This is a genomic window from Microbacterium sp. Marseille-Q6648 (assembly GCF_943181415.1).
In the GTDB taxonomy this organism is placed as follows: Bacteria; Actinomycetota; Actinomycetes; order Actinomycetales; family Microbacteriaceae; genus Microbacterium.
In genome coordinates this window covers 1,538,190-1,594,538 of record NZ_CALPBZ010000001.1, presented here as the reverse complement: position 1 = coordinate 1,594,538, position 56,349 = coordinate 1,538,190, and the positions used below count along the sequence as shown (strand labels likewise).

Below are 56,349 nucleotides of genomic sequence, written 5' to 3'. Positions count from 1 at the left end.
GCGGTGTCATCGCCCTCGCGCTCGAGGACGTTCACGCCGAGACGGGGCGTGTCGATCACTCGCTGCGTGATGCCGTCGAACAGGGTCATGGCCACATCCTCCAGGTTCCGCGCCAGGGCAACGGCGCCGGTGATGACTCGACTATAGACCCGGGCAATGGCGCCGAACCGAGGCTCAGGCGCCCGGCTTCGTAGGATGGTGGCCATGCCCGACGACACCACACTTCCCCGCATCGCGATCCTCGGCGCCGGCTCGATGGGAGGCGCGATCCTGCAGGGACTCGTCGCCTCGGGGGCTGCGCCGGCAGGCGTCACGGTCACCAACCGCACGGCGGCGAAGGCCGACGAGCTCGCCGCCCTGGACGGGGTGACGAGCGTCGCGCTCGAGCGGCATCCGTCGGGGAACGTCGACGCCGTGGCCGACGCCGGCATCGTTCTCATCGGCGTGAAGCCCGCCATGGTGCCGGATCTTCTTCGCGAGATCACTCCGGCCCTGCGGCCGGGAGCGGTCGTGGTGAGTCTGGCCGCCGGGGTGACCATCGCCACGTTCGAGCGGATCCTCGGGCCGGATGCCGTCGTCGTCCGCTCGATGCCGAACACCCCCGCCGTCGTGCGCCAGGCGGTCACCGGCATCGCCGCCGGCAGCCGCGCCGACACGGCCGCGATGGCGCTCGTGCGGCAGCTGTTCGAGACCGTGGGCGCCGTCATCGAGGTTCCCGAGTCGCAGATCGATGCGCTGTCGACCATCTCGGGATCCGGTCCGGCGTACGTCTTCCTGCTGATCGAGCAGCTGACGCGCGCGGCGAGCGCGAAGGGATTCGCGCCGGACGACGCCCGTCTCATGGCGGAGCACACCTTCATCGGGGCTGCGGCGCTGCTGGCGGCATCCGGAGAGGACCCGGCCGAGCTGCGCCGCCGCGTGACGAGCCCCAAGGGCACCACCGAGCGGGCGATCGCCGTGCTGGAGGAGGCGCACCTCGACGAGGTCTTCGGTCGTGCGACGGATGCCGCGCTGGCACGCGCGAGGGAGCTCGCGGCCGGCTGACGGCACCCGACGGCACCCGCTCTTGCGCGGCGGCGCCGGAGGCGTAACATTCTCGATCGTGCTCACACGCGTCGTCGCGCGCACGCGGCGGCGCCGCGTGTTGCGGCTCCATCCCGCCCAGGCGGTCGTCACCGGCTTCGCCGGCGCGATCCTCGCCGGAACCACGCTGCTGGCCCTGCCCATCGCGCGCCGCTCCGGTGAGGTCACCGATTTCTACGATGCGCTGTTCACCGCGGTCTCGGCGGTGTGCGTGACCGGGCTGACCTCGGTGGACACCGCCACGCACTGGAGCCCGTTGGGCCTGGTGGTGATCATGCTGCTCATCCAGCTCGGCGGTCTCGGCATCATGGTCTTCGCCACGCTCATCGGTCTGGTGCTGGCCCGCCGGGTGAGTGTGCGGTCGCGCCTGAACACGGCGGCCGAGACGGATGCCGTCGGTGCGGCCGACGTGCGCCGTGTGGTTCGCGCCATCCTGACCATCTCGCTCGTGGTCGAAGCCGGCGTCTTCGTCGCGATCTTCCCGCGCTTCGTCTGGGCGTACGGATACTCCGTCGGCGAGGCGGCCTGGCACGCGCTCTTCCACGCGGTGTCGTCCTTCAACAATGCGGGGTTCGCGCTGTACAGCGACAACCTCATGGGATTCGCCGCCGACCCCTGGATCTGCCTTCCCATCTGCGCGGCGATCGTGCTCGGCGGACTGGGGTTCCCGGTGCTCATGCAGCTGCGTCGAGAGCTGCGCCGCCCGCTCCACTGGACGATGAACACCCGGCTGGTCCTGACGGTGACCGCTGCGCTGCTGGTGCTGGGCACCGTCTACATCACGGCGCTGGAGTGGTCCAACCCGGACACCCTGGGCGCCTACGACCCCATGGCGCGGCTGCTGATCGGGTTCTTCCATTCGGTGCAGACCCGCACGGCGGGCTTCAACTCGGTGGACATCGGGCTGATGCGCGACGAGACCTGGGTCGGCATGGACGTGCTGATGTTCATCGGCGGCGGGCCGGCCGGCACCGCGGGCGGCATCAAGGTCACCACCTTCGCCGTGCTGTACTTCATCCTCGTGACCGAGCTGCGCGGCGAGGGGGCGGTCAATGTCTTCGGCAAGCGGCTCTCGCGGGCGGTGCACCGCCAGGCGATCGCCGTGGTGCTGATGGCCATCGCGGCCGTGATGGTCGCGGCGGTCGCGCTCATGCTCATCACCGGCCATGCGCTGGACCGCGTGCTGTTCGAGGCGGTGTCGGCGTTCGGCACCGTCGGGCTGTCGACGGGCATCACCTACGACCTGCCCCCGGCGGCGAAGGTGATCCTGTCGCTGTTGATGTTCCTCGGCCGCATCGGGCCGCTGACCCTGGGGTCGGCGCTCGCGCTGCGCGAGCGCCGCGTGCTCTACGAACTCCCGAAAGAAAGGCCCGCCATTGGCTAAGTTCTCGCTCTTCTCCGACACGTCCCGCCGCATCGCCGAGGCGGACTCGGTGGCGGTCATCGGCCTCGGGCGCTTCGGAAGCGCGTTGGCGGAGGAGCTCATGTCCTCGGGGACCGAGGTCCTCGGCATCGATCGCGACGAGGACCTGGTGCAGTCCTTCAACGGCGTGCTGACCCAGGTCGTCCGCGGCGATTCGACGAAGGAGGAGGTCCTGCGCCAACTGGCGGTGGACCAGTTCGATCGGGTGGTCGTGGCCATCGGACACGACGTCCAGGCCTCGATCCTCACCGCGTCCCTCCTGCTGCAGCTGAAGGTGCCGATCATCTGGGCCAAGGCCGAGAACGAGCAGCACGGGCGCATCCTCGAGCAGCTGGGTGTCCACCACGTCATCTATCCCGAGCGCACGATGGGCCGGAGGGTCGCCCATCTCGTCCGCGGTGCCGCGCTGGACTACCTCGAGATCGAGCGGGGGTACTCACTGGCGAAGATCACGGCGCCGAGCTCGGTGCGCGGCATCCCGCTCGGTCAGACCGCCATCCGCCAGAAGCACGGGATCACGGTCGCGGCGGTCGCCTCGGGGCGGGCCGGCTGGCACAACGCCGACAACAGCACCGTCCTCTCGGAAGGCGACAGGATCCTGATCGTCGGTCCGACCGTGAGTGTCGAGGCGTTCGCGCAGCTGCGCTGAGCTCAGCGGTCGAGGGCGGCGAAGCGCTCGATGTCGGAATTCGTGCCCGACACGATGATGAGGTCGTGGTTGGTGACGACGGTCGCCGCCTCGGCGTAGCGGAACGGCTTGCCGGGACTCTTCACGCCCACCACGGTGACGTTGTACTTCGACCGCACGCCCGACTCGTTCAGACCCACGCCACGGATGAACTTCGGCGGATACATCTTGGCCAGCACGAAGTCGTCGTCGAAGCGGATGAAGTCCAGCATGCGCCCGCTCACGAGGTGGGCGACGCGTTCGCCGGCCTCGCGCTCGGGGTAGATGACGTGGTTGGCGCCCACCCGCGCGAGGATCTTGCCGTGCGACTGCGAGACCGCCTTCGCCCAGATCTGCGGGACCTTCAGGTCGACGAGGTTGGCGGTGATGAGCACCGACGCCTCGATCGACGAGCCGACGGCGACCACGGCGACCTGGAAGTCCTGGGCCCCGACCTGCTTGAGGGCCTCGATGTTCTTCGCATCGGCCTGCACGGTGTGCGTGACCCGCTCCGACCACTTCTGCACCAGGTCCAGGCTCTCGTCGATCGCGAGGACCTCGCGATCGAGTCGGTCGAGCTCGCCGGCGCAGGCGGCGCCGAAGCGCCCCAGCCCGATGACCAGGACGGGTGCGTCGCTGCGGATCCGCTCAACCAACGATGGGCCTCTCGACGGGCAGCGAGTAGTGCTGCGAACGGGACGTCGCGGCCACGGCCGCGGCGAGTGTCACTGTACCAATGCGACCCATGAAGATCGTCGCGGCCATGACGTAGACGGCGTGGTCCGGAAGCGCCTCGGTGAGACCGGTCGAGAGCCCCACGGTCCCGAAGGCCGAGATGACGTCGAAGAGCACGTCGGCGATCGGAGCCTTCGTCAGCTGCGCGATCGTGATCGTCGACAGGGCGACGATGGTGGCGCCCCACGCGACGACCGAGAGGGCGACGCGCTGGACGTCGCTCGGGATGCGGCGGCCGAACGCCTCGACCGACGTGCGGCCCTTCGCCTCGGACCAGACGGCCAGGGCGAGGACGGCGAGCGTCGTGACCTTGATGCCGCCGGCGGTGGACGCCGAGCCGCCCCCCACGAACATGAGCATCGACCCCACGACGAGCGACGAGCCGTAGAGCTCGCCGATGTCGACGACCGAGAAGCCTCCCGACCGGGTCATCGCCGAGAGGAAGAAGGCCTGGAACGTGGTGTCCCACGCATCCATCGAGCCGAAGGTGCCGGGGTTGTTGTACTCCAGACCGAGGAAGGCGCCCGCGCCCGCGAAGAACAGGATGACGGTGGCGATGAGGGTGAGCTTGGTGTGCAGCGACCACCGGCCGACGTGCCACACGTGCCGCGACAGCGAGTAGATGACGGGGAAGCCGATGCTGCCGAGGAACACGCCCGCCATCAGCACGGTCAGCAGGAAGTAGTCGTCGGCGAACGGCTCGAGCCCGCCCGGGTTCGGGGTGAAGCCCGTGTTGGTGAACGCCATCGCCGCGTAGAAGGGCGCCTCCCATAGCGCGTCCAGCGGCGAGATCCCCGCCCACACCAGCGACGGGTAGAGCAGCAGCGCGATGACGGCCTCGATGACGAGGGTCGAGAGGGCCACCGTCCGCAGCAGCTGGCCGACCTCGCCGAGCCGGACCGTCTGCCCCTCGTTGACGGGCCCGCCGTGGACGCGCAGCGGATTGGAGTCGCCGGCCGCGATGAGCTTGGCCCGCAGCCCGAGGCGCTTGGAGATCACCAGACCGAGGATCGAGGCGAGCGTCAGCACGCCCATGCCGCCGATGTTCACACCGATGTAGATGATCGTCTTGCCGACGGGCGACCAGTGGGTGGCGGTGTCGACGGTGACGAGGCCGGTGACGCAGATCGTCGAGACGGCGGTGAACAGGGCGTCGGCGAGGGGTGTCTGCCGTCCGCTGGCAGCGGCCGCCGGCAGCGACAGCAGCGCGGTGAAGATCAGGATCAGCGTCGAGAAGATCAGGATCGCGAAGCGCGCGGGGGAGGAGGTGGCGAAGTCCCGGAAGAACTCTCCGGTCGATCGGACGACTGTTCGCCAATGGCGGGGACTCGTCGACGATCTGCTCGTCGCCATTCACCGCTCCCTTGTCGCCGGACTCCGGCCATCATGGTACTCCGGCGGGAGCCCGACTACTCTGAGCACATGGCGGACATCTTCGACGTGATTGCAGACGGCACGCGGCGCGACATCCTTCGACTGCTGCTCGACCGCGCATCCGCCGGAGAGAGAGGCACGAGCGTCTCGCAGATCGTCCACGAGCTGGGCACGAGCCAGCCGACGGTCTCGAAGCATCTCAAGGTGCTGCGCGAGGCGCACCTCGTCTCGGTGCGAGAAGAAGGGCAGCACCGCTACTACAGCCTGTCCGCCGGACCTCTTGACGAGGTGGACGACTGGCTGGTGCCGTTCCTGGGTGAGGGCGCGGACGAGCTCGACCCCGCGGCGGTCACGCTTCCGGAGTCGGCGGCGCACGCCGCCGACGTGGTCGGCCGGGCCGCGGCATCCGCGAAGCACGCGCTCGAGAGCGCGCTGAAGAAGCTTCCCGGTCGCTGAATCGCCGCGCACGGGATCTACCCCATTCGTCACACCTGTCACACGGGTTTACACGCGTCGCCCGGAACCCCTAGAGTGTGCTCACTACCTCTGGGGAAGGGATTGACATGGCGGAGCTGCCTGACGTGCGCTTCCTGACCGTCGCCGAAGTCGCGGAGCTGATGCGCGTGTCGAAGATGACGGTCTATCGACTGGTGCACTCCGGCGAGCTGCCCGCCGTCCGTTTCGGACGGAGCTACCGTGTGCCCGAATCCGCCGTCACCGAGGCCCTGCAACGGCCCATCGCCGACGTCGGCTAGACTGTCCCGAGGCATTTTTCGCATCTGCCCGATCCCGGTCGCGCACGAGACGCGTCCAGACCCCTGACAGTAGTGAGGTTTTCCGTGGGTTCAGTCATCAAGAAGCGCCGCAAGCGCATGGCGAAGAAGAAGCACCGCAAGCTGCTTCGCAAGACTCGCCACCAGCGCCGCAACAAGAAGTAAGCGGCGAACGACACCTAGCGCCCCCGACCGAATAACGGTCGACGGGGGCGCTTCGTGTTTCCGGGGCGGATCCGCCCCGGCGCACCCCGATCTAGGATGCAGGGGTGAGCACGACCATCACCCTCATCGGCAAGGACGGCTGCCACCTCTGCGACGTCGCTCGCGAGATCGTCGAGACCGTGGTCGCCGATCTCCCCGAGGACGCCGTCGATGTGCAGGAGCGGTCGATCCTCGACGACCCGGAGCTCTACGCGCGGTGGTGGGAGAAGATCCCGGTGGTCCTCATCGACGGCGACCTGCACGCGCACTGGCGCGTGTCGGCCGACCGCCTGCGCGAAGCCCTGCAGGCCGCGCGCTGACCCGTCAGGGCGCCAGGCGCGTGGGCCCGCGGAAGAGGTAGGTGACCTCGCGGATCGACGACTCGCCGAGCAGCAGCATCAGCACCCGGGCGAGGCCCATGCCGAAGCCGCCGTGAGGCGGGGCGCCGTAGCGGAAGAAGTCGAAGTAGAAGTCGAGGTGCTCCGGCTCGAGGCCCTTCTCCTTCGCCTGCTCGATGAGCACATCCACCCGGTGCTCGCGCTGCGCGCCCGTGGTGATCTCGACGCCCTTGAACAGCAGGTCGTAGCTCTTGGTGAGCCCGGTCTGCTCGTCGCGCATGTGGTAGAACGCCCGGATCTCCGGGTGATAGTCGGTGATGAAGACGAACTGGTGCCCGTAGGTCTCCTCCACGTGGGCCGCGATCTGCCGCTCGCCCTCGGGATCGAGGTCGCCGTCGGTGCGGGGGATGTCATAGCCGCGGGCCGCGACGATCTCGCGAGCCTCGGCCAGGGGGATGCGCGGGAACGGCACCGCGGGGACGACGACCTCGAAGCCGAACAGCTCCTCGATCTCGGCGCCGTGCTTGTCCTTGACCGCCTGGATCGCCGTCGCGAGCAGTTCCTCCTGCATCGAGGCGACGTCCTCGTGGGAGTCGATCCAGCTGATCTCGGCGTCGATCGAGGTGAACTCAGTGGCGTGCCGGCTCGTGAACGAGGGGTCGGCGCGGAAGGCGGGGGCGATCTCGAAGATCTTGCCGAATCCCGCGACCTGGGCCATCTGCTTGAAGAACTGCGGGCTCTGCGCCAGGTAGGCGGTCTGGTCGTCGAAGTACTCCAGCGAGAACAGCTCGGCGTTCGATTCGGATGCCGAGGCCATGAGCTTGGGGGAGTGCACCTCGATGTAGTCGCGCTCGATCCAGTACGTGCGCATGGCGTGCTCGAGCGTCGTCTGCACGCGGAAGATCAGGTTGTTCCGGCGCTGCCGCAGGTCGAGGAAGCGCCAGTCCATGCGCTTGTCCATGCCGCTGTCTGCGGCGATGGGGGTCTCGGGGAGGGCGACGGCGGCGATGTCGAGCGACGCGATCTTGACCTCGACGCCGCCCAGCTTCACCCGCTCGTCGTGCTTGAGCACACCGGTCACCGTCAGGAACGTGCCGTGGGTGAGGCCCGAGATGGTCTCGGTGAGGGCGAGGGCCGCGGTGTCCTGCTCGGCGCCGTCCTCGGACGGCCGGGTTGCCGGATTGACCAGCTGCACCGCACCGGACTCGTCCCGCAGGATGACGAACTGCACCTTCTTCTGGTCGCGGACCGTTTCGACCCATCCCGAGACGGAGACCGGGCCGTCGGCGAGGTCCTGAAGCTGCTTGACGAGAACGCGTTCACTCACGGGGCCCAAGTCTACGTGTGCGCCTCGGAGGCGATTCACAGGCGCCCGCAACGTGGCGGCACAGGTTTCTGTAACCTGCCTGCCCTATCGTGGCCGCGATGACTGCTCACGCGAACGACAGCTCCTGGCTCGGCGCCATCATGGACTGGACGGTGTCCCTCATGGACGTCGTCGGCGCCCCCGGGGCCGGCATCGCCATCGCGCTCGAGAACCTCTTCCCCCCGCTTCCCAGCGAAGTCGTGCTGCCGATGGCCGGGCTCGCCGCCAGCCGCGGCTCGTTCACGCTGTTCGAGGCGCTGGCGTGGACGACGGCCGGATCGGTCGTCGGGGCGTTCCTGCTCTACGCGATCGGCGCCTGGTTCGGTGTCGAGCGGTTGCGCCGCATCGCCTCCGTCGTGCCGCTGCTGCATCCCGAAGACATCGACCGCACCGTGGACTGGTTCGTCAAGCACGGCGGCAAGGCGGTGTTCTTCGGCCGCATGATCCCGATCTTCCGCAGCCTCATCTCGATCCCCGCGGGCGTGACGCGCATGCCGCTGTGGCGTTTCGGACTCCTCACCACCGCCGGCAGCCTCATCTGGAACACGATCTTCGTGATGGCCGGGTTCCTGCTCGGCGAAGCGTGGCCGATGGTGGAGCCGTACGCAGACGCCCTGCAGTACGCCGTCATCGCCGCCGTCGTGATCGGCGTCGCCTGGTTCGTGTGGGCCCGCACCCGCACCCTCGTCGCAACCGCCCGCGATCGCCGCAGCGGCGCGGGCGAGGACGAGGACGACCGCGAGCTCGCTCCCACGCGCGCGGACTGACGCTCAGCCTGTCCACAGAACCGCCCGCCATAGACTGGTGGCGTGCCCGCCGAACGCCTCCATCTCGTGCGCCATGGGGAGGTCCACAATCCCCACCGCGTTCTCTACGGGCGACTTCCCGGCTTCTCGCTGAGCGACGCCGGACGCCGGATGGCACGTGAGGCCGCCGAGTACGTGAAGGGGCTCGATCGCCCCGTCACCGCGCTGGTGTGCTCTCCGCTCGAACGCGCCCAGGAGTCGGCCGAGCCGTTCGCCGAGATCTTCGGCCTGACGCCGGTCATCGATGACCGCGTGATCGAGCCGACGAACGTCTTCGAGGGACGCCGGATGGTGCGGGCCCTCGCCAATCCGTGGAACTGGCGCCATCTGCGCAAGCCGGCCCTCCCCAGCTGGGGCGAGGCGTACGCGGACGTCATCGGCCGGATGAACCACGCGATGACGGACGCCTGGGAGTCCGCGGATTCCGGCGACGTCGTGATCGTCTCGCACCAGCTGCCGATCTGGGTCACCCATCTCGCCGTCGCCGGTCTGCCCTCCCGCCACGACCCGCGGGAGCGCCGCTGTGCGCTCTCGAGCGTGACCACCTTCGAGATGCGCGACGGCACCTGGGCCGAGCGCAGCTACGCCGAGCCGGCCTCGACCTCCGGCTCCGTCGACGTCGGAGCAGTATGACCACCACCCACGACCGACCGCGACGCGCCGGACTGCGGGCCGCGGCATCCGCCGTCGTGGCGCTCGGGCTCACCGCGGCGCTCGCGGCCTGCACCAACGACCCCCTCGCCGAGCAGTACCGCGCCGGCGACAACAAGGGATTCATCGCCGCGGACGGGTTCCGCGTCGTCGAGATCCCCGAGGCCGAGCGCGGCGAGCCGGTCGAGTTCGAGGGAGTCCTCGACAGCGGCGGCACGATCACCAGCGACGATGTCGCCGGCGACGTCGTCGTGGTCAACTTCTGGTACGCCGCGTGCGCTCCGTGCCGCGTCGAGGCGCCCGAGCTCGAAGCCGCCCACGCCGAGTACGAGGGCGAGGACGTCACCTTCTTCGGGGTCAACCTGTACGACGGCGCCGACGCCTCGCTCGCTTTCGCCGACACGTACGGCGTGACCTACCCGAGTGCCCTCGCGACCGAGGACGGGTCGATCAAGCTCGCCTTCGCCGAGCAGACGCCCCTCAACGCCGTGCCCACCACGCTCGTGCTCGACGCCGAGGGACGGGTCGCCGCTCGCGTGATCGGCCAGCTGAGCGAGGCGTCGATCCTCACGACGCTCGTGGACGACGCCCTGGACGGCTCGTGAATCCCGCGGATGCCGTCGCCGGCGGTTCGCTGCTGATCGCCGTCCCGATCGCCGTTCTCGCCGGGCTCATCTCGTTCCTGTCGCCATGCGTCCTGCCGCTGGTGCCCGGCTATCTCGGGTTCATCGGCGGAGCCGTCGGCGGCGGATCCTCCCGTGCCGCGCGCGCGAACCCGGGGCGGACGCGTCTGCTGCTGGGCGTGCTGCTGTTCATCGCCGGCTTCACACTCGTCTTCATGAGCGTGGCGATGCTCGGCGGAACCCTGGGGCGCTTCCTGATCGAGTACGCCGACCCGATCACCCGGGTGCTGGGCGTCGTGATCATCATCATGGGGCTCGTCTTCATCGGCGTGTTCGGTCTGGCGCAGCGCACGATGCGCCCACAGGTGCGCGGCAACCTGGGCCTCGTCGGCGCACCGCTGCTCGGCGTCGCGCTCGGCATCGGGTGGACGCCCTGCATCGGTCCCACGCTCGCGGTGATCCTGGGCATGTCGTTCGATCAGGGCTCGGCCGGCCGCGGCGCACTCCTCGGTCTGGCGTACTCGCTGGGCCTCGGGATCCCGTTCGTGCTGCTCACGCTCGGATTCGGCTGGGCAACCCGCTCGGTCGGATTCCTCCGGCGGCATATCCGTGTCGTCAACATCGTCGGAGGCGTCGTGCTGATCCTTCTCGGCCTGCTCATGGTGACCGGTGTCTGGACCGCGATCATGTCCCAGCTGCAGGGGGTGTTCGCCAGTGTCCCGCTCCCGCTCTGACGCCACGGCCGCCGACAGGGCCGTCGACAGGGCCGCCGACAACGCCGCCGAGCGCGCCGCCGAGCCGCTGCGCCCGTCCGACCACGCCGACGCCCAGGCCGACATCGTCCAGCCCGCGCTCGGGGTCGTGGGGTGGCTGCGGTGGGGGTGGCGTCAGCTGACCTCGATGCGCACCGCGCTCGTCCTCCTGCTGCTGCTGGCGATCGCCGCGGTGCCCGGCTCGCTCGTGCCGCAGCGCAGCGCCGACCCCAACGGCGTCACGCAGTACTACGCCGACAACCCCGACCTCGCCCCGGTGCTCGACGGGCTGAGCCTGTTCGACGTGTACACGTCCCCGTGGTTCTCGGCGATCTACATCCTGCTGTTCATCTCGCTCATCGGATGCGTGATCCCGCGCACCACCCACCACTACAAGGCGCTGCGCGCGCGGCCGCCCCGCACACCCGCACGTCTGGAGCGCCTGTCCGCCTACCGGACGACGACCGTGGTCGCGGCATCCGAAGACGACGCGACGGATGCCGCAGCCGCCGCCGTGGATCGGGCGCAGGCGCAGCTGCGAAGAGCCGGCTACCGCGTGGAGCGCTACGACGGCCGCGGCGCTTTCTCGGTGTCGGCCGAGCGCGGCTACCTGCGCGAGACCGGGAACCTCGTCTTCCACGGCGCGCTCGTCGGCGTGCTGCTGGCGGTCGGCATCGGCGGGGGACTGACCTACACCGGCCAGAGCGTCATCATCGAGGGGCGCACGTTCGTCAACGCGATGCTCGACTATTCCTCGTTCAATCCCGGCCGCTTCGTCGACGAGGAAGAGCTCGAGCCCTATGCGCTCACCCTCGACGAGTTCTCGGTCAGCTACGTGCCGCTGGGGGAACAGGGGGCCGGTCAGGCCGGCGACTTCGTCGCGCACCTCACCACGCAGCGTGCGGGTGAGCAGCCGCAGCAGGGAGAGGTGCGGGTCAACCACCCGCTCGAGCTCGCCGGAGACCGGATCTACCTCATGGGCAACGGCTACGCGCCGACCATCACCATCCGCGACCCCGAGGGCGAGGTCGTGTTCTCGGAGTCGGTGCCGTTCCTGCCCCAGGACAGCAACATGACCTCGCTCGGTGTGGTCAAGGTGCCCGACGGGCTCGCGGACCAGCTCGGGATCGTCGGGTTCTTCTATCCCACGCAGGCGCAGCTGACCACCGGCGCCTTCACCTCGTCCTACCCCGACCTGATCCTGCCGGTGCTCTCGCTCGACGTGTACTCCGGCGATCTCGGCATCGACGACGGCACCCCCCGGTCGGTGTACACGCTCGACCCCACGGGAATGACGCGACTGAGCGGAGGCGACACCGACGTCGACTCCCTGCAGCTGGCCCCAGGGGACACGCTCGACCTTCCGGGCGGTTTCGGCACCATCACCTTCGAGGACGAGTCGCCCGAGGGCGCGCAGGGCTACGAGGATGCCGTGAAGCGGTATGTGTCGCTGTCCATCCACCGCGACGCGGCCGCCGTCTGGGTGCTCGTGTTCGCGATGCTGGCGACGGCGGGGCTGCTCGCGGCGCTGTTCGTGCCGCGCCGTCGCATGTGGGTCAAGGCGACCGCCGACGGGAACGCCGTGCGGATCGAGTACGCGGGGCTCGCCCGCGGCGAGGACCCGACGCTGGATGACGCCGTCGAGCAGTTCGCGCGTCGCCACGGCGAGGGCGCCGGCGAGGGTCACGCGGGCGCGGGCGAGGGTCACGCGGGCGTCGGCGACGAGGACCGGCCGCAGGGCCGCGACGTAAACTGAACCCATGCCCGAAACCGCTCCGATGACCCTCGACACCGTGTCGGTGCTGCTCGTGTGGACGGCGATCGCGATCTACGCGCTCGCGTTCGTCGCGTACGCCGTCGACCTCGCCCGTCGGGGTGCCGTCGCAGCCGACCAGCGGGTGGTCCGCGAGCGCGAGCTCGTCGGCGCGACGGTGGGCTCATCCGCTGCGGCGGGCGGGCGCGACGCCGGCGTCGGGACCACCTCGCCGCGCGACGACCGCCCGCGACTGGTGTGGGCGCGCATCGGCACCGCGCTGACGGTGCTGGGCTTCGGCTTCCACGTGGCCGGCGACGTCACCCGCGGCATCGCCGCCGAGCGCGTGCCGTGGTCGAACATGTACGAGTTCGCCCTCACCGGCACGATGCTCATCGTCGCGGTCTACCTGGCGGTGCTCTTCCGCTCCGACCTGCGCTTCCTCGGCTCCTTCATCACCGGCCTGACGGTGCTGCTCCTCGGCGGCGCGACGCTGGGGTTCTACGTCGAGGTGGTGCCGCTCGCCGATCCGCTCAAGAGCGTGTGGCTGGTCATCCACGTCTTCGTCGCCTCGCTCGCCACGGCGCTGTTCGCGCTGGCGTTCGGGCTTTCCGTGCTTCAGTTGATGCAGGCGCGCCGTGAGCGCCGGATGCTCGCTGAAGCGGCATCCGACCCCACGCCGACCGGGCGCACCTCGACCGGGCCGCGCTTCCTGCGCACCCTGCCGGACGCCGACGCCCTCGAGTCGCTGGCGTACCGCTTCGCGATCATCGGCTTCATCTTCTGGACCTTCACCCTCATCGCCGGGTCCATCTGGGCCAACGACGCCTGGGGCCGCTACTGGGGCTTCGACACCAAGGAAGTCTGGACCTTCGTCATCTGGGTGCTGTACGCCGGGTACATCCACGCGCGCGCGACACGCGGCTGGCGCGGCGCGCGTTCGGCGTGGCTGTCGATCATCGGGTTCACCGCGGTCCTGTTCAACTTCACGATCGTGAACATGTTCTTCAAGGGCCTGCACGCCTACTCCGGGCTCAGCTGACGCGCTGTCAACCCCGTTGGCGGGAGGGCCGGTCGCCGGAAGAGTGGCGGTGTCGAAAGGAGCTCCCATGAGCGACACCACGCCCCACTCCCGTCATTCCGACGACGCGCGCCCCGACGACGGCCCGCCCACCGACGCGCTCACCGACGAGGTCCGCGAGGACGCCGCCGAGGCCGGGACGAACCCCGCCCCCGGATCCGACGCCGAACCCGACCCCAGGTGACCTCAACTCCCGTCCAGATCACGTGATGTGACCGAGTGCACCCGTCACGCCCGCGCGTGACGTGTGCGCTCGGCGAGATCACGTGATGTGACCGAGTGCACCCGTCACGCCCGCGCGTGACGTGTGCGCTCGGCGAGATCACGTGATCTGGACGATGCGTGGGCGACGGGCTAGGGAGGTCAGACGGCGAGGAGCGACCGGGCGGTGACGGTGCGGCGGCGGGTGACGGCCACCACGGTCGCGGCGAGCGCGAGCAGCGCCCACACGGTGAGTCCGACGAGCCCGGCCGCGACGCCGTCCGCAGACGTCAGCGCGGCGACCATGCCGTTGTACGCGGGCGAGGTCGGCACGAGCGCGGCCACGGCGGACAGGGCGCCCGGCACGGTCGAGACCACGCCCGTGGCGACCGCCAGCACGCCGATCATGGCCGACACCCAGCGGCCCGCGCCGCCGAAGACCGCCACCAGCGCCTGGTTCACCGCCGCGAAGGCCACTCCTGCCACCACGCACACCAGCGCGAACACCGTCCACGCTCCCGGATCGTAGGATGCCGCGAGCTGCACGACGCCTGCGACGAGCAGGCCCTGCACCGCGCCCAGGCCGGCGGCAGGCGCGAGCGCCCGCAGTGCGAGCACCGGCGACGACGCCCGCGCCGCGAGAGAACGCCGCGTGACGGCCTGCAGGGCGACGAAGCTGCCGAGTCCGCCGAACCACAGCGCGAGCGTCGTCAGCAGCGGAACGGCCGAGGCGCCGAACAGCTCCGAGCCGACACCCTGCGCCGACACCGGGTCGGCCACGACCCCGGCGAGCTCGGCGGCTTCGGCATCGCTGTACGAGGGGATCTCGTCGGTCGCGGTCTGCAGCCCCGCGGCCAGCTCGCCCGTCCCGTCGGCGATGAGTCCGAGGCCGTCGGCGAGGTCGTCGGCGCCGGCGGCGGCATCCGTCGCTCCGGTCGCCCACGTCGAGGCGCCGCCGGCCCACGTGCTCGCACCGCTCGCGGCCTGATCGGCGCCCGCAGCCCACGTGCGCGCACCCGACGCCCACGTCGAGGTGCCGCCGGCGAGTTCATCGGCACCGCTGGCGAGCGAGGACATGCCGCCCGAGAGCTCGTCCAGGCCGCCCGCGGCGTCGGCGGCACCGTCGGCGAGTTCGTCCATCCCGCCCGCCAGCGCCGACGCACCACCGGCGGCTTCGCGCAGCGCGGCCACCAGGCGAGGCTCGAATTCGGCCAGGTCGGCGACACCGGCGGCGATCGTGTCGGCGTCCCCGAGGGTGGCGGTGACGGTCGGGAGGGCGTCGTCGACCCGCGCCGAGATGTCGGTGAGCGTCGCGCACAGCTCGGCCGAGCCGCCCTGGGCGAGACAGTCCGCCGACAGCGCCGCGAGCTCCGCCGCGGCATCCGTCACCGCGGTCCTGATCTGCTCGCTGTCGGCAGCGAGTGCGCCGGCGGCGTCGACGACCTCCACGGGCACGTCGGGCAGCTGCGAGACCTCGTCGGCCATGAGCGTCAGGCCGCCGGCCAGTTCGCCGCCACCGGCGGCGATGTCGCGGGCCCCACCCGCCCACGTGTCGAGTCCGTCCGCAGCAGCCGCGGTGCCGGCGGCGAGCTGCCCGGCACCCTCGGCGATCTCGGCGGCGCCGCCGGCGATGCCGTCCGCGCCCGCGGCGAGCTCCCGTGCGCCGCCGGCGAGTTCGCCCACGCCCGACGCGATGCCTCCGGCACCGCCCGCGAGCTGGTCGGCGCCTCCCGAGAGCTGCGCGACGCCGTCGGCGAGGCTCACCGTGCCGCCGGCGGCCTCGCTCGTCCCGTCGGCGAGCTCGCCCGCTCCGTCGGCGGCGTCGCCGAGCTGGTCGCCGAGCGTGGTGAAGCCCAGTAGAACGTTCTCGAGATAGAGGCTCGACAGCTCGTCGCCCATGAGGGATGCCGCAGCCTGCGCGACCTGGGCGGTGATGGCGTCGTCGACGATCAGGCTGTCGGGGGGTGTGGTGACGTCGATGACGGCCTTCTCGGGGGTCCCCCCGGGCTGGGTCGAGGTCGCGGCGGCCGAGAAGTCCGCCGGAATCGTGATGACGGCGTTGTAGGTGCCCTCGGCGAGGCCGTCCGCAGCGTCGTCGGCGTTCGAGATCGTCCACGTGAGGTTGCTGTCGAGCTCGTCCGAGCCCTCGACCAGCCCTGCGGTCAGCTGACGCCCGAGGGGCACGAGCTGGTCGCCGATCGTGACGGGCTCGTCCTCGTTCACGATCGCGGCGCTGATGTTCTCGAGGCGCTCGGTGGGGTTGTAGAGCGCGGCGATGAGGATGCCGCCGATGATGACGGGCAGCAGCACGATCCCGACCAGGGTGAGCCACGTGACGGGTCGGCGCGGGCGCGAGCGTTCGATGGGAAGGGTCATGCGTTCACCTCGGGGGCGGGGGAGGAAGCGGAGTGCACCCGCAGGGCGAGTGCGTCGATGCGGGGGCGGTGCGCCTCGGCGAGGAGGGCGAGGGCCGCGCCCTCGCTGCGGGCGGTCGCGACGATCGTGAGCGTGTCGTCGGTGGCGGCCAGGCGCGCCGAGGCGTCGCGCAGGAGCGCGGCTGCCTGATCCCGGCGGGGAGCGTCCAGCGCGTCGACGCCGTCGATCACGATGAGCGACGGGCGGCCGTCCAGCGCGCTGCGGATCTCGCGGACGGGGTCGTCGGCGTCGCCGAGCAGAGCCAGGCCGACGTGGCCGCGCACCCAGGCGGCGCGACCCGGCAGCAGGTGCCCTGCCACACGGATCCGGCCCTCGTCGGGGGCGAGCCGGCCGCCCACGACGAGCGCGAAGGCGCGCGTCGCACGCGCGTCGCCCGTCACCACCAGCGTGCCGCCGGGCTCGACGCTCGTGCGGGCGCCGTCGAAGATCGTCACCGCCCCGCCGCGGCCGGTGTCGGCGGTCACGGCGAGGTCCTCGGCGACGATGGCCGACATAGAGCCCGGCGTCGGCCAGTCCCGCAGCGCGATCTCGCGTTCGACGGCTTCGCCCTCGATGTCGAAGTGGGGGAGGACCCGGTCGAGCCAGCGCGGCATCCACCACGCCTTCTCACCCAGCAGGGCCATCACGGCCGGCACGAGGGTCATCCGCACGACGAAGGCGTCGACGGCGATGCCGACGGCGAGCCCCAGGGCGATCGGCTTGATCGAGGAGTCGCCCTCGGGGACGAACGCGGCGAAGACGGCGAACATGATCACGGCGGCGGCGGTGACGACCCGGGCCGAGGCGGTGAAGCCCGACCGCACGGCGGCGATCGCGGTGGCGCGGTCGGCCCGGCCGCCCCGGGCCCGCCGGGCGTGAACGTAGTCCTCGCGCATCCGCGAGACCAGGAACACCTCGTAGTCCATCGCGAGCCCGAACAGGACGCCCATGAGGATGATGGGCATGAAGCTGATGACCGGGCCGGTGCGGGTGACGTGCAGGGCGTCGGCGAACCAGCCCCACTCGAACACCGCGGCGACCACGCCGAACGATGCGGCGACCGAGAGCAGATAGCCGGCGGCGGCTTTCAGGGGCACCCAGATGGAGCGGAAGACGATCGTCAGCAGGATGAGCGAGAGCCCGACGACGAAGATGCCGAACGGGATGAGGGCTGCTCCGAGCCGGTCGGAGATGTCGATCCCGACGGCGGTGAAGCCGGTGACCTTCAGGTCGACGCCGTACTCCTCGAGCAGCCGGTCGTGCTGTGCGCGGAGGTCGCGCACGAGCTCGGCGGTGGCCGGATCGTCGGGCGCGGTCTCGGGGACGACCTGGATGAGGCCGGTGTCGGCGGTCTCGTTGGGGGTGGACAGCGCCACCTCCTTCACGCCGGGGATCTGCTCGATCTCGTCGGCGAGATCGGCCATGAGGCCGAGCGGGTCGGTCGAGGTGACGATCGTCCCGGCCAGGATGAGCGGTCCGTTGGAGCCCGGACCGAAGCGCTCCGCGGTGAGGTCGTAGGCCTGACGCGCCTGGCTCGACGGGGGCTGCACGCCCGCGTTCGGCAGGGCGAGGGTGAGGCTGGCGGCCGGGACGGCCGCGATTCCGAGGCCGACGACGACGGCGACGGTCGTGATGAGCGGATGCCGCGTCACGAGCATCACCCAGCGGTTGGGCCGGGGGGTCCGCACCGGCCGGTCGCGTCGTGCGCGGGGCTGCCAGCCCGCGACGCGGCCCTTCGCGAAGCCGAGGAGGGCGGGGGTGAGCGTGAGGGCGACGACGACCGCGATCGCCACGGCCACCGCGGCGGCGATCCCCATGGTGGTGAGGAAGGGGATGTTCGCGAACGACAGTCCGATGAGGGCGATGAGCACGGTGACGCCGGCGAACACGACGGCCGAACCCGCCGTTCCCGTCGCGCGCGCGGCGGATTCGTCGGGGGCCATGCCCGCGCGGACCTGATCCTGGTGGCGGGCGACGATGAAGAGGGCGTAGTCGATCCCGACCGCCAGGCCCAGCATGATCGCGAGCATCGGGGTGGTCGACGAGATCGAGGCGAAGGCCGTCGAGACGTAGATGAGCGCGATCGCCAGGCCGACGCCGATGATGGCGCTGATGAGCGGGAACCACGCCCCGGCGATCGAGCGGAAGGTCACGATGAGCACGAACAGCGCGATGAGCACGCCGACCGCTTCGATCAGCGACAGCGCGGGGACGGAGGTCGAGAACAGGTCTCCGCCCATGGCCGCCTGCGACCCCGCGGGGAGGGTCGAGTGGAGGTCGTCGGCCACGCCCTCGAGGGTCGCCTTGGTCTCGTCCGAGATGTCGGTGGCCTGACCGTCGAACTGCAGCCGGATGATCGCGGCGGTGTCGTCCTCGGAGACCAGGCCGCTCACCATCTCGTCGAAGGGATCGGTCACGGCCAGGACGCCGTCGAGGTCCTCGAGGTCCTGCAGCGTGTCGCCGATCGCGCCGGCGTACGGCTCGTCCGCCACCCGGTCGTCGTCGGCGGCGACGACGACGAGCTGCGCACTCGTGCCGCTGGCCTGGGGGAAGGTGCGGTCGAGCATCTGGATGCCCTCCTGCGCCTCGGTGCCGGGGATCGAGAAGGAGTTGTCGGTGCCCTTCATGAACACCGCGGCGCCGCCGCCGGCGAGGGCCAGCAGCAGCAGCCAGGCGAGCAGGACGCGCCACGGACGGTGGTACGCCCAGCGTCCGAGTGAGTACAGCAGGGTGGACAACAGCGCCTCCGGGATCCGCGGCTACGAGAAATCGATACAGCGCTGTATCGGATACACCTGTGTATCGTAGGCCGGATCGCGCATCGAAGACTGAGTGCTGCGTGTGAAGATGAGCCCGGAGGTGATTGCATGGCGGATTCGTCGGCGACCCCGTCGAGACGACGCGAGGCGACGCGGCAGAAGCTGCTGGACGCCGCCGCCCTCGTCTTCGCCGAGGTCGGCCTGGCCGCCGCGTCGGTCGAGGCGGTGTGCGAGCGCGCGGGGTTCACGCGCGGTGCCTTCTACTCCAACTTCGAGACGAAGGAGGAGCTGTTCCTCGAGCTCGCCGCCCAGGTCGCCCGCTCCCGAGTAGCGACGGTGCGGCAGCGGGTCGCCGGTCTCGAGCGCGACGGCGCGTTCAGCCGTGTTCCCCCGCATCCGCTCGAGATCATCCAGCAGGCGATCGACGTCTCCGCGGACGATCGGCTGGGCGTCCTGCTCATGAGCGAGATCCGCATCCACGCGCTGCGCACTCCCGCTGTCGCCGCCGCCTTCCTCGCCCAGGATGAGGAGATGCGGCACAGCGTCGCGCAGATCATCGACGACATCGCCCGGGCGAAGGTCATCTCGTTCCGCATGCCGGCCGCCGAGGCCGCCGCCCTCATGCTCACCGTCTGGGAGGGGGCGTCCGTGCGCGGCGTAATGGCGGGACTCGACGACGCCGAACTGCGTCAGCGCACCGATGAGGAGCTGGCGCGCGTCGCCGAGCTCCTCATCGATGCCCCGTCTGCGTGAGTCCTCAGCCGACGCGTCCGTCGCCCGGGCGCCGCACCCGCAGCCACAGGTAGCCGTAGGCGGGCACGTCGAACGAGACCCGGCCCTTGGCGTCCAGGTCGAAGCTGCCTGTGCTGAGCAGATCGGAGAGCACCGCACCCTCGGGCTCGTCGTCCAGCGTGAGCGTGATGGTCGTGGGGACGTCGGTGAAGTTGTGCACCGCGACGAACCGCCCGACATCGGCGCTCAGTGAGTGGGTGAGGACTCCGGGTGCCTCGTGCTCGAGCAGCGAGAACCGGCCCCATCCGATCTCGGGCGAGATGCGGTAGCGCGCCGAGAGGGTCCGGATGAACTGGAGGAGCGAATCGTCGTCCTCGAGCTGGGCGGCGACGTTGACGTGCTTGGGGGCGTAGCCGTCGCCGGGCGGGGCCGCGGCCAGGCGCGAGGGGGCGGCATCCGAGAATCCGCCGTTGCGCTCGTCGCTCCACTGCATGGGAGTGCGGACCGCCATGCGTGCGTGGAGGTCGCCGTTCTCGCCCATGCCGATCTCTTCGCCGTAGAACAGCACGGGCACCCCGGGGAGCGAGAACAGCAGGCTGTAGACCATGCGGATGCGCCGGGGGTCTCCGCCGAGCATCGGGGGGAGCCTGCGGACGATTCCCCGGCCGTAGACGCGCTGGCTCTCTTCGGGGGCGAATGCCTCGAAGACCTCGTCGCGCTCGGCGTCGCTCAGCTTGTCGAGGGTGAGCTCGTCGTGGTTGCGCACGAAGTTCGCCCACTGGGCCTCGTCGGGGATGTCGGGCCGTGAGGTGAGCGCCTTGGCGAGCGGGGCCGGATCGGAGCGCGCGAGCGAGAGGTACAGCGACTGCATCCCGACGAAGTCGAACTGCATGGTCAACTCGTAGCCCGCCCCGGTCCCGAAGTACTCCAGCTGCTCTCGGTAGGGAAGATTCACCTCGCCCAGGAGGACGGCCTCGCTGGAGCGGCGCTGGAGGAACCTGCGGAGGTCCCGAAGGAACTCGTGCGGGTCACCGATGTCCTCCCCTTCCTGCACCTCGAGCAGGAAGGGGACCGCATCCACCCGGAAGCCCGAGATGCCCAGCTGAAGCCAGAACCCGATCGTCTTGGCGATCTCGTCGCGCACGCGCGGGTTGACGATGTTGAGGTCGGGCTGGTGCGAGTAGAAGCTGTGCAGGTAGTACTGCCCGCTCTTCTCGTCCTTCTCCCACAGCGTCGCCTCTTCGCCGGGGAAGACGGCGTTGACGTTGTTCGCCGGCGGCTCGTCCCGCCAGACGTAGAAGTCCCGGTAGGGCGAGGTGCGGGAACGGGTCGCCGAGACGAACCACGGATGCTTGTCGGAAGTGTGGTTCACCACGAGGTCGACGATCACGCGCATACCGCGGTCCTTCGCGGTGCGGATCACCTCCACCAGATCGCCGTGGGTGCCCAGGCGCGGGTCCACGCCGTAGAAGTCCGTGACGTCGTACCCGTCGTCGCGGTCCATCGTCGGATAGAACGGCATGAGCCACAGGCAGGTCACGCCGAGGTCGGCGAGGTAGTCGATGCGTTTGGCGAGCCCGGCGAGATCACCGGTGCCGTCGCCGTCGGAGTCGAGGTACGTCTCGACGTCGAGGCAGTAGACGACGGCGGTCTTCCACCACAGGTCGCTGGTGTCGGTGATCTTCACAGCGCGGCCCTCAGCGCGGGCAGCAGCGCGGATTCGGAGGCATCCAGGAAGGGCTGCTGCTCCTTGCCGACGTGGTGCAGGAACACGCGGTCGAACCCGAGCGCGACCCTTTCGGCGATCCGCTCCGCGAGCGCCGTCGGGTCGTGGTCGACCAGGACCGCCTCGCGCAGCTGCTTCTCGTTGGGGTCGGCGGTGGCGGCGTCGAAGTCCTCGGGCTGCTCGAAGTCCCACGCGCGCGGCGGGCCGATGAGGCCGTTGCGCCACTGATCGCGCGTGACGGCGAAGGCCTCGGCGTCCGTCTCGCCGAGGCTGACGTGCACCTGCAGGACGCAGGGTCCGGTACCACCGGCGTCGCGGTAGGCGCCGACCACCTTGCGCAGCGCCTCGACCGGCTGGGCGACCGTGGCCAGGCCGTCGACCTTGCCGGCGAGCCATCCCGCGGTCTCGGAGCTGACCGCCGTGCCCAGCAGGGGCGGCGGCGTCTCGGGGCGCGACCACACGCGAGCGCGGTGGACCCGCACGGTCCCGTCGAAGTCGACCTCTTCCCCGTCCAGGAGCCGGCGGATGATCGTCAGCGAGTCCTCGAGTCGGGCGTTGCGCTCGCTCTTGGGCGGCCAGGGGTCGCCGGTGATGTGCTCGTTCATCGCCTCGCCGCTGCCGAGCGCCGCCCAGAATCGTCCCGGGAACATCTCCTCGAGCGTCGCGATCGCCTGGGCGATGATCACGGGGTGATATCGCTGCCCGGGCGCGTTGACGACGCCGATCGGGAACGACGTGCGGGCGAGGGCGGCGCCGAGCCACGACCAGGCGAAGCCGGACTCGCCCTGGCGCACCCCCCACGGGGCCAGGTGGTCGGAGCACATGGCGCCGTCGAAGCCGGCGCGCTCGGCGCCGGTGACGCAGCGCAGCAGCGTGCTGGGAGGAAGTTGCTCGTGCGAGGCGTGGTATCCGATGAAGACCATGCCCCGAGTGTGGTTCGCCCGTGCGCCCGCGGCAAGCACTTGCGCGCTGCTGGGGGGTGGCCTATGGGCGCGTGTGCTCGAGGTGGGCCAGGCAGCGCCGGATGCGTGCCAGCCACCAGTCCCGGCGCTCCGCGCCCGCCGCATGAGCGCGCAGCAGCGAGGGATCGGCGTCCACGCGCCCGACGGTGAGCGTGCCGCCGCGAGGGGCGAGGGGTGATGCCGCGACGTCGGCGGTGAAGAGGGCGGCCGTGCCCAGCCCGCAGTCGTAGTCGAGATCGGGCAGCGCCGCGGCGAGCGCGACACCCATGGCGAGGCCGACCGAGGTGTCGAGGGCGCTCGAGACCACGGCGGGCAGGCCGCTGGCCGCGACGATCTCGAGTGCGCGGCGCACGCCGCCGAGCGGCTGGACCTTGACGACGATGAGGTCCGCCGCGCCCGCGCGCGCCACCGCGAGCGGGTCGGCGGCCTTGCGGATGCTCTCGTCGGCGGCGATGGGGATGCCCAGGCGCGCGATCCGCGATCGCAGCTGGGCCATCTCGTCGATGTCGGCGCAGGGCTGCTCCACGTACTCGAGGTCGTACTCCTCCATCGCGCGGACGGCGTGCTCGGCCTCATCGAGGTTCCACGCGCCGTTCGCGTCGATGCGCACCCGACCTTCGGCGCCCATGGCCTCCCGCACCGCCCGGACGCGCGCGACGTCGTCCGCGAGCGTCTGCCCGGGCTCGGCGACCTTCACCTTCGCCGTGCGGCAGCCGTCGAACCGGGCGAGGACGTCGGCGACCGCCGAGGCGGGCACCGCGGGCACCGTCGCGTTGACCCCCACCGTGTCGCGCAGCGGCGCCGGCTGCGGCATCCACCCGTAGTCGAGGGCCGCGGCCAGCCACGTGGCCGCCTCGGGGTCGTCGTACTCGAAGAAGGGCGAGAACTCCGTCCAGCCGGCCGGGCCCTCGATGATCGCGGCCTCTCGCACCTCGATCCCGCGGAACCGGGTCGCCAGCGGGAGCGAGACCACGTGGACGCGGTCGCGCAGGTCGTCGAAGGAGGGGAGCGGGACGGACGTGTCGGTGTGCACGGCTCCATCCTGTCGCGTGGAGTGTGACCGCACCATCGATGTGTGGTTGCCAATAGTGTGTGACACACAGTACAGTGTCACGCATGAGCGAGACGGAAGCGCTGGACACGCACCTCCAGGAGCTGAGGCGGGGGACCGTCGTCCTGGCCTGCCTGCGCCTGCTCGAGGCGCCCGGCTACGGGTACGGGCTGCTGGAAGACCTGCAGTCCCGCGGCTTCGACACCGACGCCAACACGCTGTATCCCCTGCTGCGGCGCCTCGAGAAGCAGGGACACCTCACGAGCGAGTGGAACACCGACGAGGCGCGACCTCGCAAGTTCTACCGCACGAGTGCCGCCGGACGACGGCTGGCGGCCGCCCTCACCACCGACTTCCAGGCGATCGCGGCAGCGGTCGCCGACCTTCCCGACGGGAGCTGACATGACCTCCACCACCCTCACCGATCGCTACGTCGACGCCGCCATGCGGACCGTGCCCGAATCCCAGCGGCCCGATCTCGCCGCCGAGCTGCGGGGTTCCATCGACGATCAGATCGACGCACGCGTCGCCGCCGGGGAGGACCGCTCCGCGGCGGAGCGCGCGGTGCTCACCGAGCTGGGCGACCCCGACGCCCTGGCGGCGCAGTACACCGGGCGCCCCCTCTACCTCGTCGGCCCGCAGCACTACCTGGACTGGTGGCGGCTGGTGACGCTGCTGCTCGGCATCGTCGTGCCGCTGGCCGCCTTCGCGATCGCGCTCGGCCAGGCGCTGTCGGGAGCCGACCTCGGCGGCATCATCGGATCCGCCGTCGCCGGCGCCTTCGGCGTCGCGGTGAACATCGTCTTCTGGGTCACGCTCGTCTTCGCGATCGTCGAGCGCGCCGGCGCCGCGACGGCGGACGGGAAGACCCGCGGGCTGAAGCTGCGCTCCGGGTGGACCCCCGATCAGCTGCCCGAGCCCCGCCAGCAGGGCACGGGGGTCTCTGAGGTCGTCGGCGGTGTCCTCGCCGTCTTCGCCGCGGCCGCCGTGCTGCTGTGGGACCGTTTCGTCGGGTTCGCCCCCGGCATCCCCGTCTCGTTCTTCGACCCCGGCATCTGGCCGGCGGGGGTGGCCTACGCCCTCATCGTGCTCGCGATCGACGCCGTCCTGCTCGTGATCGTCCACGTGATGCGTCGCTGGACGGTGGCGCTCGCCGTGACGGACGTGATCCTCACCCTCGCGCTCGCCGTCCCCGCGCTCGTGCTGCTGTCGCAGGGCCGCCTGATCAACACCGCGTTCTTCCCCGCCGTGCTCCCTTCCGGGGGCGAGGACATCACCCAGATCGTCACCGTGGCGTTCGGGTTCGTCTTCGCCGCGATCGCGGTGTGGGAGATCGTCGACGCGATCCGCAAGGCGCGACACGGGGCCCGGCGGTGACGACCCTCGCCCCTCCGGCTCCTCTCTAGGCTGGTGCCATGCTTCTCGACACTCCCGTACGCCTCGGCGTGCAGATCCAGCCCCAGCACGTGACCTACCCCCAGATCCGCGACGCGGTGCGGACCCTCGAAGACCTCGGTGTGGACATCCTCTTCAACTGGGACCACTTCTTCCCCCTCACCGGCGACCCCGAGGGCCTGCACTTCGAGTCGTGGACGATGCTCGGGGCCTGGGCGGAGCAGACCGAGCGGGTGGAGTTCGGCGCTCTGGTCAACTGCAACAGCTACCGCAACGCCGACCTGCAGGCCGACATGGCCCGCACCATCGACCACATCTCGGCGCGCGGCGGCGACACGGGCCGGTTCATCTTCGGCACCGGCTCGGGCTGGTTCGAGCGCGACTACGACGCGTACGGCTACGAGTTCGGCACCGCCGGCTCGCGGCTGGACGACCTGGCCGAGGGCCTCAAGCGCATCGAGGCGCGATGGGAGGCGCTCAACCCCGCGCCGACCCGGCGCATCCCCGTCATGATCGGCGGCAAGGGCGAGAAGAAGACGCTCCGCCTGGTCGCCCGGCACGCCGACATCTGGCACAGCTTCGTCATGCCCGACGAGCTGCCCGCCAAGCTCGAGGTCATCCAGCGGTGGGCCGAGACGGAGCAGCGCGACACCGCGAACCTCGTGATCTCGAACGAGCTGCACCGCCGGGACGAGGAGATCGCCGACGGTCTCTACGCCGGCGGGACGCGGATGTTCACCCTCGGCTTCCCGGGGCCCGACTTCGACTACGACCTCGTGCGCCGCTGGCTGGCCTGGCGGGACGCCAAGAACGGATCGTGAACCGCGTCGCCGCATGACGGCGCCCGTCAGGGCCGGACACCCGCGCGACTAGAATCGCGCAGGTGTCCGGCCCTGTCTCCGCCCCCCGGTTCGCCCTCGACATCGAGGGCGTTCCGCGCCCTGCGCGCTCGCAGGCGCTGCTGGACGCCGTCAACACGCGCGTCGTCATCGCCGACGGCGCCATGGGCACGATGCTGCAGCGCCATGAGCCGACGCTGGAGGACTACCAGCAGCTCGAGGGCTGCAACGAGATCCTCAACGTCAGCCGCCCCGACATGATCGCGGCGATCCACGACGCCTACCTCGAGGTGGGGATCGACGCCGTCGAGACGAACACGTTCGGCGCCAACTGGTCGAACCTGTCGGACTACGACATCGACGGTCGCATCCACGAGCTCGCCGCCGCCGGTGCCCGCATCGCCCGCGAGCGGGTCGAGGCGGCCGAAGCCGCCGACGGGCGCATGCGGTGGGTGCTCGGCTCGATGGGCCCCGGTACGAAGCTCCCGAGCCTCGGCCACACCACCTACGACCACCTCAAGCAGACCTTCGCGCTGCAGGCCGAGGGCCTCATCGACGGGGGCGCCGATGCGTTCCTGGTCGAGACCTCGCAGGATCTGCTGCAGACCAAGGCCGCCGTCAACGGCTGCAAGCAGGCGATCGTGGCCCGCGGCATCCGGCTGCCCATCTTCGTCGAGGTCACCGTCGAGACCACCGGCACGATGCTCATGGGAAGCGAGATCGGCGCCGCCCTCACGACGCTGGAGCCCCTCGGCGTCGACGCGATCGGGCTCAACTGCGCCACCGGACCGGCCGAGATGAGCGAGCACCTGCGGCACCTCTCGAAGCACTCCTCGGTCGCGATCGCCTGCATGCCCAACGCGGGGCTGCCCGTTCTGACCGCCGACGGCGCACACTATCCGCTGTCGCCGGCCGAGCTCGCCACCGCGCACGAGCAGTTCGTCCGCGAGTTCGGGCTGGGACTCATCGGCGGATGCTGCGGCACCACGCCCGAGCACCTGGCGGCCGTGGTCGAGCGACTCGGCGGCAGCGCCCGGACGGGCACGCCCCGGCATCCGGTCACCGAGCCGGGCGTCGCGAGTCTCTACCAGCACGTGCCGTTCGATCAGGACACCGCCTACCTCGCGATCGGGGAGCGCACCAACGCGAACGGGTCGAAGGCGTTCCGCGAGGCCATGCTCGAGGGGCGCTGGGACGACTGCGTCGAGATCGCCCGGGGCCAGATCCGCGTCGGCGCGCACCTGCTCGACGTGTGCGTCGACTACGTCGGGCGGGACGGCGTGGCCGACATCCGCGAGGTCGTCTCGCGTTTCGCGAGCGCGTCGACACTGCCGCTGGTGATCGACTCCACCGAGCCGGCCGTCATCCAGGCCGGGCTCGAGCTCATCGGCGGGCGCCCGGTGGTCAACTCCGTCAACTTCGAGGACGGCGACGGCCCCGACAGCCGGTACGGCCGCATCATGCCCCTGGTGAAGGAGCACGGTGCCGCCGTCATCGCTCTGACGATCGACGAACAGGGGCAGGCCCGCACCGGTGACGACAAGGTGCGGATCGCCTCGCGGCTCGTGGATGCGCTCGTGGGGGACTGGGGCATGCGGGTCGAGGACATCATCGTCGACGCGCTCACCTTCCCCATCGCGACCGGCCAGGAGGAGACCCGCCGCGACGCCATCGAGACGATTGATGCGATCCGGCGTCTCAACGAGAAGTACCCGGGCATCCACACCACCCTCGGCGTCTCGAACGTCTCGTTCGGGCTCAACCCCGCAGCCCGGAGCGTGCTGAACTCGGTCTTCCTGCACGAGGCGACCCAGGCGGGACTGGATTCCGGCATCATCGACGCAGCCAAGATCGTGCCGCTGGCCTCGATCCCCGATGAACAGCGTCAGGTCGCCCTCGATCTCGTGTGGGATCGACGCGCCTACGACGATGAAGGCAACCTCACCTACGACCCGCTGGCCCGGATGCTGGACATCTTCGCCGGCGTCGACACCGCGGCCCTGCGCGACCAGCGCGCCGCCGAGCTCGCGGCCCTTCCTGTCGGCGAGCGACTCGAGCGGCGCATCATCGACGGCGAGTCCAAAGGTCTCGAGGCCGATCTCGACCTCGCCCGCGAGGGCGGTCTCACGGCGCTCGCGATCATCAACGACCATCTGCTCGAGGGCATGAAGGTCGTCGGCGAGCGGTTCGGATCGGGACAGATGCAGCTGCCGTTCGTGCTGCAGTCCGCCGAGGTCATGAAGACCGCCGTCGCCCTGCTCGAGCCGTACATGGAGAAGACGAGTGCGTCCGGCAAGGGCACGATCGTGCTGGCCACCGTGCGCGGCGACGTGCACGACATCGGCAAGAACCTGGTCGACATCATCCTCACCAACAACGGCTACGACGTGATCAACCTCGGGATCAAGCAGCCGATCACCGACATCATCGCCGCCGCGGAGGAGCACGATGCCGACGTGATCGGCATGTCGGGGCTGCTGGTGAAGTCGACCGTCGTGATGAAGGAGAATCTGCAGGAGCTCACCTCACGGGGCCTCGGCACGCGCTGGCCGGTGATCCTCGGAGGCGCGGCCCTCACCCGCGCCTACGTCGAGGACGACCTCGCGAGCCTGTTCGACGGCGAGGTGCGCTACGCCCGCGACGCTTTCGAGGGACTCGCGCTCATGGAGCCGCTGGTCAAGATCGCCCGCGGCGCCGATCCGGTCTCGGTGGGACTGCCCGAACTGAAGAAGCGTCGGCATGCGACGGGCTCCAAGCTGACCCTCACCGAACCCGAGGCGATGCCCGCACGCTCGGACGCGGCATCCGACAACCCGGTTCCGGCGCCCCCGTTCTGGGGCACCCGGATCGTGAGGGGGATCGCCCTGGCGGACTACGCCGCCTTCCTCGACGAGCGTGCGACGTTCATGGGGCAGTGGGGACTCAAGCCCGGACGCGGCGAGGACGGCGCCACCTACGAGCAGCTCGTCGAGCGCGAGGGCCGGCCGCGGCTGCGGTACTGGCTCGACCGCATCCTGTCCGAAGGGATGCTGGACGCATCCGTCGCGTACGGCTACTTCCCGGTGGTGAGCGAGGGCGACGACGTCGTGGTGCTGCACCACGGCGACGACCCGGCCGGTGCGCTGGGCACGGCGGGCCTCCTCGCCCCCGACGGCGGATCCGGCGGAGCCGTCGGATCGGACCGGCTGCGCTTCCACTTCCCGCGGCAGCGACGCGACCGTCACCTGTGCCTGGCGGACTTCGTACGCTCCCGCGGATCCGGACAGGTCGATGTGATGCCGGTGCAGCTGGTCACCGCGGGTGCCCGCATCGACGGCGTCACCGCGAAGCTCTTCGCGGAGGACCGCTACCGCGACTACTACGAGCTCAACGGGCTCGTGATGCAGCTGACCGAGGCTCTCGCCGAGTTCTGGCACGCCCGCATCCGCGCCGAGCTCGGCTTCGCCGACGAGGACCCGCGCGATGTCGCCGGGCTGTTCAAGCTCGAGTACCGGGGCGCGAGGTTCTCCCTCGGCTACCCGGCATGCCCCGACATGGAGGACCGTCGCAAGGTCGTCGAACTGCTGCGCCCGGAGCGGATGGGCGTCGAGCTCAGCGACGAGCTGCAGCTGCACCCGGAGCAGTCCACCGACGCGTTCGTGTTCCACCACCCCGAGGCGAAGTACTTCTCGGTCTGAGACGGGAGCGTCAGCCGACGCGCTCGCCGCACATGCCGCAGATGCCGGTGGAGGGCACCTCGACGAAGCACGTGGGGCACACCGCCCGGGGGCGGTCTGCGGAGGGAGTGGGCCGCGGCGTCCGGGCCGTGGCGGCGCGCGCCGCCGGGGCACGTCGAGCGCGGGGTGCGTCACCGGGGCGTGCGACGGACTCGGGCTCGCGGGCGGGCTCGGGCCGATGCTCCAGGCAGTAGAACCGCACGAAACCCGCGGGATTCTTCGGGTGCGGATGCTTGACCGCCCACAGGTCGGTGCGCTCCAGCACGGGTGCGTCGGACGGGCACGAGGCGCAGCGCGTCGGCTCACCCGGCATCACCTCGGACACCAGCACCGGGGTGCCGAAGGGCAGTCCGTCGCGCCAGTCCGAGGACGTGGTGATCTTCATCCCCTCAAGCTTGTCACGTCCTGGTCGCGTGCGGCACCGCACCGTGGGCGGAGGCGGCGGTGGCGGCATCCGCTCCCGGGGGCGCGGGGAGGACGGGCTTCGCACGGCGCAGGGCGGCGAGCACGGCGCGACCGACCAGAGCGAGCCCGATGATCGTCGTGAGCGCCCGCAAGGCGTCCCACGACGCCGTCGATGTGACGAGGGAGTAGATCAGGAAGCTCGCGAGGTTCTGCCCGAGCGGAGCGCCCGGCTCGTACGAGATGGCGGTTCCGCTCCCGACCGCGAACGGCCAGAACCAGAGGTTCATCACCAGGCCGAAGGCGAACGCGGCGACCAGGCCGTACCCGGCGAGCATCGCGACCTCGCCGCGGCCCGTCACCCGTCGGGGGAGGAGTCCGGCGCCGGCGCCCACCCACGCGCACGCGAACATCTGGAAGGGCGTCCAGGGGCCGATTCCGCCCCACACCATCGACGACAGGGCGATCGTCAGGAGCCCGAGCAGCAGGCCGAAACGGGCGCCGAAGGCCCGGCCGGCGAGGATCAGCAGGATGAACACGGCCTCCACCCCGCCGACCCCCGTGCCGACGATGCGGACGGCGGCGCCGATCGCGGCGAGGGTGCCCAGCAGCGCGAGGGTGTGGGCGGACCGGACGCTGCCGTCGAGGGCGGCGAGCACGACCAGCGCCGCGAGCGGTGCGAGCGCGAGCGAGGCGGCGGGGACGGCGGCCTGCGCCTGATCCGGGACTGCGGTGGCCACCAGTGGCCACGCGAACGCCGCCAGCGCCACGAGGTTGGCTGCGGCGAGCGCAAGGAGGGTCGTGCGACCGAGCTGGGTTGCCCCTGCCCGGGTGAGCGGATGCCCGCGCCGCAGTCGTTCGTGATGCGGAGCCGCGGTCGCGGGCCGGGAAGAGATCGCGGGCCGGCGGGCGGTCGCGGCGGGTGCGGCCTCTGGCCGTGGCCCGGGGGCCTCCTGTGCCAGCACGCCCGCGACCATCGTCAGCACGCGGGCGCCGAGACCGGCGGCGAAATCCCGGTCGTGAGTGGCGAGCACCACCGCCACCCCCTCCGCCGCGAGCCCGCGGAGGGTGTCCGCCATTAGCGCCCGTGCGGCGGGGTCGAGACCGCGCGTGGGCTCGTCGATCATCAGCACGCGGGGCCCGCCCGCCAGCTGCAGGGCGATCGCGAGGCACCGTCGCTCGCCGACCGAGAGGTCGCGCGGATGCCGCTCCGTGGCTGTCGCCGGGTGCTCGCCCGATCCGCCGAGGAACTCCCGCCAGCGGCGCGCGGTCGTTCCGCGGACGAGTCCGTGCCGCCGGTCGGCGCGGGCGCACTCGGCCGCGACGGTGTCGCACACGAACAGGTCGTCCGACGCGTCGGGAACGAGGGCGATGCGTCGGGGCTTCCGCCGCGACGATCCGCCGACCACGACCGCCGCCCCCTTCGCCGGGAGCGCCATCGCCGTCAGCAGGCTCGACTTGCCAGCTCCGTTCGGCCCGACCACCGCCACGACCTCGCCGCGAGCGACCGAGAGCGAGGCCCCGCGGACGGCGGGGTGCGACCCGTGCGAAACCGAGAGGGCGGTGACGTGCAGGGCGGGCGGGTCTGCGACCGGCCGCACCTCGGGCTCCGGCTCGACGGCCTGCCCGGGGTCGGCGGGCCCGGTGTCGGAGGCGTGCGTGAGCGTGCCGTCACGGAGCACCCCGTCGCCGATCTCGACGACGCGGTCGGCGACCGCCGCCAGCTCGGCGACGCGGTGCTCGGCCGCGACCACGCTTACGCCGGCGTCATGGGCGAGCGCGTCCAGCAGGCCCACGATCCGCGCCCGCATGTCGGGATCGAGGTCGGCCAGCGGCTCGTCGACCAACAGCAGGATCGGATGGTCCACGACCGCCGCGGCGACGGCCACGAGGAGCGCCTCGCCCGCCGACAGCGTCGCGGTGCCGCGCTCCAGCAGATGTCGGATGCCCACGCGCTCCGCGACCTCCGCCACGCGCGCGGCGACGATCAGCGGGGCGACGCCCCGCAGCTCGAGCGTCAGCCCGATCTCGTCGCCGACGCGCGCGGCGGCGAACCCGTCCCGCGGATGCTGCAGCACCACCCCCACCAGCCGAGCGGTGTCGCGCGGCGGGACCGCGTCCCGGTCGTGGCCCACCACGCGGAGCGTGCCGGTCGCCGTTCCGCCGTCGAGGTGCTGGTGGAGGCCCGCGAGCGCGCGCAGCAGCGTCGACTTGCCCGAGCCGGTCGCGCCGGCGACGACCGTGAGCGTGCCGGGAGCCAGAACGAGGTCCGCCACGCGCAGCGTGGGCGGCGCCCGGTGGGCGTGCTGCAGCGCGACGCCCCGCAGCTCGACCGGCGACAGGCACGCCCCGTCCACGGGGCGGCCGCCCATGCCCCGCAGCTCGAGCGCCGCGGCGAGGGCGGTCGCCTTCTCGAGCGTGCGCTCCAGCACGGGCGACAGCAGCCGTGCCGAGCCGCGCTCGCCGCGCAGCCGCTGCGCTCGCCGCACCGCGCGCACCGCATCGGCGAGGGCGGGCAGCGCCGCCCACGCGACGGCGAGCGTCCGCGCCGCTCCGCGAAGCGGTCCGCGCCTGCCGCCGCGAGCCAACAGCCTGGGCAGGTCGACGACGACGTTCAGCAGTCCGAACACGAGGATGGTCGCGGCGATCGGCACAGCGCTCGTCGCGGCATCCGCAAGACCGTCGGCGGTGACCCGACCGAAGAGCACGACGTGCGCGAACGGGGCGGGCAGGCGCAGCTCCGGCAGCGTCCACAGGGGGGTCCCCGAGCCGTCTGCGCCGTGGAAGACCACCCGGTAGACGACACGGACCGCCACGAACCCGGCGGCCAGAGCCACCGCGGCGCGAAGCGGTCCGAGCCGGGAGGTCATCGGATCACGAGGTGGGCGCGGCGGGTTCGCCGTTCAGGGTGAACAGCAGCTCCACCGCGTCGCCCGGCTCGAGCTGCAGCGTCGACAGGCCCTCCTGCGCGTAGTCCCACACGCCCTCGGCGGGCTTGACCCACAGCGACCAGTACGCGAACGCCGCGGGCATCGATTCGCACGTCTCGAAGTAGTCCGATCCGTCTTCGGCCTCGATGGCCTCGTCCTCGGCGGGGACGCCGTTCACCCGGCAGACGACCTGGTCGCCGTACTCGTCGGTTCCCTCGGTGGTGATGCCGGCGGCCTCGAACGCGTCGGCGGCGGCGATGGGGGAGGAGGTCTCGATGCACGACTGACCGGCGGGCGAGTCGTCGACGGCGAGGTCGCCGGTCTCGACGATCACGGTCACACCGGTGCACTCGGCGGGCGCCGTCGCCGAGGCGGAGGGAGTCGGAGACGTGGTCGCGGTCGTGGGCGCCGCGGTGGTCGAGGTCGAACAGGCGGTCAGAGCGAGCAGGGCGGCGGCGGCCGAGGCGGCCGCGAAGATGCGCAGAGTCGAAGTCACCGATCCAGGGTAGGGCGAGCGCTCGTGAGCCTCCGTCCGCATGACGCTCCGCGTCAGCGTTCTCGAACGCTCCGCGCCAGCGTCATCGGACGCTCCGCGGGCGGGGCCCGCGCCGTAGGCTGGGCGGGTGAGCGTCTCCGAGCTGTTCGACCCCGAGGAATGGATGCCCGCGCCCGGCGCCGAGGGCTACACCGACATCACGGCCCACTACTCCCGGGACGGGCGCATCGCCCGCATCGCGTTCGACCGGCCCGAGGTGCGCAACGCCTTCCGTCCGCACACCGTGGACGAGCTGTACCGCGCCCTCGACGACGCTCGGCAGAACCCCCGCATCGGCGTCGTGCTGCTCACCGGCAACGGACCGAGCCCGAAGGACGGCGGCTGGGCGTTCTGCTCCGGCGGCGACCAGCGCATCCGCGGACGGGATGGCTACAAGTACTCCGACAGCGACGTCGTGACGGATCCGGCGCGTGGCGGCCGGCTCCACATCCTCGAAGTGCAGCGGCTCATCCGGTTCATGCCCAAGGTGGTCATCGCCGTCATCCCCGGCTGGGCGGCGGGGGGCGGGCACTCGCTGCACGTGGTGTGCGACCTGTCGATCGCGAGCGCCGAGCACGGACGGTTCAAGCAGACCGACGCCGACGTCGGGTCCTTCGATGCCGGGTACGGCTCCGCCTACATGGCCCGGCAGGTGGGCCAGAAGCTCGCCCGCGAGGTGTTCTTCCTCGCCGAGGAGTACTCCGCCGAGCGCGCCCGCGAGATGGGCGCGGTCAATCGCGTCGTGCCGCACGCCGACCTCGAGCGCGAGGCCGTCGCGATGGCCCGCACCATCCTGACGAAGTCGCCGACCGCGATCCGCATGCTGAAGTTCGCCTTCAACGCCGTCGACGACGGGCTCGTCGGGCAGCAGGTCTTCGCCGGCGAGGCCACGCGCCTGGCCTACGGGACCGACGAGGCCGTCGAGGGTCGCGACGCGTTCCTCGGCAAACGCGACCCGGACTGGTCGCCCTACCCCTGGCACTACTGACCGGGCTGCGCGCATGAGAGTCCAGCCCGTCACCGGCGACGACCCCCGCGAGATCCTGCGCGCCCTCCGCTGGGCGCTGGACGGCGCGGGTCCGGCGCTGGGTCTCGGCGTCGTCCCGGGTGTCGCCGGGGACGTGCCCGACGGCACCGCCGTCGTCGTCACGACGTCCGGCTCCACCGGCGTGCCCAAGAGCGTCATCCTCGGCGGCGACGCCCTCGCCGCCAGCGCCCGCGCCACCGCCGACCGCATCGGGTCGGGCGCGTGGCTGCTCGCCCTCCCCGCCGCCTACGTCGCAGGTCTGCAGGTGCTGGTCCGGTCGGTGGTCGCCGGCCACGAGCCCGGCTTCATCGACGGGTCGTTCACCCCCCGAGGGTTCGCCGATGCGGCATCAGCCCTGTCGTCCGACGCCGGGGCGGGAACGCCCACGTTCACCTCTCTCGTGCCCGCTCAGCTGACACGGCTGCTGGATGCCGCAGAGCGCGACGAGGCCGTGGCCGACGCGCTCCGCTCGTTCGCCCGGATCCTGGTGGGCGGGCAGGCCCTCGCACCGGCCGTGCTCGAGCGGGCGGAGGCGGCGGGCGCGCGGATCGTCCGCACCTACGGCTCCACCGAGACCAGCGGCGGCTGCATCTACGACGGCATCCCCCTGGACCCCGTGTCGGTGCGCATCCACCGCGGCGAGGTGCAGGTGGCCGGGCCCACGCTGGCGACGGGGTACCTCGGCGCTCCGGAACTCACCGCCCATGCCTTCGTGCGCGATCGCGACGGCACCCGCTGGTATCGCACCGGCGACGCCGGCATCCTCGACGAGGACGGCGTGCTGCGGGTGCGCGGCCGGCTCGACAACGTCATCGTCTCGGGTGGGGTGAACATCTCGCTCGATCGCGTCGAGCGGATCGTCCGCGATGTGCCCGGTCTGGGCGAGGCGGTCGTCATCGGCGTTCCCGACGACCGCTGGGGCGAGGCCTCGGTCGTCGTCGCAGCGCGCGGCGAGGCGCTGCGGCGGAGTGAAGCGGTGCAGCTCGAGGAGGCCCGGCGGGCGGTCGCGGCCGAGATCGGCCCGCACGCGCGTCCGGCGCGGCTCATCCTCGTCGACCACCTCGACACCCTGCCGTCGGGAAAGCCCGACCGCGAGGCGATCCGCCGGGCGGTGCTCGCCCTGCACTGATTAGGATGGCCAGTCGTGGCAGGCACCTCCAGCAAGAAGCGCAAGCGTCCGGCATCCGGCTCCCGCGGCTCCCGCGGCAACCCGCAGCGCAAGGATCAGCCCGCGCCCCGGCGGGTGGAGCCGGCGACGGCCCGCGACTGGATCGGCGCCGCACGGCTGCGCACGCTGCCGCTGGCGGTCACCCCGATCCTGATCGGAACGGGCGCCGCCATCCTCGTCTCGGACGTCTTCCACTGGGTGATCGCTCTGGCGTGTCTCGTGGTGGCGGTCTCGCTGCAGGTCGGCGTCAACTACGCCAACGACTACAGCGACGGCATCCGGGGCACCGATGACCACCGCGTCGGGCCCGCCCGCCTCACCGGCGCCGGCAAGGCGCGGCCGCGCACGGTCCTCATCGTCGCGCTCGTCTTCTTCGGCATCGCGGCGGTCGCGGGGCTGGCGATCACGATCCGGACGCAGCAGTGGTGGCTGATCGCCGTCGGCGCGGTGTGCATCATCGCGGCGTGGTTCTACACCGGGGGCAAGCGGCCCTACGGGTACGCGGGACTCGGCGAGGTCGTCGTCTTCGTGTTCTTCGGTCTCGTGGCCACCCTCGGCACCACGTGGGTGCAGGCCTTCGCACTGCCGCAGGAGGCGTGGTTCGGCGGGGTCGGGGCCGGACTGCTGGCCTGCGCGGTGCTGCTGGCGAACAACCTGCGCGACATCGACCAGGACCGCGCCGCGGGCAAGCGCACACTCACGGTCGTCATCGGCAAGACCGCGACCCGGTGGCTGTTCACCGCGTTCGTGCTGCTGCCATTCGCGATCGCGGCCTACCTGGCGCTGTTCTACCCGATCGCCTGGCTGTCGCTGCTGGCCCTGCTGGCGGCGCTGCCCGCCATCCTCATCGTGTGGACGTACCGACTTCCGCGCGAACTCGTGGTCGCCCTGGCGCTCACGTCGCTGACCTCGGTCGCGTACGGCGCGTTCCTGTGCTGGGCGTTCGTGGGCTGATCAGGCCCGGCGCTCGTCCTGCGGCGATTCCGTCCCGGCTTCGGCCGGGCCGGGCAGGGCGTCGGCTGCGGCATCCTCGGCGGCTTCGTCGCTCGCGGCGGCCCTCGCCGCCGCCCGGCGCTCGGCGATGCCCATCGACACCTCGTCGAGCGGGCGGCGCAGGAACAGCAGAGACAGGCTGAGGCCGATCAGGGCCGCGAAGATCGCCGACAGCCAGTAGAACTGACGGCCGATCTCGAACAGCATCATGATGCCGAACGGCACGAGGAACGCCAGCAGCCGCAGCGCCGAATAGAGCAGGACGGGGCGGGCTTTCACCCGTCCATCGTAAACGGCGTCCCGGCGACGGTTCGGTCACGACCGGACCGAAGCGGCGCCCACGCGCCTAGGATGGTGATGTGCCTCGGGTGCTGTTGATACTGGCCTTGGTGGCGACCGCGTTCTGGGTCTTCACCATCGTCGACTGCGCCGTCCAGCCCGCCACCCGTCACCGCGGCGTCAGCAAGCCGATCTGGCTGCTGATCGTCATCCTGCTTCCCGTGCTCGGCGGCATCCTGTGGTTCCTCGTCGGGCGCACCCGCGCGTCGGTGCAGGCGCGACGCCGTGCCCCCGACGACGATCCCGAGTTCCTCGGCCAGATCGGGACGATCAGCGACCAGGACGAGCGCATCCGCCGCCTCGAGGAAGAACTCGCGCAGCTGGACGCCGAGGACGACGACCCGAAGTGGACCACCCCGGGCACGACCGCGTCCGCCTCGGGAACCGGCACGACCGAGCCGCCCACGCGCTCGACCGACCCCGACGACGACACCCGCGGTCAGCGCGGCGCCCTCGGCTGACCGTGCCCGATCGCTCGCCGGCGACCGACGCCGCCGCGGCTCTGCTCTGCCGCCTGGTCGAGCTCGGTGTCGAGCACATCGTGCTCAGCCCCGGATCCCGCTCGCAGGCGCCGGCGCTCGTGGCGGCCGAACTGGAACAGCGCGGCGTCGTGACGCTCCACGTCCGCATCGACGAGCGTGTCGCCGGGTTCACCGCACTCGGGATCGGCCGTGAGGCCCGCGTTCCCGCCGTGGTGATCTGCACCTCGGGCACCGCGGTGGCCAACCTGCTGCCGGCGGCGCTGGAAGCCCACCACGCCGGCGTGCCGCTGATCCTCCTGACAGCGGACCGGCCACCCGAGCTGCGCGGCGTCGGGGCGAACCAGACCACCCGGCAGCCCGGGATGTTCACCGCGGCGACGCGGTGGGAGACCGATCTGCCGGTGCCCGACCTGACGGACGCCACCGGTGACGGCGAGCAGAGCGTGATGCTCCGCGACGTCGCCGACCGGGCCTTCGCCGCTGCGCTCGGGGTGGGCCTTCGCTCGCCCGGACCGGTCCACCTGAACCTGCCCTACCGCGAACCCCTGGCCGGCCCGCTCCCGGACTGGCTGTGCGTGCCGACCGCCGAGCTGTCCGCCGCGCCGGGGCAGGACCCCGACGAGGCGCCGGGCGAGGACGGTGCCGCGGACGACGACGGCTCGGGCGCCCTGTACCAGGGCGGCGGCGGCATCGGCGAGTCCGACGTGCCCCGAGACCCCGAGGACGATCCGTTCGTCATCGAGCGCGGACCCCGCACCGTCGTGATCGCCGGCGCGGACGCCGGTCCGGATGCCGAGGTTCTGGCCCACGCCGGCGGGTGGCCGCTCGTGGCCGAGATCGTCAGCGGGGCCCGCTACGGCCGGCTCCTCGTCCACGGGTACCGGCGCGTCCTCGCCGATCCCGCGCTCGGCGGGCGGGTGGAGCGTGCGCTCGTGCTCGGGCATCCGACCCTCAGCCGGGAGGTCGCCGGGCTCCTGGCCCGGCCCGACGTCGAGGTGGTCGCCGTGCGCGGACCCGGCGAGCCCCTGAACCTCAACGGCGCCACCGTCGCCGTCGACGCCGTGACCGTCGCCACCGGCGAGCCCGATCGCGAGTGGCTGCGAGCCTGGCTCGAGGCGTCGCGCGCGGCATCCGTGGATCTGTCGCCGCCGGCGCCCGATGCCGACGCCCTGGCGTCGGCCGTGCCCGGGGAGAGGCTGGGCGCGATCGCCGACGAGCTCGCCGTCATCCGCGCGCCCCTCGATCGCGCCGCGCTCGTCGACGCGGTGTGGCGGGCGACGTGGCCGCACGACCGGCTCGTGTTCGGCTCGTCGCGTCTCGTCCGGGTGGCCGATGCGGTGCTCGCCGGCAAGAAGGTGCCGGTGCACGCCAATCGCGGCCTCGCCGGCATCGACGGCACGGTCGCCACCGCCACCGGCATCGCCCTCGCGAGTCAGGGGAATGCCGGGCCGGGCGTGACCCGCGTGCTGCTGGGCGACCTCGCGATGCTGCACGATGTCGGCGCGCTCCTGCTGCCGCCTTCCGAGACCGAGCCGCGCCTGCAGGTCATCGTCGGCAATGACCGCGGCGGCACGATCTTCGACGGGCTCGAGGTCGCCGGGGTCGCGGGTGAGGACGCGATGGATCGCGTGCTGTTCACACCCCAGGACGTGCGCCTGGAGCAGCTGGCTCTCGCCTACGGGTGGGAGTACCGGCGGGTGACGACGCGGGCCGCGCTGGATCAGGCCCTTACCGCTCCGGTGGGCGGACGTCAACTGGTCGAGGTACCCCTCGACCGCTGACCCGCGGGGGGCCATGATGGCCCGATGGGCACCAAAGAGCAGAAGCGCTGGACAGCGGACGTCTCGAGACTCCTCCGGGTGGGTGAGGACTTCATCCTGTCGGGTGTGGATCCGAGCGGCAGTCCCGGATACGAGGGCGCCAAAGCGGATGCCGTCGCCGACCTCGAGCGCGTCGCGGGCGAGCTGGAGGAGTACCAGGACCGCCTTTACGCCGCGAGTCAGGCCGAGACCACCCACGCCGCGGTGCTCCTGGTGCTCCAGGCGATGGACGGTGCCGGAAAGAGCGGCATCATCCGCCACGTCGTGGGTGCGGTCGACCCGCAGGGCATCCAGATCTCGGCCTTCAAGAAGCCGACGGAGGAGGAGCTCGAACACGACTTCCTGTGGCGCATCAAGAAGCGCATCCCCGAGCCCGGGGTCATCGGGGTGTTCGACCGCTCCCACTACGAGGACGTGCTCGTCGGCAAGGTGCGCGAGTTCGCCACCCCGAAGGAGATCGAGCGCCGCTACGACGCCATCAACGACTTCGAGAAGAAGCTCGTCGAATCGGGCACCCGCATCGTGAAGGTCATGCTGCACATATCGTACGAAGAGCAGCGCGACCGCCTCATGAAGCGGCTGGACCGCCCCGACAAGCACTGGAAGTACAACCCCGGCGACACCGAGGAGCGCAAGCTCTGGCCCCACTACATGTCGGCGTTCCAGACGGTCTTCGACCGCACATCGACCGACGCGGCACCGTGGTACGTCGTGCCGGCCAATCACAAGTGGTACGCGCGGCTGGCGGTGCAGGGGCTGCTGCTCGAGGCGCTGGAGGACATCGATCCGCGCTGGCCGGCCGCCGACTACGACGTCGCCGAGGAGAAGCGCAAGCTCGCGGCCACGTGACGGGGTGAGACCTCAGGCGAGGGCGTCGACGATCGGGCGGAACTTCACGCGCGTCTCGACGAGCTCGGACTCGGGGTCGCTGCCCGCGACGATTCCCGCGCCCGCGAACGCGGTCACCCGGATCGTGTCGCGGTAGGCGGCGACGCCGCGCACCGGGTCGAGGTCGACCTGAGCGCACCGCAGCGCGATCGCCCACTCTCCGTCGCCCTTCGCGTTCACCCAGCCGACCGGGCCCGCGAACCGACCGCGGTCGAACGGCTCGAGGTGGCGGATGACGTCCAGGGCGGCGTCGGTCGGCGTGCCCGCCACCGCGGCCGTCGGGTGCAGCACGCGGATGAGGTCGAGGGCAGACGCGGCGCCCGCAATGTCGCCCTCGACGTCGGTGGCCAGGTGCCAGACGTTCGGCAGCTTCAGGGCGAACGGCTGCTCGCTCGCGCACAGTGCCGTGGTGTGCGGGCGCAGCGCGGCCAGGACGCTCTGCACCGCGTACTGGTGCTCGTCCAGATCCTTCGCCGATGTCGACAGGGCGAGGGATGCCGCGACGTCGGCGTCGGCATCGGCACCGCGCGGGGTGGTTCCGGCGAGGACACGGGCTGTCGCGACGCCGCGCGAGACCGTCACGAGCGTCTCGGGGCTCGCGCCGATCAGCCCGTCGACCGCGTACGCCCACGTGTCGGGGTACCCGGATGCCAGCGCGCGGGCGAGGCGGCGGAGATCGGAGCCGGCGGGAATCGTGCCGGCGAGGTCGCGGGCGAGCACCACCTTGCTGACGGTGCCGTGGTCGATGGCGTCGAGTCCGCCGCGAACCGCCTCCTGATAGGCCGCCGGATCGAGGGCGCCCGGACCGAGCGTGGCCGACCAGTACGGTCCGTACGGCACGGCGGTGGGGGGCTCGTCGTCGGAAGACGTGCCGTCATCACCGGCGAGGCTGATGCGGGTCGTCCAGAAGCGCGAGCCGTGACGGCCCACGACGGTGGTCGGGACGATGAGTCGGCTCGACGTCGACGAACGCCGGTCGAACGCGAAGGATCCGAACGCGACAAGGCCCGTGCCGGGCAGGTCCAGCGGATCGTCGACGTCGGCGACGGCGACGAGCGTCCGCCACAGTTCGGCCACCGCGGGCTCACCGGTGGACGGCGCCGAGTACGCGTCTTCGCCGCCGAAGCCGAGGCGGAGCGTCTCGCCTGATCCGACGATGCCGTCACCGCGCCGCAGCCACACCATCGGCGCGTCGGGGGAGGTGTACTCCAGCAGGTCTTCGACCGGGTCGATCTCGCGAGTCCTGGCGATCAGCCGGGGTGCGGGCGGAAGAGCCGGGTCGGTCACCCTCCCAGCCTAGGGCCGTGCCGAGAGACCCGGCCGGCCCTAGGCTGGCGGGGATGAGCGAGACCGCGACCTCCCCGCGCCCCGAGCCGGGCACCCGACTGCTGTTCCGCTGGCGCAAGTGGGACGGGGGCCCGCACTGGGTCCACGAGTGCGTCTACCTCGGGACCGACCGGTGGGGCGACTGGTTCGGCCAGCTCCCCGGATGGCACAGTTCGCGACCCGGCCGCGAGTTCGTGCCGCAGCATCCCAACGTCACGCTGGTCCCGCCGACCGGCGACTACGCGTACACCCACAACGCGGCCCCGCACCGGACGCGGGTCTACATCGACATCGCGTGGGACGTCACGTGGCGCGACGGAGAGCCCACCGGCATCGACATGGACCTCGACGTCGTGGACCGCGAGGGTCAGGGCGTCTACATCGACGACCGCGACGAGTGGGACGAGCACCGGCTCGCCTACGGTTACCCGGCCGACGTGGTGGCGACCCTCGACGCGCTCGCGACCGATCTGGAGCGACGGGTGACCGCTCAGGAGGCGCCGTTCGATCCGGTGACCGCCGATGTGTGGCTCGACCGCCTCGCAGCACTGGGCCTCGGGCCGTCCCACCACTGAGCGCCCCCCGCTCCTCAGATCCAGGCCGGCCTGCGCGGCCTAGACTCGGGGTGTGGACTCCCCGGACGACAAGCAGCCGCACCGCGCCGACCTGCAGAAGGATCCGGCCCGCGTGAGCGGCATGTTCGATGAGGTCGCCGAGGGCTACGACCGCACCAACACCGTGCTGAGCATGGGCAACGACCGCCTGTGGCGGGTCGCCACGACGCGGGCGGTCGAGCCGCGTCCCGGCCAGCGGATCCTGGACCTCGCGGCCGGCACGGGCGCGTCCAGCGTCGCCCTCGCACGCAGCGGCGCCGAGGTCGTCGCCGCGGACTTCTCGCCCGGGATGATCGCCGAGGGCAGACGTCGGCACAGCGGCATCCCGAATCTGTCCTTCGTCGAAGCCGACGCGACGGCGCTGCCGTTCGACGACGACTCCTTCGACACCGTGACGATGTCGTTCGGCCTGCGCAACGTGAATGAGCCGCGGACCGCGCTGGCAGAGCTGCTGCGCGTCACGCGTCCGGGCGGACGCCTGGTGATCTGCGAGTTCTCGCACCCGCCGTCGGCGTCGTTCAACGGCCTCTACCGCTTCTACAACGACCGCATCCTGCCGGTGGTGGCCAAGGCCGTGAGCTCGAACGCCGCGGCGTACGACTACCTCAACGAGTCGATCAAGGACTGGCCGGGCCAGGAGCGTCTGGCGCAGTGGATCCGCGAGGCGGGGTGGATCGGCGTGGCCCATCGCAACCTGTCCATGGGGATCGTCGCGCTGCACCGTGCGATGAAGCCTCCGGCGTCCCCGCACCCCTGACCGGGCGGGGACCGGGGGTGTCCCGCGCCGGTAGGCTGGTCGCGTGACTCCTCCCGCGTCGGGCCCGCGCATCGCAGGCAAACTCGGACTCGGCGACCGCATCTTCGCCGGTCCGCGTTCTCGACGCCTCCTCTCGACGGTCGAAGCGGGACTCGAGCGTGTGGACCGTCGCATCGAGGCCGAGTTGCGCATGACCGACGCGATCGCGGACTCGGCCAGTCGCTACCTCTTCGAGGCGGGTGGCAAGCGCGTGCGCCCCATGCTCGCGCTCCTGACCGCCCAGCTGGGCGACGGCACCACCGACGAGGTCATCGAGGCGGCCGCCGCTCTCGAGCTCACCCACCTCGGCTCGCTCTACCACGACGACGTCATGGACGACGCCGACAAGCGCCGCGGGGTCCCGAGCGCTCACGAGGTGTGGGGCAACAGCGTCGCGATCCTCACCGGCGACCTGCTGTTCTCGCGCGCCAGCCAGATCATGGCGCGCCACGGCGATCGCGCCATCCGGCTGCAGGCGGACACCTTCGAGCGCCTCGTGCTCGGGCAGTTCCACGAGACCGTCGGCCCGCAGGAGGGCCAGGACCGCGTCGCGTTCTCGCTCGACGTCCTGTCGGACAAGACCGGATCGCTCATCGCCGCGGCCGCTCAGGCCGGAATCATCTTCTCGAACGGCCCCGCCGAGTACGAAGAGGCCATGGTCGTCTTCGGCGAGAAGGCGGGCGTCGCCTTCCAGCTGCTCGACGACGTCATCGACCTGTCCGCCGATCCGGGAGAGACCGGCAAGGTGCCCGGCACCGACCTGCGCGCCGGCGTGCCCACCATGCCCTACCTCGTCTTGAGCGAGCGAGCGGATGCCGCATCCCGCGCGCTGCGGGACCGCATCGACGAGGGGGTCGCCCTCATCGCCGACGGCGCCGATCCCGCCGTCCTCGACGACGCCCTCAACGAGCTGCGCACTCACGAGGCCACGGACGCCACGCTCGCCCTCGCCCACTCGTGGTCGCGCGAAGCGGTCGACGCCCTCGCGCCGCTGCCCGACGGACCGGTCCGCGAGGCGCTGACCCGCTTCGCCGAAGCCGTCGCCGACCGCTCCAGCTGAGAGGACCCCCATGACCAAGCTGCGCCTGGCGATCGTCGGAGCGGGACCCGCGGGCATCTACGCCGCCGACATCCTGCTGAAGGCGGAGCGCAAGTTCGACGTGTCGATCGACCTGTTCGAGCAGCTCCCCGCACCGTACGGCCTCGTCCGCTACGGCGTCGCGCCCGACCATCCGCGCATCAAGGGCATCATCACGGCCCTGCGGGAAGTCCTCGACCGCGGCGACATCCGCATCTTCGGAAACGTCCGCTTCGGTGAGGACGTCACCCTCGAGGACCTCAAGCGCCACTACCACGCCGTCATCTTCGCCACCGGCGCGATCCGCGACACGAACCTGGCGATCCCCGGCATCGAGGCCGAGGGATCGTACGGCGCCGCCGACTTCGTCAGCTGGTTCGACGGTCACCCCGACGTGCCGCGGGAGTGGCCGCTCGAGGCGGAGTCGGTCGCCGTCATCGGCAACGGCAACGTCGCGCTCGACGTCTCGCGCATGCTCGCCAAGCACGCCGACGACCTGCTGCCCACCGAGGTGCCCGACAACGTCTACCGGGGGCTCAAGGCTTCCCCCGTCACCGACGTCCACGTGTTCGGACGCCGCGGTCCCGCGCAGGTGAAGTTCACGCCGCTCGAGCTGCGGGAGCTCGGCGAGCTCCACGACGTCGACATGGTGGTCTACGACGAGGACTTCGACTACGACGACGCCTCCAAGGCGGCGATCGCGTCCAACAAGCAGGTCATGGTCATCGACCGCGTGCTGCAGTCGTGGCGCAGGCGGGACTCGGTGAACAACGCCGGCGGCACGGCGTCGCGCCGGCTGCACCTGCACTTCTATGCCAAGCCGCTCCAGGTCCTCACCGACGACGCCGGGCGGGTCTCGGGCTTCCGGTGGGAGCGCACGCGTCCCGACGGCGAGGGCGGCGTGGTCGGCACCGGTGAGATCCGCGAGGTCGCCGTTCAGGCGATCTACCGGGCTGTCGGCTACTTCGGCTCGCCCCTCCCCGGCGTCCCCTTCGACAAGCGGCACGGCGTGATCCCCAACCACGAGGGCCAGGTGCTGCGCAAGGACTCCAACGAGCGCGTCCCCGGCGTCTACGCGACGGGATGGATCAAGCGCGGACCCGTCGGGCTCATCGGTCACACCAAGTCCGACGCCATGGAGACGGTGCGTCACATCATCAACGACCAGGGCTCGTGGTGGCAGCCTGTCGACCCGTCCGAAGAGGCGATCCCCGAGCTGCTGGCTTCGCGCGGCGTGCGCTGGACCGACCTCGAGGGCTGGCACCGGTTGGACCAGCACGAAGTCGCCCTCGGCGCACCGCACGAGCGTGCGCGCGTCAAGGTGGTCCCCCGCGACGAGATGGTCGCGATCTCACGCGGCGAGTGAGGTCGCGCGCGGGCTCAGCGCGCTGACGTCCGCGACTCCACCGCGGTGCGCGGCCCCACGACGATCCGCGACACCTCGTCGATGCGCGGATGCCGCTCCTCGCCGTCCTCGACGACGCCCGTGTGCCATGTCAGCTGCAGGCCGCCCGCGGTGTCCTGCAGCACCGAGAGGTTGTTGTCGAACCACGGGCCCTTCACCGTCGACCACTCGAAGGGCGGGTCGGGCACCTTCGCCGACCGCGCGACCAAGGCGCCGATCGGGCGCGCGACGCCGTACGACATCACCACCGAGAACCACCGCATCACGCGCGGGAGCGGATTGCGAACCGGCGAGCACACCGCCTGCAGAATTCGCGAGCCCCGGGACCTGTCGACCTCGGCGATGTACGAGAAGTGCACGTCGCCGGACAGGAACATGAGCGTATCGGGCGCGGTGCCCCGCCCGCCGTCGGCGATCTCGGTGATCACGCGGGCGAGGGCTTGGAAGCTGTTCTGCCACGCCGCCCAATGCTCGAGGTCGACCATCTGACGCAGACGCTCGCCGACCCGCGCGGCGCGGCGCCCCCACGCGCCCTGCGAGATCGCTTCGTCCCACGACTCGACGTGGTGGAGTCCGATCGGGAGGAGGTACGGCAGCGAGGTGGCAACCAGCAGGTGTCGCACGCCGCCCTGCAGCTGCGCGTCGAGCCAGGCCCATTCGGTCGCGTCGACCAGGGCGCGCGCGGTGGGGGTGAGGTCGCGGGCGGCGCGGGAGTCGACGACGACCAGGCGGATGTCGCCGAAGTCACGACGGTAGCTGAAACGGTAGGTGGTGGGCTCCCTATCGACACGATCGGCGAAGTCGTCGAGGACCGTGCTCAGGTCCAGCTCGTCCGGGCCCGTGTGGGCCAGCACCCGCTGCCAGATCTCGTCTTCTGCGCGTTCCGCGGGTGAGAGGTTCCCCAGGTGCTGGTACACCCAGTAGGACGCCAGGCCCGCGACGATGCGGCCGTGCCACCACGAGGTGGCCTCCATCTGCTTCTTCCAGTCCAGCGACGCGTTCCAGTCGTCGCGCACGTCGTGGTCGTCGAAGATCATGGCGCTCGGGACGGTCGAGAGCAGCCAGCGGTTGGCGTCGTCCGACCAGGCCAGACGGTAGAGGTGGGCGTATTCCTCGTAGTCCTTGAGCTCCTCGCCCGGCGGCTGTTCGATGTCGCGGCGCTGCGCGATGAAGTCCTGCATGGGCTGCGTCGTGACGTCGGCGTACACCTGGTCGCCGAGGAGCAGGATGAGGTCGGGGCGCAGCGAGGAGTCCTCGCCGAGGGCGAGGGCGAAGGTGCGCATCGCATCCACGCCGTGCCTGCGGTTTCCCGCTGCGTCGTGGTCGACGCTGGTGCGACACGATCCCCAGGCCATCCGCAGCCGGCGCTCCGGCGCGGGTGTGGCGATGACCGGTGCGGGGAGGGTGGCGTCGGCCTCGGGCCACACGAGGGTTCCGCCCACGCGGACCTCGTAGGGCAGGACCGCGCCGGGGGTGAGCTCGTCGAGTTCCACCAGGGCGTAGTGGTGGCCGTGCACCGTGAAGGTCCGCGTCCGCCAGACGCGCCCGTCGGCGTGCACGCTCACCTCGGCGTCCGTCGCGGTCTCGACCCACACCGCCGCGCACGTCTCATCGGTGTAGCGCAGCATCGGTCCGAGGACGAGGGGAGAGGATGCCATGGGCCCATTGTCCCCCTCGGGCGGCGGTGCGCGCACGGCTTGCGCCCGCCGCCGGAATCGCCTCGCCACCTGGATAGGCTGGGCGCCATGTCCGACGAATGGACACCCGATCTGCTCGGCGAGCCCTTCGAGCAGCTCGAACTCGCCCTTGGCGAAGACGAGCGCGGCCCGCTCACCGCGACGCTCGTGCGCAGCATCCCGTCGTGGATCGCCGCCCTCGGGCGACCGCTCTCGGACGTCGACGTCTTGTACGTGCACGGCTGGAGCGACTACTTCTTCCAGGTCGAGCTGGCCCGCTTCTGGAATCGGCTGGGCGCGCGGTTCTATGCGCTGGACCTGCGTCGCTACGGGCGGAGCCTGCGCGACGGTCAGGAACCGGGCTACGTGTCGTCGCTCGACGAGTACGACGACGACATCGAGGCGGCGATCGCCGCGATGAGGCCGGGGTCGCGCCGGCTCGTGCTGCTGGGCCACTCGACGGGTGGGCTCACCCTGACGCTGTGGGCGGCGAGGCATCCGGGGCGGGCGGCGGCCGTGGTGCTGAACAGTCCTTGGCTCGAGCTGCAGCTCGGCGCCGTCGCGCGTCAGGCCATCGCTCCGCTCGTCGGCGTGCGTGCGCGCTTCGACCCGCTCGGTCCGCATCCCGCGGTCGACCTCGGCTTCTACTCACGCGCGCAGCGCGAACTCGAGGTGCTGCCGGTGGGGGAGGAGCGAGTGCGCTGGCGCCCCGACATGGGGTTTCCGACCCACCCCGGCTGGCTCGCGGCCATCCTCGAGGGACACCGTCGCGTCGCTGGCGGCGTCGAGGTCGGCTGCCCCGCGCTCGTGCTCCTCTCTGCGCGTTCGACACCGCCGCTGAACTGGTCCGAGTCGATGACGGCGAGCGATTCGGTGCTCGCCGTCGACGAGATCGCCCGCAGCGCCGTGCGCATCGGAGCGATGGTCACCGTCGCCCGCATCGACGGGGCGATCCACGATGTGTTCCTGTCGCGCACGGTGCCGCGCGCGAACGCCTATGCGGTGACCGAGCGCTGGGTGCGGTACGCACTCGCGTGATCGGCCCGACGCGTCGGTCGCGGCATCCGCTCAGCGTCGCGCGCGCCAGAACACGGGCCGCTCGGTGCTGCGCCGCCGGGGGCGGTAATTGCGCCAGGCGGTGCGGAAGGTCCAGTACCCGTAGGTGATGCTCGCGGCGAAGACGAGCAGGGCGACGAGCACGCCGACGGCGATGGCCAGCGGCATGACGCCCGAGGGGGCGTAGACCAGCGACCCGCAGAAGAGGCCGGTCACGGTGGCGTTGACGAAGACGATCAGCATCGCCGAGCTGCCGAACAGGTGGCTGAAGGAGCGTGTGCGCAGGAACGAGTAGGTGCGCTCGAGCCCGGTCTGGTCGTCGGTGATCGACGAGAGGAAGACATCCTGCACGGCCGGGTCGAGGTCGACGTACGCTCCGCGCAGGCGATTCATCGCGACGACGTACATCATGTCCTCTTCGGCGACGTTGGCGACGCGTGTCTGCGTCATGAAGCCCACGATCACGAGGAACGCCAGGATGCCGAGGGCGGACGGCGCGAACCACTCGCCGAACCGCGAGGCCTGGCCCAGGATGCTGATCGTCACGAGGCCGGCCGAGACGAGCGTCAGGTAGATCGTGATGCGGGTGAGCACCTCGCTCTGCGCGGTGCCGCGGGCGGCCAGGAGCCCCCAATGCTCCGTGGCCAGGATCTGCGCGCGGCGGCCGAGGGCGGCGTCGCTCGGACGGCGGTCGTCGTCACCGCTGGTCGGGTCCAGGGTCATGGGGCACATTCTGGCCCGGAGTCCGCCGCGCCACCAGGCCCGATCCTCGGAGTACCTGGTGTTGCCAGGTACTGGTACTCAGTGTTACCGTCTAGTGGTAGCAAGTGTTGCTGAGTAGAGAAGAGCCGGGCGATGGCCAGTCAACTGACCGAGATGCTCAAGGGAACGCTCGAGGGGATCGTGCTGGCGATTCTCGAGGAACGCCCCGCATACGGGTACGAGATCACGGCCGACCTCCGCGAGCGCGGATTCACCGACCTGGTCGAGGGCACGGTGTACGCGCTTCTCATCCGCGTCGAGCAGCGCGGCTTCGTCGACGTCGAGAAGGTCCCGTCAGAGAAGGGGCCGCCCCGCAAGGTGTACTCCCTCAACTCCCGAGGGCGTGCTCAGCTCGCCGAGTTCTGGGGCACATGGGGATTCTTGGCCGCACGCATCGAAGAACTTCGCACCACACACGAACACGAACACGAACACGAACACCGAGGAGGACACTGACATGGTCGCCAGATGGATCGAGACCCTCACCGGGCCGCTCGAGCAGAAGAAGCAGTACAAGCGGGACAAAGCCCGGATCGACGCCCTCCCCGAGCCGTACGCGGGCGTCGCCAAGGCGATGCACCGGTACTTCATGATGTTCGGCGGCATCACCGACGGTGACACGCTCATCACGATGTTCGGAGACCTCGCCGACCTGTGGGAACGAGCGGCGGTGGACCGTACGCCGATCCGCGACATCGTTGGCGACGACCCGGTGGAGTTCGCCGAGTCCTTCGCCCGCGCCTACTCGGGCACGCAGTGGATCGACAAGGAGCGTGCCCGCCTCACCAGCGCCGTCGAGGCCGCGGAACGAGGTGAGTCGACGTGACCGTTCCGTCCGTGATCGACGTCTCCGCTGTCGAGAAGTCCTTCGGGGATCTGGCGGTGCTCCGCGGCGTGGACCTCGACGTCGAGCGCGGCAGCGTCCTCGCCCTCCTCGGGTCGAACGGCGCGGGCAAGACCACGCTCGTGAACATCCTCTCGACGCTGCTCCGCCTCGACGCCGGGTCGGCCCGTGTGGCGGGGTTCGACGTCGCCTCGCAGCCGGGTAAGGTGCGCGAGTCGATCAGTCTGACGGGGCAGTTCGCCGCCGTCGACGAGGTCCTCACCGGTCGGGAGAACCTCGTCCTCATCGCTCGGCTGCGTCATGTGCCCGACCCGGGGCGGGTCGCCGATGACCTCCTCGAGCGCTTCGATCTCACGGATGCCGCCACGCGGCGGGCCGGCACGTACTCAGGCGGGATGCGTCGCAGACTCGACATCGCGATGAGCCTGGTCGCCGATCCTCCCGTGATCCTCCTCGACGAGCCGACCACCGGGCTGGATCCGCAGTCGCGCGCCGAGGTGTGGCGCACCGTTCGCGCGCTCGCCGATGGGGGCACGACCGTTCTCCTCACGACGCAGTACCTCGACGAGGCCGAGCAGCTCGCCGATCGCATCGCGATCCTCCACGAGGGACGCATCATCGTGAACGGGACACTAGTCGAGCTGGCGCAGCTCCTGCCGGCTTCGACGGTCGAGTACGTCGAGAAGCGGCCGACCCTCGAGGAGATCTTCCTCGCCGTCGTCGGCGACCACGGAGGAGGACTCTCATGACCGCGCATTTCGCCGGTGACACGCTCGTTCTGACGGGACGCTCGCTTCGTCACATCCTGCGCAGCCCCGACACGATCATCACCACGGCGGTGACTCCCGTGGCGATCATGGCGCTCTTCGTCTTCGTGTTCGGGGGAGCGATCGACACCGGAACGTCGTCGTACATCGACTACATGCTTCCCGGCATCCTGCTGATCACCATCGCATCGGGGATCGCCTACACGGCGTACCGGCTCTTCATGGACCTGACGGGCGGGATGTTCTCGCGCCTCCAGTCGATGCCCATCGCACGGTCGAGCGCCTTGTGGGCGCATGTGCTCACATCGCTCGCCGCCAATCTCGTGTCGGTGGCCATCGTCGTGGCGATCGCCCTCGTGATGGGGTTCCGCTCCGGCGCGGATCCGCTCGCGTGGCTGGCTGTCGCCGGCATCCTGGTTCTGTTCACGCTGGCGCTCACGTGGCTGGCGGTGATCGCGGGTCTGACCGCCAAGACCGTGGACGGCGCGAGCGCGTTCTCCTACCCGCTGATCTTCCTTCCGTTCATCAGCTCGGCGTTCGTGCCGACCGCCACGATGCCGGCTCCTGTGGCCTGGTTCGCTGAGAATCAGCCGGTCACGCCGATTGTCGACGCCATCCGCGCGCTGCTCGCCGAGCAGCCGGTGGGCACGGACATCTGGGTCGCGCTGGCGTGGTGCTCGGGCATCCTGATCGTCGCCTACGCTGCGGCGATGGCGGTCTACCGGCGCCGAGCGGGCGGGGTCAGCGACCGGTCGTGACCTGGGCGACCGCGCGGTCGAAGTCCTCGGCGACGAGCATCGCGTTCGCGCCGGCTCCCGCCATGGAGCCGGTCCCCATCGACACGGGGACGTTCGCGAACGGCAGGGTGACGTTGCCGGCGGCGAAGATGCGCGGGTGGCTCGTGGCCCCGCGCATGTCGGCCATCAGGGGAGCGCCGGGCTGGTCCGAACGGGCGAGATCGAGGCCCCCGGCGAAGCCGAGGTCGATCACGGGAGTGCCGCCGGTGAAGATCGCGTCCAGCTCGTATTCGGTGCCCTCGTCGGTCACCACGGTGATCCCGTCGCCGCGTGGGACGACTTCGCGCACCGGATCGGGGACGAGCTCCACCCCGCGCGATGCGAGGCGGTCGGCGGGTTCGTCGCTCAACGGTCGCGCCGCGGCGATGAATGCCGTCACCGTCGGCGAGAGCTGACGCACCAGTTCCACCTGGTGCAGGCTCGCGGCCGACGTCGCCAGCACGCCGAGTCTCCTGTCAGCGACCTCCCACCCGTGGCAGTAGGGGCAGTGCAGGACCGTGCGGCCCCACCCGTCGGCGAGCCCCGGAAGGTCGGGCAGGTCGTCTCGGATGCCGGTGGCCAGGATGACCGCGCGCGCAGCGTCGACCGTGCCGTCGACTCGTGACACCAGCATCCGATCACCGTCGTCGGCGACCGTGCTCACGGTGCCGGCGATGATCTGCACGCCGTATCCGCGGGCTTCCGCCCGCCCGCGGTCGAGCAGTTCGGCCGGATCGAGACCGTCGTGCCCGAGCACGCCGTGCATGTGCGTCGCGAAGCGGTTGCGCGGCTGTCCACCGTCGATCACCAGTGTGCGGCGACGTGAACGGCCGAGCATCTGGGCAGCACTCAGACCGGCCACGCCCCCGCCGATGATGACGGCATCCCATTCGTTCGTCATGGCACCAGCCTGTGTAGGGGGAGTGAGCGGCGCAAACCATCTTGCGGAAATGGCAAGATCGGGGGATGACTGACGACCTGGCACAGATCGGTCCTCGCCTGCGCGCCGCCCGACGCGAACGTGGCTGGACTCTCGAGGACCTCGCGTCGCGGGCGTCGATGTCGCCGAGCACCCTCTCTCGTCTGGAGTCGGGCAAGCGTCAGGCGTCTCTCGAGTTGCTCGTTCCCCTCACCCGTCAGCTCGGGCTGCGCATCGACGATCTGCTCCCGCCGGCGCCGGCGGATCCGCGGGTCCGCCGGGCCGTGGAGCGAAGGGACGGGATGGTGTTCGCCCCGCTCACGCTCGAGAGCTCGCCCGTGCAGACCTACAAGGTCACCTATCCTGCCGCCGAGTTCGCGCCGACGCCGCGCGTGCACGACGGGTTCGAGTGGGTGTACGTCCTCAGCGGTTCCCTGCGACTGTCGCTCGATGACCGCGAGCACATCATCGAGCGCGGTCAGGCGGCCGAGTTCGACACACGCACCCCGCACAGTCTGAGTGCCACGGCCGACGGGCCGGTCGAGGTGCTTAGCATCTTCAGCGCCTCGGGGGAACGGATGCACGTACGCGCCTCCCCCTGACCCGGCGAGGATCGCCCGTCGCCGTTCTCCTGCTCGTTCAGAAGGGTGGGGGGTCGTGTTCGGGGTCGGTGGTGAAGTGGGTGCGGCTCGTCGGGTGGGACGGGTAGCGGTGTCCGGTCGGGCTGGTCCAGTGGAGGATGCCGCCGGGGTGTTGTTCCACGGTCCACGGGGTGTGGTGTTTGAGGGTGTGGTGGCGGCGGCAGAGGTGGGCGAGGTTGCCGATGGTGGTGGGGCCGCCTTCGGCCCAGTCGACGGTGTGGTCGATGTCGGTGCGGGTGGTGGGTTGGCGGCATCCGGGGAACCGGCAGTGCTGATCTCGGATGTCGAGGTGTCGGCGCATCGCGGCGGTGGGGTCGTGGCGGTCGACGGCCAGGACGGAGCCGGTGATGGGGTGGGTGAGTATGCGGTTCCAGGTGGGGGCGCCGGCGGTCAGGTGTCGTGCGGTGTCGGCGTCGATGGGGCCGTGTCCGGTGAGAGTGGCGGTGTCGAAAGGGTCGTCGAGGGGGGAGTCGAGGAGGGCGAGGGCGGGAACGGTGATGTTCACCGTCGCGTGGATCGCGCGCAGGCCGGTGTCGCGGGTGCCGTTGTGCGCGGTGGGGTCGGCGGTGAGGATCATGTCGGCGATGAGGTCGGCGCGCAGCTGGTCCATGGTGCGGTGGGCGGCGGAGAGGTCGTCCGCGCGGGTGCGGAGTGTGGCGGCGTGTTCCCATGCGGTGTCCGCACGGTGACGTGCGGCAGCGGCCTCGTCATCGGTGGCTGTGGTCCCCGCTGCACGCTGGATGGCGCGGGCTTCTCGTTCCGCGGCTTTCGCGGCGCGTTCGGCGTGGGCGGCGGCGGTCTTCGCGTCCCGTTGGGCGTGGGTGTCGGCGTCGGTGACGTCGCGGGCCATGCGGGAGACACGGTCGTAGATGCCGTGGACGATCACCGCGGGGCCGGTCAGCTGCAGCATCGCCATTCCGTCGTCGAGGTCGTGCAGCTGCAGGGCGCGACTCGCACCCGCGGACGTGTGGCGTTGCTGCGTGGTCTCGTTCAGGAACCATTGCGCGCGGCGTTTCGCGACCGGCCGCAGCCGTGACGCGGATTCCGCTTCGGCGTAGGGCAGCACGCTCGCCTCGTAGTCCGCGCGCAGCTCGGGCTCGGTGATCCGCTCGCCCGCGTCGGCGATGACCCGGGCGTGGGTCAGCGAGATCCGTCCGGCGCGTAACGCGCGGACGGTCTCGGGGAAACAGGTCACCATGCGGTCGGCGTCGCCGATCTGACGCTGCACGGTCCGGTCCGACACCCGCAGCGCCGCGGCGATGTCGGCCGCGACCGACCGGTGGGCGAGCTCGGCGTCGGAGCGGGTATATGCCGTCGCCGCCCAGTCCTGCGCGATCACGGCGGCCTGCGCGAACAGCTGCGCCTCGCGCGCCTGCAAAGAGGCGATCTGCGCCCGCACGTCCACGACCTCATCCACGATCGGCTGCAACCGCGCCGCGGCCACCGCTGCCGGAGTCGCAACCGTCGTCGTCATGCGAACATCATCACACCACCCTCGGACATCGCTTCGAATCCCGCGGGGCGCGACCTTCCCTATGCCGGCGAGCTTCGGACATTCGTCATCGTTCCGCATGCGCTACTCGTCGTCCCGAGGCGGTGGACGGGTCCAGATGCCGACGACGGAAGGCTCGAGGGTCCGTTCGACCGCGCCCGTGAGGTCGGCGGCGGCAGTGTGCGGGTCGACGCCGGTCCGAAGCCGATCCCCGAAGGCATCCACGACACGCTCGGCGTCGTACTGCGCGCGATTGAACCTGCGGTCGAGGAGACGACGCGACACGCGCAGGACCGGAAGGAAGACCCCCGCTGCCAGGAGCGTCGCCAGGGCGACGCCGAGGGTGGTGGCGTCAGGAAGCAGCCACGCGACCGAGGTCACGACGATCGTGTAGATCGCGACAGCGACGGCGGTCACCAGCGCGTAGGCGGCCGTGCGCGAGATGATGCGATCGATCTCGTACAGGCGGTAGCGAAGCACGGCGATGGCGATCGCGACGGGGATCAGCCCGTACGACACGAGCACGACGCCGGTGATACCCATCCACGGGTCGGGGATGATCCAGCTCGCGATCAGAATCGCCACGGCCAGCCCGACCGCCCACAGCATCCACCGCAGTTGCGCGCGCTGGACCGGGTCCGCGCGCCGGTAGCGCACGATGAGCGAGGCGAGCGAGCCGATGAATGCTACCGCCAGCGCGGCGAAGGACACCGGGATGATGAGCGGATTCTCGGCGAGCGCGGACAGATGGGCGGGGTTGGGGATACCGGGATAGACCTCTGCGGACAGCGTCGACAGTCCCGCGCTCGCCATGACGAGTGCGGCGATCGTATACCGAGAGAACCACCGCCATCGTGGCGACGGCAATGCGCCGTCGGGGAATCGGAGGGGGATCTGGGTGAGGAGCAGTCCGATCGGCGGGAGCCAGCTCCACGTGTCCTCGCGGTCGTAGCCGTACCAGAACAACCATGCCGAGAGATCGGGCGCCGACGGGAGGAGAGCTTCGCCGAGGAGGGTCGCGGGCGTCCCGATCGTGAAGAGGGCCGGGATCAGCAGAAGCAGCCAGCCGATCGGATTGAGCGGACGCTTCCACGAAAGCAGGCAGCCGACGCCGACGAAGATCGTCAACAAAGTGAGGAACGGCGCGGCGTCCCCTGCGGGGCGTCCGTCCGCCACGTACGCCGCGATCGTCACCATGAGCATCGACAGGACCACTCCGGCGCACAGAAAAGCGGGCCAGGCCCGCGCACGATCGTTGCGGCGACGGGTCCGGTCGCTCACGACCCGGCTCCTGTCGTCCAGAGGCCGATCGCCGTCGGCTGCAGAGTGCGCTCGACGGCGCGAGTGAGGTCGTCGGATGTCGTGAGCGGGTCGGTTCCGATGCGGAGACGTTCGCCGAACTCGTCGACGACTTCCTGCGCGTCGTAATGCTCGCGGTCGAAGCGCCGATCGATCCGGCGCTGAACCATTCTGAGCGCAGGGAGGAAGAGCGCCGCGGCCACGAGGGTGGCCACGGCGACTCCGACTGTCGGCAGATCGGGCAGGAGCCGCGTGGTCGAGGTCACGGCTGCGGCGTAGATCCCGATGACCAATGCAGTGACGATCGCATAGGACACGGTCCGCGAGACGACCCGCCCGAGCTCGTACAGGCCGTGTCGTGTGACGGCGATGCCGATGGCCACGGGAATCAGGTTCGTCGAGAGCACGGCGATCGCCGACCAGATCTCGACCCAGGCCCGGCCGGGGAACACCGCGTTGATGGCGCCCGAAAGCGCGACGATGGCGATCGTGGAGACAAGGCCGAACACCAGCCACCGGTACTGCAGGCGGTCGGCGCCGGAAGAGCGTCGCCACCGCACCGCGAGATCGACGATGACGGCGACGATGATCCCCAGGAAGCACACCAGTCCGACAGGGCCCGTGACGGCGTCGGTCAGCCCCGTGAGAGCGGGGACGCCCAGTGGGTTCGGTCGCGCGCTCACCGGCAGGGGGCCGGGTCGGACCGCCTCGGCCGCGCCTGCGAGCGCTGCGAAACCGATGAGCAGCCAGAACAGAGCGCGGCCGCTCCGCGTCTCGACACGACCGGTCGGAAAGATCAATCCGATGAGCGGAAGCATCACCCAGGCGGGCCAGCCCAGAGCGGCCTGGATGGCTTCGGCCCAGGCCGGTCCCGTCGCAACGCCTGCGA

General features: G+C 71.0%; 55 protein-coding genes (2 of these 55 running past the window's edge). 35 read left to right on the top strand and 20 right to left on the bottom strand.

Annotated elements, in window-relative coordinates; translation table 11 throughout:
* Positions 1-89: the start of an alpha/beta fold hydrolase gene (locus tag NFR93_RS07615; protein ID WP_251451383.1), read on the bottom strand. 1,024 nt of this gene lie to the left of the window's left edge; 89 of the gene's 1,113 nt are visible here — the first part of the coding sequence; the start codon lies at positions 87-89; its stop codon lies off the left edge, out of view.
* Between the two features lie 115 nt (positions 90-204).
* On the opposite strand from NFR93_RS07615, the gene proC reads away from it, so the two are divergent.
* Genes proC through NFR93_RS07600 form a run of 3 tightly spaced genes read left to right on the top strand, consistent with a single transcriptional unit; the run spans position 205 to position 3,155 of the window.
* Positions 205-1,044: a pyrroline-5-carboxylate reductase gene (gene proC, locus NFR93_RS07610; protein ID WP_251451382.1), complete on the top strand. Its 840-nt coding sequence runs from the start codon at positions 205-207 to the stop codon at positions 1,042-1,044.
* A gap of 58 nt (positions 1,045-1,102) precedes the next feature.
* On the top strand, positions 1,103-2,467 hold the full coding sequence (locus tag NFR93_RS07605; RefSeq protein ID WP_251451381.1) for a TrkH family potassium uptake protein: 1,365 nt from the start codon (positions 1,103-1,105) through the stop codon (positions 2,465-2,467).
* Positions 2,460-3,155, top strand: coding sequence for a potassium channel family protein (locus NFR93_RS07600; protein ID WP_251451379.1), 696 nt, complete (start codon positions 2,460-2,462; stop codon positions 3,153-3,155). The genes NFR93_RS07605 and NFR93_RS07600 overlap by 8 nt, the downstream gene beginning before the upstream one ends.
* Positions 3,156-3,157: 2 nt before the next feature.
* On the opposite strand, the gene NFR93_RS07595 is transcribed toward NFR93_RS07600, so the two are convergent.
* Together NFR93_RS07595 and NFR93_RS07590 are read right to left on the bottom strand one after the other, a co-directional pair.
* Positions 3,158-3,829 carry a potassium channel family protein gene (locus NFR93_RS07595; RefSeq protein ID WP_251451377.1) on the bottom strand — a complete coding sequence of 224 codons (672 nt, stop codon included), beginning with the start codon at positions 3,827-3,829 and terminating at the stop codon, positions 3,158-3,160.
* Positions 3,822-5,261, bottom strand: coding sequence for a TrkH family potassium uptake protein (locus NFR93_RS07590; protein ID WP_251451375.1), 1,440 nt, complete (start codon positions 5,259-5,261; stop codon positions 3,822-3,824). The genes NFR93_RS07595 and NFR93_RS07590 overlap by 8 nt, the downstream gene beginning before the upstream one ends.
* Positions 5,262-5,330: 69 nt before the next feature.
* On the opposite strand from NFR93_RS07590, the gene NFR93_RS07585 reads away from it, so the two are divergent.
* From NFR93_RS07585 to NFR93_RS07570, 4 genes are all read left to right on the top strand, one after another.
* Positions 5,331-5,738: an ArsR/SmtB family transcription factor gene (locus NFR93_RS07585; protein ID WP_251451373.1), complete on the top strand. Its 408-nt coding sequence runs from the start codon at positions 5,331-5,333 to the stop codon at positions 5,736-5,738.
* Positions 5,739-5,845: 107 nt separating this feature from the next.
* Complete coding sequence (locus NFR93_RS07580) at positions 5,846-6,037, top strand: helix-turn-helix domain-containing protein (protein WP_019182077.1); 192 nt, start codon at positions 5,846-5,848, stop codon at positions 6,035-6,037.
* Positions 6,038-6,121: 84 nt separating this feature from the next.
* Positions 6,122-6,220 carry a 30S ribosomal protein bS22 gene (locus NFR93_RS07575; RefSeq protein WP_003792170.1) on the top strand — a complete coding sequence of 33 codons (99 nt, stop codon included), beginning with the start codon at positions 6,122-6,124 and terminating at the stop codon, positions 6,218-6,220.
* Positions 6,221-6,324: 104 nt separating this feature from the next.
* Positions 6,325-6,579, top strand: a complete 255-nt coding sequence (locus NFR93_RS07570) for a glutaredoxin family protein (RefSeq protein WP_251451371.1) — start codon at positions 6,325-6,327, stop codon at positions 6,577-6,579.
* Positions 6,580-6,583: 4 nt separating this feature from the next.
* On the opposite strand, the gene aspS is transcribed toward NFR93_RS07570, so the two are convergent.
* A complete protein-coding gene (gene aspS / locus NFR93_RS07565; RefSeq protein WP_251451369.1) occupies positions 6,584-7,924 on the bottom strand; it encodes an aspartate--tRNA(Asn) ligase in 1,341 nt (446 codons plus the stop codon).
* A 98-nt stretch (positions 7,925-8,022) separates the two neighbouring features.
* Between aspS and NFR93_RS07560 the strand changes: the two genes are divergently transcribed.
* The 7 genes from NFR93_RS07560 to NFR93_RS07530 all read left to right on the top strand — a co-directional run bounded on the left by NFR93_RS07560 (position 8,023) and on the right by NFR93_RS07530 (position 13,813).
* The gene (locus NFR93_RS07560) at positions 8,023-8,730 is read left to right on the top strand and encodes a DedA family protein (RefSeq protein WP_251451367.1); all 708 of its coding nucleotides are present in this window, start codon (positions 8,023-8,025) and stop codon (positions 8,728-8,730) included.
* A 42-nt stretch (positions 8,731-8,772) separates the two neighbouring features.
* The gene (locus tag NFR93_RS07555; RefSeq protein ID WP_251451365.1) at positions 8,773-9,402 is read left to right on the top strand and encodes a histidine phosphatase family protein; all 630 of its coding nucleotides are present in this window, start codon (positions 8,773-8,775) and stop codon (positions 9,400-9,402) included.
* The gene (locus tag NFR93_RS07550; RefSeq protein ID WP_251451363.1) at positions 9,399-10,025 is read left to right on the top strand and encodes a TlpA family protein disulfide reductase; all 627 of its coding nucleotides are present in this window, start codon (positions 9,399-9,401) and stop codon (positions 10,023-10,025) included. Before NFR93_RS07555 ends, NFR93_RS07550 begins: the two co-directional genes overlap by 4 nt.
* The gene (locus tag NFR93_RS07545; RefSeq protein ID WP_251451361.1) at positions 10,022-10,777 is read left to right on the top strand and encodes a cytochrome c biogenesis CcdA family protein; all 756 of its coding nucleotides are present in this window, start codon (positions 10,022-10,024) and stop codon (positions 10,775-10,777) included. The genes NFR93_RS07550 and NFR93_RS07545 overlap by 4 nt, the downstream gene beginning before the upstream one ends.
* Entirely contained in the window at positions 10,758-12,551 is a 1,794-nt protein-coding gene (gene resB / locus NFR93_RS07540) for a cytochrome c biogenesis protein ResB (RefSeq protein ID WP_502846263.1), read from the top strand. The genes NFR93_RS07545 and resB overlap by 20 nt, the downstream gene beginning before the upstream one ends.
* Before the next feature lie 4 nt (positions 12,552-12,555).
* Complete coding sequence (ccsB, locus tag NFR93_RS07535; protein ID WP_251451359.1) at positions 12,556-13,590, top strand: c-type cytochrome biogenesis protein CcsB; 1,035 nt, start codon at positions 12,556-12,558, stop codon at positions 13,588-13,590.
* Between the two features lie 67 nt (positions 13,591-13,657).
* The gene (locus NFR93_RS07530) at positions 13,658-13,813 is read left to right on the top strand and encodes a hypothetical protein (RefSeq protein WP_251451356.1); all 156 of its coding nucleotides are present in this window, start codon (positions 13,658-13,660) and stop codon (positions 13,811-13,813) included.
* A gap of 179 nt (positions 13,814-13,992) precedes the next feature.
* Here the strand turns inward: NFR93_RS07530 and NFR93_RS07525 are convergent, their stop codons facing one another.
* Both NFR93_RS07525 and NFR93_RS07520 read right to left on the bottom strand, forming a co-directional pair.
* Complete coding sequence (locus NFR93_RS07525) at positions 13,993-16,206, bottom strand: YhgE/Pip domain-containing protein (protein ID WP_251451354.1); 2,214 nt, start codon at positions 16,204-16,206, stop codon at positions 13,993-13,995.
* On the bottom strand, positions 16,203-18,983 hold the full coding sequence (locus NFR93_RS07520; protein ID WP_251451352.1) for an MMPL family transporter: 2,781 nt from the start codon (positions 18,981-18,983) through the stop codon (positions 16,203-16,205). The genes NFR93_RS07525 and NFR93_RS07520 overlap by 4 nt, the downstream gene beginning before the upstream one ends.
* A 129-nt stretch (positions 18,984-19,112) precedes the next feature.
* Here NFR93_RS07520 and NFR93_RS07515 point away from each other — a divergent pair, with 129 nt between their 5' ends.
* A complete protein-coding gene (locus tag NFR93_RS07515) occupies positions 19,113-19,757 on the top strand; it encodes a TetR/AcrR family transcriptional regulator (protein ID WP_251451351.1) in 645 nt (214 codons plus the stop codon).
* Between the two features lie 4 nt (positions 19,758-19,761).
* Here NFR93_RS07515 and NFR93_RS07510 read toward each other — a convergent pair whose 3' ends face one another.
* From NFR93_RS07510 to NFR93_RS07500, 3 genes are all read right to left on the bottom strand, one after another.
* Positions 19,762-21,423: an alpha-amylase family protein gene (locus NFR93_RS07510; protein ID WP_251451350.1), complete on the bottom strand. Its 1,662-nt coding sequence runs from the start codon at positions 21,421-21,423 to the stop codon at positions 19,762-19,764.
* A complete protein-coding gene (locus NFR93_RS07505; RefSeq protein ID WP_251451349.1) occupies positions 21,420-22,385 on the bottom strand; it encodes a TIGR03885 family FMN-dependent LLM class oxidoreductase in 966 nt (321 codons plus the stop codon). The genes NFR93_RS07510 and NFR93_RS07505 overlap by 4 nt, the downstream gene beginning before the upstream one ends.
* 61 nt (positions 22,386-22,446) lie before the next feature.
* Positions 22,447-23,493 (bottom strand): o-succinylbenzoate synthase, encoded by a 1,047-nt coding sequence (locus NFR93_RS07500; protein WP_502846262.1) that lies wholly within the window; start codon positions 23,491-23,493, stop codon positions 22,447-22,449.
* A gap of 47 nt (positions 23,494-23,540) precedes the next feature.
* Between NFR93_RS07500 and NFR93_RS07495 the strand changes: the two genes are divergently transcribed.
* The 4 genes from NFR93_RS07495 (at position 23,541) to metH (ending at position 29,386) form a co-directional block, all read left to right on the top strand.
* Complete coding sequence (locus NFR93_RS07495; RefSeq protein WP_251451347.1) at positions 23,541-23,876, top strand: PadR family transcriptional regulator; 336 nt, start codon at positions 23,541-23,543, stop codon at positions 23,874-23,876.
* 1 nt (position 23,877) lies between these two features.
* Positions 23,878-24,852, top strand: coding sequence for a permease prefix domain 1-containing protein (locus NFR93_RS07490; protein ID WP_285814551.1), 975 nt, complete (start codon positions 23,878-23,880; stop codon positions 24,850-24,852).
* 38 nt (positions 24,853-24,890) lie between these two features.
* Entirely contained in the window at positions 24,891-25,691 is an 801-nt protein-coding gene (locus NFR93_RS07485) for an LLM class F420-dependent oxidoreductase (RefSeq protein ID WP_251451345.1), read from the top strand.
* Between the two features lie 62 nt (positions 25,692-25,753).
* Positions 25,754-29,386, top strand: coding sequence for a methionine synthase (gene metH, locus NFR93_RS07480; RefSeq protein ID WP_251451343.1), 3,633 nt, complete (start codon positions 25,754-25,756; stop codon positions 29,384-29,386).
* Between the two features lie 10 nt (positions 29,387-29,396).
* On the opposite strand, the gene NFR93_RS07475 is transcribed toward metH, so the two are convergent.
* The 3 genes from NFR93_RS07475 to NFR93_RS07465 are packed head-to-tail and all read right to left on the bottom strand — an operon-like array spanning position 29,397 to position 33,253.
* Entirely contained in the window at positions 29,397-29,810 is a 414-nt protein-coding gene (locus NFR93_RS07475) for a glucose-6-phosphate dehydrogenase (protein WP_251451341.1), read from the bottom strand.
* Between the two features lie 13 nt (positions 29,811-29,823).
* Positions 29,824-32,697, bottom strand: a complete 2,874-nt coding sequence (locus NFR93_RS07470; protein WP_251451338.1) for an ATP-binding cassette domain-containing protein — start codon at positions 32,695-32,697, stop codon at positions 29,824-29,826.
* A 4-nt stretch (positions 32,698-32,701) separates the two neighbouring features.
* Positions 32,702-33,253 carry a hypothetical protein gene (locus NFR93_RS07465; RefSeq protein ID WP_251451336.1) on the bottom strand — a complete coding sequence of 184 codons (552 nt, stop codon included), beginning with the start codon at positions 33,251-33,253 and terminating at the stop codon, positions 32,702-32,704.
* Positions 33,254-33,380: 127 nt separating this feature from the next.
* Here NFR93_RS07465 and NFR93_RS07460 point away from each other — a divergent pair, with 127 nt between their 5' ends.
* The 3 genes from NFR93_RS07460 to NFR93_RS07450 are packed head-to-tail and all read left to right on the top strand — an operon-like array spanning position 33,381 to position 36,441.
* Positions 33,381-34,280 (top strand): 1,4-dihydroxy-2-naphthoyl-CoA synthase, encoded by a 900-nt coding sequence (locus tag NFR93_RS07460; protein WP_285814550.1) that lies wholly within the window; start codon positions 33,381-33,383, stop codon positions 34,278-34,280.
* A 13-nt stretch (positions 34,281-34,293) separates the two neighbouring features.
* The gene (locus tag NFR93_RS07455; RefSeq protein ID WP_251451334.1) at positions 34,294-35,448 is read left to right on the top strand and encodes an AMP-binding protein; all 1,155 of its coding nucleotides are present in this window, start codon (positions 34,294-34,296) and stop codon (positions 35,446-35,448) included.
* A 15-nt stretch (positions 35,449-35,463) separates the two neighbouring features.
* Positions 35,464-36,441, top strand: coding sequence for a 1,4-dihydroxy-2-naphthoate polyprenyltransferase (locus NFR93_RS07450; RefSeq protein WP_251451333.1), 978 nt, complete (start codon positions 35,464-35,466; stop codon positions 36,439-36,441).
* On the opposite strand, the gene NFR93_RS07445 is transcribed toward NFR93_RS07450, so the two are convergent.
* Positions 36,442-36,759 (bottom strand): DUF4229 domain-containing protein, encoded by a 318-nt coding sequence (locus NFR93_RS07445; protein WP_251451332.1) that lies wholly within the window; start codon positions 36,757-36,759, stop codon positions 36,442-36,444.
* Positions 36,760-36,839: 80 nt separating this feature from the next.
* Here NFR93_RS07445 and NFR93_RS07440 point away from each other — a divergent pair, with 80 nt between their 5' ends.
* The 3 genes from NFR93_RS07440 to NFR93_RS07430 are packed head-to-tail and all read left to right on the top strand — an operon-like array spanning position 36,840 to position 39,970.
* Entirely contained in the window at positions 36,840-37,280 is a 441-nt protein-coding gene (locus tag NFR93_RS07440) for a PLDc N-terminal domain-containing protein (RefSeq protein WP_251451331.1), read from the top strand.
* A 2-nt stretch (positions 37,281-37,282) separates the two neighbouring features.
* Entirely contained in the window at positions 37,283-39,082 is a 1,800-nt protein-coding gene (gene menD / locus NFR93_RS07435) for a 2-succinyl-5-enolpyruvyl-6-hydroxy-3-cyclohexene-1-carboxylic-acid synthase (protein WP_251451330.1), read from the top strand.
* Between the two features lie 24 nt (positions 39,083-39,106).
* On the top strand, positions 39,107-39,970 hold the full coding sequence (locus NFR93_RS07430; protein ID WP_251451329.1) for a PPK2 family polyphosphate kinase: 864 nt from the start codon (positions 39,107-39,109) through the stop codon (positions 39,968-39,970).
* Between the two features lie 12 nt (positions 39,971-39,982).
* Here NFR93_RS07430 and NFR93_RS07425 read toward each other — a convergent pair whose 3' ends face one another.
* Positions 39,983-41,296 (bottom strand): isochorismate synthase, encoded by a 1,314-nt coding sequence (locus NFR93_RS07425; RefSeq protein WP_251451328.1) that lies wholly within the window; start codon positions 41,294-41,296, stop codon positions 39,983-39,985.
* Between the two features lie 53 nt (positions 41,297-41,349).
* On the opposite strand from NFR93_RS07425, the gene NFR93_RS07420 reads away from it, so the two are divergent.
* Genes NFR93_RS07420 through NFR93_RS07405 form a run of 4 tightly spaced genes read left to right on the top strand, consistent with a single transcriptional unit; the run spans position 41,350 to position 45,189 of the window.
* On the top strand, positions 41,350-41,910 hold the full coding sequence (locus NFR93_RS07420; protein ID WP_251451326.1) for a DUF402 domain-containing protein: 561 nt from the start codon (positions 41,350-41,352) through the stop codon (positions 41,908-41,910).
* A 52-nt stretch (positions 41,911-41,962) separates the two neighbouring features.
* Positions 41,963-42,706, top strand: coding sequence for a demethylmenaquinone methyltransferase (locus NFR93_RS07415; RefSeq protein WP_285814549.1), 744 nt, complete (start codon positions 41,963-41,965; stop codon positions 42,704-42,706).
* A 43-nt stretch (positions 42,707-42,749) separates the two neighbouring features.
* Entirely contained in the window at positions 42,750-43,805 is a 1,056-nt protein-coding gene (locus NFR93_RS07410; protein ID WP_251451324.1) for a polyprenyl synthetase family protein, read from the top strand.
* A gap of 10 nt (positions 43,806-43,815) precedes the next feature.
* Positions 43,816-45,189 carry an FAD-dependent oxidoreductase gene (locus NFR93_RS07405; RefSeq protein WP_251451322.1) on the top strand — a complete coding sequence of 458 codons (1,374 nt, stop codon included), beginning with the start codon at positions 43,816-43,818 and terminating at the stop codon, positions 45,187-45,189.
* Positions 45,190-45,203: 14 nt separating this feature from the next.
* Here NFR93_RS07405 and NFR93_RS07400 read toward each other — a convergent pair whose 3' ends face one another.
* On the bottom strand, positions 45,204-46,886 hold the full coding sequence (locus NFR93_RS07400) for an alkaline phosphatase D family protein (protein WP_251451320.1): 1,683 nt from the start codon (positions 46,884-46,886) through the stop codon (positions 45,204-45,206).
* Between the two features lie 87 nt (positions 46,887-46,973).
* Here NFR93_RS07400 and NFR93_RS07395 point away from each other — a divergent pair, with 87 nt between their 5' ends.
* Entirely contained in the window at positions 46,974-47,942 is a 969-nt protein-coding gene (locus NFR93_RS07395) for an alpha/beta hydrolase (RefSeq protein ID WP_251451318.1), read from the top strand.
* Between the two features lie 30 nt (positions 47,943-47,972).
* Here the strand turns inward: NFR93_RS07395 and NFR93_RS07390 are convergent, their stop codons facing one another.
* Positions 47,973-48,683, bottom strand: a complete 711-nt coding sequence (locus tag NFR93_RS07390; RefSeq protein ID WP_251451316.1) for a hypothetical protein — start codon at positions 48,681-48,683, stop codon at positions 47,973-47,975.
* A gap of 132 nt (positions 48,684-48,815) precedes the next feature.
* On the opposite strand from NFR93_RS07390, the gene NFR93_RS07385 reads away from it, so the two are divergent.
* From NFR93_RS07385 to NFR93_RS07370, 4 genes are read left to right on the top strand one after another with little or no spacing between them, the layout of a single operon-like run.
* Positions 48,816-49,178 carry a PadR family transcriptional regulator gene (locus tag NFR93_RS07385; RefSeq protein ID WP_251451314.1) on the top strand — a complete coding sequence of 121 codons (363 nt, stop codon included), beginning with the start codon at positions 48,816-48,818 and terminating at the stop codon, positions 49,176-49,178.
* Position 49,179: 1 nt separating this feature from the next.
* Complete coding sequence (locus tag NFR93_RS07380) at positions 49,180-49,548, top strand: DUF1048 domain-containing protein (RefSeq protein ID WP_251451312.1); 369 nt, start codon at positions 49,180-49,182, stop codon at positions 49,546-49,548.
* Positions 49,545-50,315, top strand: coding sequence for an ABC transporter ATP-binding protein (locus NFR93_RS07375; RefSeq protein WP_251451311.1), 771 nt, complete (start codon positions 49,545-49,547; stop codon positions 50,313-50,315). The genes NFR93_RS07380 and NFR93_RS07375 overlap by 4 nt, the downstream gene beginning before the upstream one ends.
* Positions 50,312-51,091 (top strand): ABC transporter permease, encoded by a 780-nt coding sequence (locus NFR93_RS07370; RefSeq protein ID WP_251451309.1) that lies wholly within the window; start codon positions 50,312-50,314, stop codon positions 51,089-51,091. Before NFR93_RS07375 ends, NFR93_RS07370 begins: the two co-directional genes overlap by 4 nt.
* Here NFR93_RS07370 and NFR93_RS07365 read toward each other — a convergent pair.
* Complete coding sequence (locus tag NFR93_RS07365) at positions 51,075-52,010, bottom strand: NAD(P)/FAD-dependent oxidoreductase (protein WP_251451307.1); 936 nt, start codon at positions 52,008-52,010, stop codon at positions 51,075-51,077. The two genes, NFR93_RS07370 and NFR93_RS07365, sit on opposite strands and share 17 nt — an antisense overlap.
* Before the next feature lie 65 nt (positions 52,011-52,075).
* Here NFR93_RS07365 and NFR93_RS07360 point away from each other — a divergent pair, with 65 nt between their 5' ends.
* On the top strand, positions 52,076-52,630 hold the full coding sequence (locus NFR93_RS07360; RefSeq protein ID WP_251451305.1) for a helix-turn-helix domain-containing protein: 555 nt from the start codon (positions 52,076-52,078) through the stop codon (positions 52,628-52,630).
* A 37-nt stretch (positions 52,631-52,667) separates the two neighbouring features.
* Here the strand turns inward: NFR93_RS07360 and NFR93_RS07355 are convergent, their stop codons facing one another.
* The 3 genes from NFR93_RS07355 to NFR93_RS07345 all read right to left on the bottom strand — a co-directional run.
* Entirely contained in the window at positions 52,668-54,143 is a 1,476-nt protein-coding gene (locus NFR93_RS07355; RefSeq protein WP_251451303.1) for an HNH endonuclease signature motif containing protein, read from the bottom strand.
* A gap of 102 nt (positions 54,144-54,245) precedes the next feature.
* On the bottom strand, positions 54,246-55,442 hold the full coding sequence (locus tag NFR93_RS07350; RefSeq protein ID WP_251451302.1) for a V-type ATP synthase subunit I domain-containing protein: 1,197 nt from the start codon (positions 55,440-55,442) through the stop codon (positions 54,246-54,248).
* Positions 55,439-56,349 carry the 3' portion of a hypothetical protein gene (locus tag NFR93_RS07345; RefSeq protein ID WP_251451300.1) on the bottom strand. 277 nt of this gene lie beyond the right edge of the window, so only the last 911 of its 1,188 coding nucleotides appear in the window; its start codon lies off the right edge, out of view — the gene reads right to left on this strand; its stop codon occupies positions 55,439-55,441. The genes NFR93_RS07350 and NFR93_RS07345 overlap by 4 nt, the downstream gene beginning before the upstream one ends.

Excerpts from the sequence above, each read along its gene's own strand:
- proC (WP_251451382.1), top strand. The coding sequence starts at position 205 with ATGCCCGACGACACCACACTTCCCCGCATCGCGATCCTCGGCGCCGGC.
- NFR93_RS07590 (WP_251451375.1), bottom strand. The coding sequence starts at position 5,261 with ATGGCGACGAGCAGATCGTCGACGAGTCCCCGCCATTGGCGAACAGTC.
- NFR93_RS07585 (WP_251451373.1), top strand. The coding sequence starts at position 5,331 with ATGGCGGACATCTTCGACGTGATTGCAGACGGCACGCGGCGCGACATC.
- NFR93_RS07580 (WP_019182077.1), top strand. The coding sequence starts at position 5,846 with ATGGCGGAGCTGCCTGACGTGCGCTTCCTGACCGTCGCCGAAGTCGCG.
- NFR93_RS07560 (WP_251451367.1), top strand. The coding sequence starts at position 8,023 with ATGACTGCTCACGCGAACGACAGCTCCTGGCTCGGCGCCATCATGGAC.
- NFR93_RS07550 (WP_251451363.1), top strand. The coding sequence starts at position 9,399 with ATGACCACCACCCACGACCGACCGCGACGCGCCGGACTGCGGGCCGCG.
- ccsB (WP_251451359.1), top strand. The coding sequence starts at position 12,556 with ATGCCCGAAACCGCTCCGATGACCCTCGACACCGTGTCGGTGCTGCTC.
- NFR93_RS07530 (WP_251451356.1), top strand. The coding sequence starts at position 13,658 with ATGAGCGACACCACGCCCCACTCCCGTCATTCCGACGACGCGCGCCCC.
- NFR93_RS07525 (WP_251451354.1), bottom strand. The coding sequence starts at position 16,206 with ATGACCCTTCCCATCGAACGCTCGCGCCCGCGCCGACCCGTCACGTGG.
- NFR93_RS07515 (WP_251451351.1), top strand. The coding sequence starts at position 19,113 with ATGGCGGATTCGTCGGCGACCCCGTCGAGACGACGCGAGGCGACGCGG.
- NFR93_RS07505 (WP_251451349.1), bottom strand. The coding sequence starts at position 22,385 with ATGGTCTTCATCGGATACCACGCCTCGCACGAGCAACTTCCTCCCAGC.
- NFR93_RS07500 (WP_502846262.1), bottom strand. The coding sequence starts at position 23,493 with ATGGTGCGGTCACACTCCACGCGACAGGATGGAGCCGTGCACACCGAC.
- NFR93_RS07495 (WP_251451347.1), top strand. The coding sequence starts at position 23,541 with ATGAGCGAGACGGAAGCGCTGGACACGCACCTCCAGGAGCTGAGGCGG.
- NFR93_RS07490 (WP_285814551.1), top strand. The coding sequence starts at position 23,878 with ATGACCTCCACCACCCTCACCGATCGCTACGTCGACGCCGCCATGCGG.
- NFR93_RS07485 (WP_251451345.1), top strand. The coding sequence starts at position 24,891 with ATGCTTCTCGACACTCCCGTACGCCTCGGCGTGCAGATCCAGCCCCAG.
- NFR93_RS07475 (WP_251451341.1), bottom strand. The coding sequence starts at position 29,810 with ATGAAGATCACCACGTCCTCGGACTGGCGCGACGGACTGCCCTTCGGC.
- NFR93_RS07470 (WP_251451338.1), bottom strand. The coding sequence starts at position 32,697 with ATGACCTCCCGGCTCGGACCGCTTCGCGCCGCGGTGGCTCTGGCCGCC.
- NFR93_RS07455 (WP_251451334.1), top strand. The coding sequence starts at position 34,294 with ATGAGAGTCCAGCCCGTCACCGGCGACGACCCCCGCGAGATCCTGCGC.
- NFR93_RS07430 (WP_251451329.1), top strand. The coding sequence starts at position 39,107 with ATGGGCACCAAAGAGCAGAAGCGCTGGACAGCGGACGTCTCGAGACTC.
- NFR93_RS07420 (WP_251451326.1), top strand. The coding sequence starts at position 41,350 with ATGAGCGAGACCGCGACCTCCCCGCGCCCCGAGCCGGGCACCCGACTG.
- NFR93_RS07405 (WP_251451322.1), top strand. The coding sequence starts at position 43,816 with ATGACCAAGCTGCGCCTGGCGATCGTCGGAGCGGGACCCGCGGGCATC.
- NFR93_RS07400 (WP_251451320.1), bottom strand. The coding sequence starts at position 46,886 with ATGGCATCCTCTCCCCTCGTCCTCGGACCGATGCTGCGCTACACCGAT.
- NFR93_RS07395 (WP_251451318.1), top strand. The coding sequence starts at position 46,974 with ATGTCCGACGAATGGACACCCGATCTGCTCGGCGAGCCCTTCGAGCAG.
- NFR93_RS07390 (WP_251451316.1), bottom strand. The coding sequence starts at position 48,683 with ATGACCCTGGACCCGACCAGCGGTGACGACGACCGCCGTCCGAGCGAC.
- NFR93_RS07385 (WP_251451314.1), top strand. The coding sequence starts at position 48,816 with ATGGCCAGTCAACTGACCGAGATGCTCAAGGGAACGCTCGAGGGGATC.
- NFR93_RS07380 (WP_251451312.1), top strand. The coding sequence starts at position 49,180 with ATGGTCGCCAGATGGATCGAGACCCTCACCGGGCCGCTCGAGCAGAAG.
- NFR93_RS07370 (WP_251451309.1), top strand. The coding sequence starts at position 50,312 with ATGACCGCGCATTTCGCCGGTGACACGCTCGTTCTGACGGGACGCTCG.
- NFR93_RS07365 (WP_251451307.1), bottom strand. The coding sequence starts at position 52,010 with ATGACGAACGAATGGGATGCCGTCATCATCGGCGGGGGCGTGGCCGGT.
- NFR93_RS07360 (WP_251451305.1), top strand. The coding sequence starts at position 52,076 with ATGACTGACGACCTGGCACAGATCGGTCCTCGCCTGCGCGCCGCCCGA.
- NFR93_RS07355 (WP_251451303.1), bottom strand. The coding sequence starts at position 54,143 with ATGACGACGACGGTTGCGACTCCGGCAGCGGTGGCCGCGGCGCGGTTG.